This is a genomic window from Bryocella elongata (assembly GCF_900108185.1).
GTDB classification, from domain to species: domain Bacteria; phylum Acidobacteriota; class Terriglobia; order Terriglobales; family Acidobacteriaceae; genus Granulicella; species Granulicella elongata.
Map to the genome: position 1 here is coordinate 1 of NZ_FNVA01000009.1, position 57,671 is coordinate 57,671.

49 protein-coding genes, 1 tRNA gene and 2 pseudogenes (1 of these 52 running past the window's edge) are annotated in these 57,671 nt (G+C 61.3%); 35 read left to right on the top strand and 17 right to left on the bottom strand.

Going from position 1 to position 57,671, the window contains the following annotated elements:
* Window positions 1-289: 289 nt before the first annotated feature.
* Window positions 290-383, bottom strand: a tRNA-Ser gene (locus C4S68_RS21025).
* Between the two features lie 164 nt (window positions 384-547).
* Between C4S68_RS21025 and C4S68_RS21030 the strand changes: the two genes are divergently transcribed.
* Window positions 548-1,897, top strand: a complete 1,350-nt coding sequence (locus C4S68_RS21030) for an APC family permease (RefSeq protein WP_235011767.1) — start codon at window positions 548-550, stop codon at window positions 1,895-1,897.
* A gap of 1 nt (window position 1,898) precedes the next feature.
* Here C4S68_RS21030 and C4S68_RS21035 read toward each other — a convergent pair whose 3' ends face one another.
* Window positions 1,899-2,441 carry an inorganic diphosphatase gene (locus tag C4S68_RS21035; RefSeq protein WP_103935103.1) on the bottom strand — a complete coding sequence of 181 codons (543 nt, stop codon included), beginning with the start codon at window positions 2,439-2,441 and terminating at the stop codon, window positions 1,899-1,901.
* 256 nt (window positions 2,442-2,697) lie between these two features.
* Here C4S68_RS21035 and C4S68_RS21040 point away from each other — a divergent pair, with 256 nt between their 5' ends.
* The 3 genes from C4S68_RS21040 to hemE all read left to right on the top strand — a co-directional run bounded on the left by C4S68_RS21040 (window position 2,698) and on the right by hemE (window position 5,259).
* Window positions 2,698-3,315: an outer membrane beta-barrel protein gene (locus C4S68_RS21040; RefSeq protein ID WP_160115271.1), complete on the top strand. Its 618-nt coding sequence runs from the start codon at window positions 2,698-2,700 to the stop codon at window positions 3,313-3,315.
* Between the two features lie 141 nt (window positions 3,316-3,456).
* The gene (locus tag C4S68_RS21045) at window positions 3,457-4,071 is read left to right on the top strand and encodes an outer membrane beta-barrel protein (protein WP_103935105.1); all 615 of its coding nucleotides are present in this window, start codon (window positions 3,457-3,459) and stop codon (window positions 4,069-4,071) included.
* Window positions 4,072-4,161: 90 nt separating this feature from the next.
* A complete protein-coding gene (gene hemE / locus C4S68_RS21050) occupies window positions 4,162-5,259 on the top strand; it encodes a uroporphyrinogen decarboxylase (protein ID WP_235011768.1) in 1,098 nt (365 codons plus the stop codon).
* A 79-nt stretch (window positions 5,260-5,338) separates the two neighbouring features.
* On the opposite strand, the gene C4S68_RS21055 is transcribed toward hemE, so the two are convergent.
* Window positions 5,339-5,713, bottom strand: a complete 375-nt coding sequence (locus C4S68_RS21055; RefSeq protein ID WP_103935107.1) for a cupin domain-containing protein — start codon at window positions 5,711-5,713, stop codon at window positions 5,339-5,341.
* Between the two features lie 99 nt (window positions 5,714-5,812).
* Between C4S68_RS21055 and C4S68_RS21060 the strand changes: the two genes are divergently transcribed.
* The 10 genes from C4S68_RS21060 to C4S68_RS21105 all read left to right on the top strand — a co-directional run bounded on the left by C4S68_RS21060 (window position 5,813) and on the right by C4S68_RS21105 (window position 17,249).
* A complete protein-coding gene (locus C4S68_RS21060) occupies window positions 5,813-6,358 on the top strand; it encodes an RNA polymerase sigma factor (protein WP_103935108.1) in 546 nt (181 codons plus the stop codon).
* On the top strand, window positions 6,355-7,065 hold the full coding sequence (locus C4S68_RS21065) for a hypothetical protein (RefSeq protein ID WP_103935109.1): 711 nt from the start codon (window positions 6,355-6,357) through the stop codon (window positions 7,063-7,065). The genes C4S68_RS21060 and C4S68_RS21065 overlap by 4 nt, the downstream gene beginning before the upstream one ends.
* Window positions 7,062-7,835 carry a hypothetical protein gene (locus C4S68_RS21070; RefSeq protein ID WP_103935110.1) on the top strand — a complete coding sequence of 258 codons (774 nt, stop codon included), beginning with the start codon at window positions 7,062-7,064 and terminating at the stop codon, window positions 7,833-7,835. Before C4S68_RS21065 ends, C4S68_RS21070 begins: the two co-directional genes overlap by 4 nt.
* Before the next feature lie 148 nt (window positions 7,836-7,983).
* Entirely contained in the window at window positions 7,984-8,994 is a 1,011-nt protein-coding gene (locus C4S68_RS21075) for a ferrochelatase (protein WP_103935111.1), read from the top strand.
* A 145-nt stretch (window positions 8,995-9,139) separates the two neighbouring features.
* Window positions 9,140-10,636 carry a protoporphyrinogen oxidase gene (hemG, locus tag C4S68_RS21080; RefSeq protein ID WP_103935112.1) on the top strand — a complete coding sequence of 499 codons (1,497 nt, stop codon included), beginning with the start codon at window positions 9,140-9,142 and terminating at the stop codon, window positions 10,634-10,636.
* A 197-nt stretch (window positions 10,637-10,833) separates the two neighbouring features.
* Entirely contained in the window at window positions 10,834-11,445 is a 612-nt protein-coding gene (locus C4S68_RS21085) for a PadR family transcriptional regulator (protein ID WP_103935113.1), read from the top strand.
* A gap of 83 nt (window positions 11,446-11,528) precedes the next feature.
* The gene (mqnC, locus tag C4S68_RS21090; protein ID WP_103935114.1) at window positions 11,529-12,575 is read left to right on the top strand and encodes a cyclic dehypoxanthinyl futalosine synthase; all 1,047 of its coding nucleotides are present in this window, start codon (window positions 11,529-11,531) and stop codon (window positions 12,573-12,575) included.
* A 187-nt stretch (window positions 12,576-12,762) separates the two neighbouring features.
* The gene (locus tag C4S68_RS21095) at window positions 12,763-13,902 is read left to right on the top strand and encodes a PAS domain S-box protein (protein ID WP_103935115.1); all 1,140 of its coding nucleotides are present in this window, start codon (window positions 12,763-12,765) and stop codon (window positions 13,900-13,902) included.
* A 117-nt stretch (window positions 13,903-14,019) separates the two neighbouring features.
* Window positions 14,020-15,846 (top strand): outer membrane beta-barrel protein, encoded by a 1,827-nt coding sequence (locus C4S68_RS21100; RefSeq protein ID WP_103935116.1) that lies wholly within the window; start codon window positions 14,020-14,022, stop codon window positions 15,844-15,846.
* Between the two features lie 281 nt (window positions 15,847-16,127).
* Entirely contained in the window at window positions 16,128-17,249 is a 1,122-nt protein-coding gene (locus tag C4S68_RS21105; RefSeq protein ID WP_103935117.1) for a PAS domain-containing protein, read from the top strand.
* Between the two features lie 19 nt (window positions 17,250-17,268).
* On the opposite strand, the gene C4S68_RS21110 is transcribed toward C4S68_RS21105, so the two are convergent.
* Window positions 17,269-19,014: a DUF885 domain-containing protein gene (locus C4S68_RS21110; RefSeq protein WP_103935118.1), complete on the bottom strand. Its 1,746-nt coding sequence runs from the start codon at window positions 19,012-19,014 to the stop codon at window positions 17,269-17,271.
* 313 nt (window positions 19,015-19,327) lie between these two features.
* Here C4S68_RS21110 and C4S68_RS21115 point away from each other — a divergent pair, with 313 nt between their 5' ends.
* Both C4S68_RS21115 and C4S68_RS21120 read left to right on the top strand, forming a co-directional pair.
* Complete coding sequence (locus C4S68_RS21115) at window positions 19,328-20,845, top strand: cellulose synthase family protein (RefSeq protein WP_235011793.1); 1,518 nt, start codon at window positions 19,328-19,330, stop codon at window positions 20,843-20,845.
* An 18-nt stretch (window positions 20,846-20,863) separates the two neighbouring features.
* A complete protein-coding gene (locus C4S68_RS21120) occupies window positions 20,864-21,361 on the top strand; it encodes a DUF7684 family protein (protein ID WP_103935120.1) in 498 nt (165 codons plus the stop codon).
* Window positions 21,362-21,441: 80 nt separating this feature from the next.
* On the opposite strand, the gene C4S68_RS21125 is transcribed toward C4S68_RS21120, so the two are convergent.
* Window positions 21,442-22,407, bottom strand: a complete 966-nt coding sequence (locus tag C4S68_RS21125) for a hypothetical protein (protein WP_103935121.1) — start codon at window positions 22,405-22,407, stop codon at window positions 21,442-21,444.
* A 242-nt stretch (window positions 22,408-22,649) separates the two neighbouring features.
* Here C4S68_RS21125 and C4S68_RS21130 point away from each other — a divergent pair, with 242 nt between their 5' ends.
* From C4S68_RS21130 to C4S68_RS21140, 3 genes are all read left to right on the top strand, one after another.
* Window positions 22,650-23,459, top strand: coding sequence for a YggS family pyridoxal phosphate-dependent enzyme (locus C4S68_RS21130; RefSeq protein ID WP_235011769.1), 810 nt, complete (start codon window positions 22,650-22,652; stop codon window positions 23,457-23,459).
* A gap of 72 nt (window positions 23,460-23,531) precedes the next feature.
* Window positions 23,532-24,719 (top strand): diflavin oxidoreductase, encoded by a 1,188-nt coding sequence (locus tag C4S68_RS21135; RefSeq protein ID WP_103935122.1) that lies wholly within the window; start codon window positions 23,532-23,534, stop codon window positions 24,717-24,719.
* Between the two features lie 82 nt (window positions 24,720-24,801).
* Entirely contained in the window at window positions 24,802-25,110 is a 309-nt protein-coding gene (locus C4S68_RS21140) for an ASCH domain-containing protein (RefSeq protein WP_103935123.1), read from the top strand.
* Window positions 25,111-25,167: 57 nt separating this feature from the next.
* On the opposite strand, the gene C4S68_RS21145 is transcribed toward C4S68_RS21140, so the two are convergent.
* Entirely contained in the window at window positions 25,168-25,608 is a 441-nt protein-coding gene (locus tag C4S68_RS21145) for a DUF6526 family protein (RefSeq protein WP_103935124.1), read from the bottom strand.
* A gap of 99 nt (window positions 25,609-25,707) precedes the next feature.
* Between C4S68_RS21145 and C4S68_RS21150 the strand changes: the two genes are divergently transcribed.
* On the top strand, window positions 25,708-26,568 hold the full coding sequence (locus C4S68_RS21150; RefSeq protein ID WP_103935125.1) for a deoxyribonuclease IV: 861 nt from the start codon (window positions 25,708-25,710) through the stop codon (window positions 26,566-26,568).
* A 9-nt stretch (window positions 26,569-26,577) separates the two neighbouring features.
* On the opposite strand, the gene C4S68_RS21155 is transcribed toward C4S68_RS21150, so the two are convergent.
* On the bottom strand, window positions 26,578-27,342 hold the full coding sequence (locus tag C4S68_RS21155) for an NIPSNAP family protein (RefSeq protein ID WP_103935126.1): 765 nt from the start codon (window positions 27,340-27,342) through the stop codon (window positions 26,578-26,580).
* 405 nt (window positions 27,343-27,747) lie between these two features.
* Here C4S68_RS21155 and C4S68_RS21160 point away from each other — a divergent pair, with 405 nt between their 5' ends.
* Window positions 27,748-28,137, top strand: a complete 390-nt coding sequence (locus C4S68_RS21160; RefSeq protein WP_103935127.1) for a VOC family protein — start codon at window positions 27,748-27,750, stop codon at window positions 28,135-28,137.
* 77 nt (window positions 28,138-28,214) lie between these two features.
* On the opposite strand, the gene C4S68_RS21165 is transcribed toward C4S68_RS21160, so the two are convergent.
* Both C4S68_RS21165 and C4S68_RS21170 read right to left on the bottom strand, forming a co-directional pair.
* Window positions 28,215-29,954 carry an FAD-dependent oxidoreductase gene (locus tag C4S68_RS21165; RefSeq protein WP_103935128.1) on the bottom strand — a complete coding sequence of 580 codons (1,740 nt, stop codon included), beginning with the start codon at window positions 29,952-29,954 and terminating at the stop codon, window positions 28,215-28,217.
* A 101-nt stretch (window positions 29,955-30,055) separates the two neighbouring features.
* On the bottom strand, window positions 30,056-31,702 hold the full coding sequence (locus tag C4S68_RS21170; protein ID WP_103935129.1) for a carboxylesterase/lipase family protein: 1,647 nt from the start codon (window positions 31,700-31,702) through the stop codon (window positions 30,056-30,058).
* Between the two features lie 122 nt (window positions 31,703-31,824).
* Here C4S68_RS21170 and leuS point away from each other — a divergent pair, with 122 nt between their 5' ends.
* The 4 genes from leuS to guaA are packed head-to-tail and all read left to right on the top strand — an operon-like array spanning window position 31,825 to window position 37,344.
* On the top strand, window positions 31,825-34,503 hold the full coding sequence (gene leuS / locus C4S68_RS21175; protein WP_103935130.1) for a leucine--tRNA ligase: 2,679 nt from the start codon (window positions 31,825-31,827) through the stop codon (window positions 34,501-34,503).
* Window positions 34,504-34,510: 7 nt separating this feature from the next.
* Window positions 34,511-35,473: a hypothetical protein gene (locus tag C4S68_RS21180; protein ID WP_103935131.1), complete on the top strand. Its 963-nt coding sequence runs from the start codon at window positions 34,511-34,513 to the stop codon at window positions 35,471-35,473.
* Window positions 35,474-35,526: 53 nt separating this feature from the next.
* A complete protein-coding gene (locus C4S68_RS23450) occupies window positions 35,527-35,697 on the top strand; it encodes a hypothetical protein (protein ID WP_200821611.1) in 171 nt (56 codons plus the stop codon).
* Between the two features lie 54 nt (window positions 35,698-35,751).
* Window positions 35,752-37,344, top strand: coding sequence for a glutamine-hydrolyzing GMP synthase (gene guaA / locus C4S68_RS21185; protein ID WP_103935132.1), 1,593 nt, complete (start codon window positions 35,752-35,754; stop codon window positions 37,342-37,344).
* A gap of 13 nt (window positions 37,345-37,357) precedes the next feature.
* Here guaA and C4S68_RS21190 read toward each other — a convergent pair whose 3' ends face one another.
* Window positions 37,358-38,662, bottom strand: a complete 1,305-nt coding sequence (locus C4S68_RS21190; protein WP_103935133.1) for a BamA/TamA family outer membrane protein — start codon at window positions 38,660-38,662, stop codon at window positions 37,358-37,360.
* 135 nt (window positions 38,663-38,797) lie between these two features.
* Here C4S68_RS21190 and C4S68_RS21195 point away from each other — a divergent pair, with 135 nt between their 5' ends.
* The 3 genes from C4S68_RS21195 (at window position 38,798) to C4S68_RS21205 (ending at window position 41,084) form a co-directional block, all read left to right on the top strand.
* The gene (locus C4S68_RS21195; RefSeq protein WP_103935134.1) at window positions 38,798-40,045 is read left to right on the top strand and encodes a glycoside hydrolase family 28 protein; all 1,248 of its coding nucleotides are present in this window, start codon (window positions 38,798-38,800) and stop codon (window positions 40,043-40,045) included.
* A gap of 102 nt (window positions 40,046-40,147) precedes the next feature.
* Window positions 40,148-40,360, top strand: a complete 213-nt coding sequence (locus C4S68_RS21200) for a hypothetical protein (RefSeq protein ID WP_103935135.1) — start codon at window positions 40,148-40,150, stop codon at window positions 40,358-40,360.
* A 316-nt stretch (window positions 40,361-40,676) separates the two neighbouring features.
* On the top strand, window positions 40,677-41,084 hold the full coding sequence (locus C4S68_RS21205; protein WP_103935136.1) for a carboxymuconolactone decarboxylase family protein: 408 nt from the start codon (window positions 40,677-40,679) through the stop codon (window positions 41,082-41,084).
* Window positions 41,085-41,109: 25 nt separating this feature from the next.
* On the opposite strand, the gene C4S68_RS21210 is transcribed toward C4S68_RS21205, so the two are convergent.
* From C4S68_RS21210 to C4S68_RS21220, 3 genes are all read right to left on the bottom strand, one after another.
* A complete protein-coding gene (locus C4S68_RS21210) occupies window positions 41,110-42,021 on the bottom strand; it encodes a cellulase family glycosylhydrolase (RefSeq protein WP_235011770.1) in 912 nt (303 codons plus the stop codon).
* A gap of 449 nt (window positions 42,022-42,470) precedes the next feature.
* Entirely contained in the window at window positions 42,471-43,436 is a 966-nt protein-coding gene (locus tag C4S68_RS21215; RefSeq protein WP_103935138.1) for a glycoside hydrolase family 43 protein, read from the bottom strand.
* 118 nt (window positions 43,437-43,554) lie between these two features.
* Window positions 43,555-47,208, bottom strand: coding sequence for a TonB-dependent receptor (locus tag C4S68_RS21220; protein ID WP_160115272.1), 3,654 nt, complete (start codon window positions 47,206-47,208; stop codon window positions 43,555-43,557).
* A 234-nt stretch (window positions 47,209-47,442) separates the two neighbouring features.
* On the opposite strand from C4S68_RS21220, the gene C4S68_RS21225 reads away from it, so the two are divergent.
* Complete coding sequence (locus C4S68_RS21225; protein WP_103935140.1) at window positions 47,443-48,090, top strand: response regulator transcription factor; 648 nt, start codon at window positions 47,443-47,445, stop codon at window positions 48,088-48,090.
* Here the strand turns inward: C4S68_RS21225 and C4S68_RS21230 are convergent.
* Window positions 48,071-50,224 carry a sensor histidine kinase gene (locus C4S68_RS21230; RefSeq protein ID WP_103935141.1) on the bottom strand — a complete coding sequence of 718 codons (2,154 nt, stop codon included), beginning with the start codon at window positions 50,222-50,224 and terminating at the stop codon, window positions 48,071-48,073. The genes C4S68_RS21225 and C4S68_RS21230 overlap by 20 nt on opposite strands.
* Window positions 50,221-51,105, bottom strand: coding sequence for a substrate-binding domain-containing protein (locus C4S68_RS21235; protein WP_160115273.1), 885 nt, complete (start codon window positions 51,103-51,105; stop codon window positions 50,221-50,223). The genes C4S68_RS21230 and C4S68_RS21235 overlap by 4 nt, the downstream gene beginning before the upstream one ends.
* A gap of 343 nt (window positions 51,106-51,448) precedes the next feature.
* Between C4S68_RS21235 and C4S68_RS21240 the strand changes: the two genes are divergently transcribed.
* From C4S68_RS21240 to C4S68_RS21260, 6 genes and pseudogenes are all read left to right on the top strand, one after another.
* Window positions 51,449-52,483 (top strand): sialidase family protein, encoded by a 1,035-nt coding sequence (locus C4S68_RS21240; protein WP_103935143.1) that lies wholly within the window; start codon window positions 51,449-51,451, stop codon window positions 52,481-52,483.
* Window positions 52,484-52,871: 388 nt separating this feature from the next.
* A complete protein-coding gene (locus C4S68_RS24030) occupies window positions 52,872-53,024 on the top strand; it encodes a hypothetical protein (protein ID WP_407641117.1) in 153 nt (50 codons plus the stop codon).
* Window positions 53,025-53,105: 81 nt separating this feature from the next.
* Window positions 53,106-53,231 (top strand): annotated as a pseudogene (locus C4S68_RS24035) (hypothetical protein); the annotation flags it as partial.
* 73 nt (window positions 53,232-53,304) lie between these two features.
* Window positions 53,305-53,514 (top strand): annotated as a pseudogene (locus C4S68_RS21250) (sulfatase/phosphatase domain-containing protein); the annotation flags it as partial.
* A 93-nt stretch (window positions 53,515-53,607) separates the two neighbouring features.
* Window positions 53,608-54,633, top strand: a complete 1,026-nt coding sequence (locus tag C4S68_RS21255) for an LLM class flavin-dependent oxidoreductase (protein ID WP_103935146.1) — start codon at window positions 53,608-53,610, stop codon at window positions 54,631-54,633.
* A 95-nt stretch (window positions 54,634-54,728) separates the two neighbouring features.
* Window positions 54,729-56,306 (top strand): sodium:solute symporter family transporter, encoded by a 1,578-nt coding sequence (locus C4S68_RS21260; protein ID WP_103935147.1) that lies wholly within the window; start codon window positions 54,729-54,731, stop codon window positions 56,304-56,306.
* A gap of 28 nt (window positions 56,307-56,334) precedes the next feature.
* Here the strand turns inward: C4S68_RS21260 and C4S68_RS21265 are convergent, their stop codons facing one another.
* Together C4S68_RS21265 and C4S68_RS21270 are read right to left on the bottom strand one after the other, a co-directional pair.
* The gene (locus C4S68_RS21265) at window positions 56,335-57,372 is read right to left on the bottom strand and encodes an alginate lyase family protein (RefSeq protein ID WP_103935148.1); all 1,038 of its coding nucleotides are present in this window, start codon (window positions 57,370-57,372) and stop codon (window positions 56,335-56,337) included.
* Between the two features lie 9 nt (window positions 57,373-57,381).
* On the bottom strand, window positions 57,382-57,671 hold the 3' portion of the coding sequence (locus tag C4S68_RS21270) for a glycoside hydrolase family 88/105 protein (RefSeq protein WP_103935149.1). 889 nt of this gene lie beyond the right edge of the window; the window shows 290 of its 1,179 coding nt (coding positions 890-1,179); its start codon lies off the right edge, out of view — the gene reads right to left on this strand; its stop codon occupies window positions 57,382-57,384.

Consider the following 57,671-nt stretch of genomic DNA (forward strand, 5'->3'; position numbering starts at 1 on the left):
AACTGGCATCGACCTCATACCAGCCTCGATCGAAAACCTCCCATCAGCCGATCTGGACTCAACGTAAATAACCTGCTGATACACCACAGCTAGAGACTCGACCCAGTAGCCTGTTTTGCTCTTTTTCAGCCAAAATTGCGGTTTCTGCGATTTCGCTGACAATGGCGGAGAATCGCGAATTCGATTCGCCGATAGAGGATTCTCTCAATAGCACCTTCCAAGCAAAAAGCCCGCTTTCGCGGGCTTCTCTTAGCTTCTGCCGCCGAGAGAATCCTCAGCGTAGACAATATGGCGGAGAGAGAGGGATTCGAACCCTCGATAGAGCTTTAGGGCCCTATAACGGTTTAGCAAACCGCCGCCTTCAGCCTCTCGGCCATCTCTCCAGCGGGTGGTTCCGTGATTATACCTGACTGGCAGGGCCCGTGTTTTCCATATCGCGCGGGCAGTTCTGCTGGCGCATTCAATACTCGCGACCCGACCCGGGCCACAGTTTTCCGCTACATTCTATCGAGCACCCTACCATCCCCGCCTGCGAGGTTCCCACAGATTGCGCCTGGCCCGTACCGATCGTGTCCGCCTGCTGCCGCTCATCGGAGCGACCTACTTCATGGTCGCGGGCGGGCCGTATGGGCTGGAGGACATCCTCGGCGGCGCGGGCTATGTGCGGGCACTTCTTCTGCTCGCCATCGTGCCGTTGATCTGGAGCCTGCCGGTCGCGCTGATGGTCGGCGAGTTGGCCAGCGCAATTCCCGATGAGGGCGGCTACTACGTATGGGTGCGCCGCGCTCTGGGGCCCTTCTGGGGCTTTCAGGAGGCCTGGCTGTCCATGGCTGCGAGCGTCTTCGACATGGCGATCTACCCGGTGATCTTCGTCACGTACCTCGCGCGCTTCGCTCCGACCTGGACTGCCGGTCATCGTGCCCTGGGCTGGGAGCTGGCCGTGGTTCTCGGCTGCACGCTGTGGAACCTGCGTGGCGCCAAGGCCGTGGGCGATAGCTCCGTGGTGCTGATGATCGTGCTGCTCGCGCCGTTCGTCGTGCTGATCGGCTTTGCGCTGTGGCGCTGGCATGGCCACGGACATGGAGCCCTGCTTCAGCCCGTTGGCTCGCGCGATCTCGCGACCGCGGCCTCCGTCACCGTATGGAACTACATGGGCTGGGACAATGCCTCGACCGTGGCGCAGGAGGTCGAGAATCCGCAGCGCAATTATCCTCGCGCGATGCTCGCAGCCGTGGTGCTGGTGGCACTCACGTACATCGTTCCCCTGCTTGCGGTCGGCCTTGCCGGCCTTGCGCCCAATGCCTTCACCACCGGGGCGTGGACCGACGCAGCCAGGTCTTTGGCCGGCCCGGCGCTGGCAGGCGCGGTCGTCCTCGGCGGAATGATCAACGGTGTGGGCATGTTCAATCCGCTGATGATGAGCATCACGCGTGTGCCCTTCGCCGTGGCGCGGGACGCAGCGACTGAAACACACCAGCAGGGCCGCAAGCCCAATGAGCTGGCATGGCTGCTCACGCGAGAGACCTCCAAGGGGGTGCCCTGGGTCAGCGTGCTGTTCTGTGCAGGCATCTGGGCGCTTGCGCTCAACTTCAGCTTCGAGCGCCTCATCTCCATCGACCTGGTGCTCTATGGCGCCGCGCTCATGCTGGAGTTCGTCGCGCTGGTTGTGCTGCGCCGCAAGGAGCCAACGTTGGCGCGACCGTTTCGGGTGCCCGGAGGCAGGTTCGGGGCCTTCGCCATCGGCGTCGGCCCCGCTTGTGTCCTGCTGTTTTCGCTATGGGCAGCCCGGGGAGAGCACGTGGCAGGAATGCCGGCGCTTCTCTTCGCTGCCCTGGTCGGAGCGGTCGGTGCGATCGTCTACCTTGTGGGCAGCGCTCTAAGCCAACGCAGCGCCTAAGCTACTTCGCTGCCAGTTCGGCCTTCTTGGCAAGAAACGCTTCCTGGGCCTCCACGATGATGGCCTTGGCTACGTCTGCGTCCTTCCAGCCCTTCACCTCAACGCGCTTGCCTTCGAGATCCTTGTAGATCGAGAAGAAGTGCGTAATCTCCTTGAGGATGTGCGGATAGATCTCCGAGAAGCAGTTGATGTTGTCGTAGCGCGGATTGCCTTCGCCCACGGCAAGGATCTTCTCATCGCCCTGGCCCTGGTCGATCATGTCGAGCACACCGATGGGGCGCACGGTCTGAATGCAGCCCGGGAAGCTCGGTGTGTCCACCAGAACGAGCACATCCAGCGGATCGCCATCGTGGCCCAGCGTGCTGGGGATGAAGCCGTAGTCGCCCGGGTAGTGAACCGGCGAGAAGAGATTGCGGTCCAGGCGGAAGACATGCAGTTCCTTGTCGTACTCGTACTTGCTGATGCCCTCCAGCGGGATCTCAATCACCGCGTTGACGAGGTCGGGCGCCTTCGAGCCAATAGGAAGTTCCAGGTAATTCGGCATAGTGTGTGGGTCGTCTCTTTAGGACTTGGGATCAGACAGCCATCGAGCGCCGCGCTGTTTCAATGCGTTGCGGCATTGCCAAAAGGCCAACTCTTCCAAGTGTATCGTCTTCGGCCCACTGGAAGTAACCCCAGGGCGACCACAACCATCCATCTTGAAGTGGGGTTCTATGCATCGGATGGGGAACTGTCGCGTGGGCAGCGTCCAAGGTATCCTCACGCATAGGAGCACGCCCTCGATGGGCAACGGTATGTTGATGACACGACACATTTTATGGAGAATGCGGGTCTGCGCGATCATGGCGTTTGCCGCCATCGCTGCGGTCCTTGTTTGCTCGCCCACCGCGCAGGCTCAGGCCACCGCCACTGCGTCCAAGAAGTTGGATATCTCGGCATTCGCCGGCTATAGCTACCTGAAGCCGGACTACGGTCCGGCTCACGATAACGGCTTCACCTTTGGCGCCAACATCACGCGAGCGTTTCACTTCCCCGTCAAACCCAGCCTGGAAGCTCGGGTGTCGCTCAACCACGGCTCGACCGTCAATGAGAAGACCTACCTCTTTGGCGTGCGTGGACAGACGAACTATGGGCGATTTCATCCCTATGCGGACTTCCTGATTGGCGTCGGAGATATTCACTACAACTTCGTAGTCAACGCTGCAAATCCCACCGCCTACCTCAACGACAACAGCCTCGTAAAATCTCCTGGCGGCGGCGTCGACATCGACCTCATTCGAAACTTCCGGGTGAAGGCCGACTACCAATACCAGTTCTGGTACCTGGGCACAAATGATTCGCTGAATCCTAGCGCGATCACGCTCGGCATCTCCTACAGCCTTCCCTCCAAGCCCAACTACCAGAGCGTCGTTCACTAGACCCCGGCCATCACCTCAGGCGTAACCCGCACGGGACGCCTTCCCCGTCCATCTGATTGCCACACGCTTGCACGATGAAGCGTGAGACGCCCCGGCACACCGCGGATGTGCGGGGCCGTCTCTGGCAGACGGGAGTTCCTGATGAATGACGCATCGCGGTGCAGCGAAAAGCTGCGCCGGCACCGGCTTCTCCGCGGAGCCGCACGGGCTGCGCTCGCCCTCGTGGCTTGCACCCCGGCGCTACACGCACAAGCCACCACAACGGCCTCCAAGACCACCGACGTCTCCGTCTTCGCCGGCTTCAGCAGCGTCACGCCGGACTACTCCGAGCAGCGCGACAGTGGCTTCACCTTCGGCGGCAATGCAACACGGTACTTCAAGTTCCCCGTGAAGCCTGGCATCGAGACGCGCTTCACGCTCAGCCATGGGCCCATCGTCAACGAGAACTTCTTCCTCGTCGGGCCACGCGCTCAGTACGACATCAAGCGCTTCCATCCCTACGCCGACTTCCTCTTCGGCCGAGGGAGCATAGGCTACAACTTCGCCAATCCCACCAATGCCAGCAGCGGAGGATTTGTGAAATCGCCCGGCATCGGCGTCGACATCGACGTCTTCCGCAACTTCCAGGTCAAGCTCGACTACCAGCACGAGATGTGGAACCTGGGCACGAACTACTCGCTGTCACCCAACGTCGTCACCTTCGGTGTGACGTGGCACATTCCCTTCAAACAAAAGTATGACCACGCGATGCACTAGAGAAATCGCCTCACGCAAACCTGCGTGAGGCGCGTCACGCGGCTCTGGCGGCGGACGATGCTACGCTTTTCAGCAGGAGTGAACCGCCTCTTGTCTGAGATCCTCGTCCCCGCCTCCGTCGCACCCCCAGGCTCCAGCCGCTTCGTCCGCGCCTGCCTCCGCCAGCCTGTCGATCGCACCCCTGTATGGTTTCTGCGCCAGGCCGGCCGCTACATGCCGGAGTACATGGCCGTCCGCAAGAACCATTCGCTGCTGGAGATCTGCCGTACGCCACAGGTCGCCGCCGAAGTCACCATCACCGCGGCCGAGCGACTCGGCGTCGACGCCGCCATCATCTTCGCTGACCTTCTGCTGCCCTTCACGCCCATGGGCCTCGACTTCGAGTTCGTCAACGGCGAAGGCCCTGTGGTGCACCAGCCCGTGCGCTCGCTCGCACACGTCGAAGCCCTGCGCACCGATCGCGCCGAGGAGCTCGGCTATGTCGCGAAGGCCATCGAGATCGTCGCGAAGCACTTCGAAGCTCCTCGCGCCGATGGCGATACCCTCGGGATCATCGGCTTCTGCGGCGCACCGTTTACGCTCGCCAGCTACATGATCGAGGGCGGAAGCTCGCGCAACTACATCGACACCAAGAAGCTGATGTACGCCAGCTCCCTTCCCGGCTCGCCCGACGCCAAAGCCTGGCCGTTGCTGATGGAAAAGCTCATCGCCGTGCTCACCGAGTACGCCCAGCAGCAGGTGAACGCCGGCGCGGACGTCATCCAGGTCTTCGATAGCTGGGCTGGCGCTTTGTCCGTCTCCGACTATCGCGACTACTGCCTCGCACCAACGACCGAGCTCATCAAGCGCATCCGCGCCATGGGCGTCCCCGTCATCTACTTCGGCGTCGATACCGCTTCCCTGCTGCCCACCTTCAGCGAGACCGGCGCGGACGTACTCGGCCTCGACTGGCGCGTGCCGCTCGACGAAGGCTGGAAGCTCGCAGGCTCAGGCGTCGCAGTGCAGGGCAACCTCGACCCCATCACCCTCTTCGCTCCGGAGTCGGTGCTCGAAGCCCGCGTGAAGGAGATCCTCGCGCTCGCCAACAAGCGCCCCGGCCACATCTTCAACCTGGGCCACGGCATCGTCCCCGGAACCCCCGTGGACAACGTGATCAAAGTCGTGGAGCTGATCAAGCAGCACGGCTAGGACAAGCGGGACTCCGGTGCGAGTGATTTTTCCTCGTGCCTGAGTCCCTGAAGACCTCGCCCCTCTACAGTTCACAAACTCAGACCCACACATCGTTCGCCGCGGTGCGCTCGAGCGTGTCGCCGTCGCCCGTGTTCACCACCCCGCGCGGCTCGATGAGCATCACTCGCACCTCGGATGCGGCGAACGGCTTGTGCTCGACCCCGCGCGGGACCACATACATCTCTCCCGGCCCAAGCGTCACCGCACCATCGCGAAAATCAATCCGCAGTTCTCCCTCGACGATGAGGAACGCCTCGTCCGTGTCGGCGTGGGAGTGCCACACGAAGTCGCCCTCCAGCCGCACCAGCTTGAACTGGTAGTCGTTCATCTCAGCGACCACGCGCGGCTTCCATAGGTCGGGAATCTTCGCAAACTTCTCGCCGATGCGAATAGGCTCGTACTGCTTGCTCATGAGCCGCAGACTAACATTTCGCCACGAAAATTTCCCCGAGCGCTTTTCGCGCTGCGCCGTCTTTCCCCATAGATGAGCACAGCAGTGGAGGGCACCGGGATGGCGCTGCCGCGCACGCAGGCGGCTGGCGGCCTCGCGAAGACAGAGCATGTCGACCTCATCGCTTTGGTTCAATCGCACGCGTCCACGCTGTACCGCGTGGCGTACTCGGTGGTGCGCAACGCGGCTGAGGCAGAAGACGTCGTGCAGGACACGTTCGTGCGCGTGCTCGAGCACCGCAAGCGCCTGCCCGAGGTGCTCGACCTTCGCGTCTGGCTCATCCGCATTGCGTGGAATCTCGCGCTCGACAGGCGCAGAAAGCTCAAGCCTGCGGACTCGGATGAGTTGGTTCTCGCGCAGCTTGTGGCCACAGGGCAGCCCGCCGACGACGCAGTGGATGCCATGCGACGTCTGCGAGCCGTGCTCGCAGCCATGGACGGGCTCCCGAAGCTGGAGCGCCAGACGCTACTGCTCACGGGCGTCGAAGAGCTTTCGACCGCAGAGATTGCGGGCGTGCTGGAACGAAGCGAATCTGCCGTGCGAGCCCTGCTCTTCCGAGCCCGCACACGATTGAAGGAACGGCTGAAGAAAGGAGGCTACGCTTGAACGCACACGATCTCGAACAACAGATGAATCAGGATATCGACCGCGTGCTCCGCGGGCTTTCGAGCACAACACCAGCGCACATGGAGCAACGCGTGCTCGCCGCGCTTGCCCAGCGCCAAACGCGGAGCGAGAAACACGAATCGCCCCGACGCCCATGGATCATCACGCCACGGCTCTCATGGACGCTCGCGGGACTTGCCGCTGCTGCGGTCCTCGCAGCCATCGTGATCGTTCCGCGAGTTCATCGCGCGACGCAACAGGTTACCGCACATCACGACCCGGTCGCGGCGCAACCGGATGCGCCACAGCAGGCTGCGAACACCGTCCCCCATCCACCGCTCACTCGTCCTCGCAATGCGCAGCCGCCTCATCATGAGCAGCTGCCTCATATCGATACGCCCCGCCCGATTCTCGCGGCAGATCTCGATCCCACGACCTGCCACTGCGATCCCCTGGCCATCGCCGAGGCCAGTGCCCCGAGCCATCCCTCGCCGCCCGTGCCTCTTACGCGCGAGGAGCGCCACATGGTGATGCTGGTCAGCAGCGGCGAACCGCAGCAGCTGGCCGTCCTCGACCCCAACCTTCGCGACCTCGAGTTTCAGCGCGAGCGCGCCGACTTCAATCGCTTCTTCGCGTCGCAATGGACCGAAGCGAGCACTTCCACAAATTCCACAAGTACCTCGAAGCAAGGAAACGAACAGCCATGATCACACTCGCTACAGTCGCCCGACGCACCGCTGCTCTCGCACTTGCAGTGCTTGCGCCCGTACTTCTCGCGCAGGACAAACCCGTGGCAAAGGAACCCCCACCACATCATGTCAACTGCCTGGAGCAAACCAACTGCACGCTCAAGACCTTCTACTTTTCGAACTCCATCCAGGGCAATGAGTCCAACGAGATCATGGTCGCGTTGCGCAACATGGTCGATCCCGGCGTACGCATCTTTCTCGTCAGCTCCCAGAACGCCGTCGTCGTCGATGCTCCGCCGGACCAGCTCCTCATCGTCGAGAAGTTGCTCCATGATCTCGACCGGCCGAAGAAGACCTACAAGCTCACCTACACCCTCACCGATGTGGACAACGGCAAGCCTGTCGGCACGCAGCACTTCTCGATGATCGTGGTCGGCGGCCAGCGCACCACGCTCAAGCAGGGTTCCAAGATCCCCGTCGCGACGGGCTCCTACTCCACCGACCACAACGCCGCGCAGACGCAGTTCACCTACCTCGACGTAGGCATGAACTTCGATGCCACGCTCGACGAGCTGGCCAACGGTGTCCGACTGCAGAGCAAGGTCGAGGAGTCCGGCGCGGAGACCAGCAATACCATCGCCGGGGTCGCCGAACCTGTCATCCGCCAGGCCGTCCTGCAGGGTACAGCGTTCCTGACGCCGGGTAAGCCTGTATCGCTGGGCGCGGTGGACATCAGCGGAACCACGCGACGGCTGGACATCGTCGTCGTCATGGATGTGCTGCCTTAGAGCAGCGCAGCAGCAGCAGATCTTGCACGGGGCGCGGCTCTCCTCAACCGCGCCCCGTTTTTCTGCGATCACAAGGAACGCGGCGGATATGCGTCCTGTGCGGTTCGTCACGCCAGGGCACGCGCAGCTTCGATACGATAGATCCTGCATGTCCAGCTCGAACGAACCCGCCATCCTGCTGCTCGCGCACGGCACACCTGATGTGCTGAGCGAGATGTCCGCCTACCTTGCCAACGTCACCGGCGGTCGCCCTATGCCGCAGCATGTCGTCGAGGAGCTGCAGCACCGCTACGCCGAGATCGGCCTCAAGGAAGAACCGCTGCCTGAAGGACCGCCGCTCACCCGCTGGACGCTCCTCCAAGGCAAGCTGCTGAGTGAAGCCCTGGGCCGCAAGGTCTACGTGGGCATGCGCAACTGGAAGCCCCTCATCGCCGATGCCGTCGCAGAGATGAAAGCCGATGGCGTGCAGCATGCCACGGTGCTCTGCATGGCGCCGCAGAAGTCCCGCACCTCGACCGGCCTCTACAAGCGCGCTCTCGACAAGGCCGACGAAGGCGCCTTCACCTATGACTTCATCGCCGGCTGGGCGCATGAGCCCCTGCTCTCCAAGGCCTTCGCCGAGCGCATGAAGGTCGCCCTCGACAAGGCCCGCGAGTCAGATCCCAACGCGATGGTGCTCTTCACCGCGCATTCCGTTCCCTGCCGCACCATTCGCCCGGCCAATCATGAGGAGGCCGCGATCGGCTCTGCGCATGCTCCCGGGGCTCCCGTGCCCGCCGACGGCCTGCAGAACTACGGCACCCACGACGAAGGCGATCCCTATCCCGTCGAGTGCAAGCAGACCGCCATGGAGATCGCCGCAGAGCTTGGCCTCAAGGACAGCGAGTGGGTCTTCAGCTTCCAGAGCCAGGGCATCGCCGGCGCTCCATGGCTCGGCCCGTCAGTCGAAGACACGCTCACCGCACTCGCGCAGGAAGGCATCAAGTCGGTAGTGATGCAGCCAGTCGGCTTCCTCTGCGACCACGTCGAGATCCTCTACGACATCGACGTCGCCTTCCGCGACTTCGCCAAGCCGCTAGGCATCGACGTGACGCGCGCCATGAGCCTCAATGATTCTCCGACGCTCATCCAGGCTATTGCGAAGACCGTCCAGTCCTAACAAGAACGAACTCGAAGCTCGCAGCTGATAACCCGGAACTCGATCCCATCCTTCTCCTCAAGCCCTGCAACACAAACTGGCAGCTGGAGACTGGCAAACTGGGCACTCGAACCAAACCCGCATCTAGCATCTCGTATCTGCCTTTATGAAACGAATCGCCATCCTCGGCGGCGGCATCTCCGGCCTTACCGCAGCGTATGAACTCGAGAAGCGCCGCCGCGCTGGTGAAGCGCTGGACTGGCATCTCTACGAGGCCAGCAATCGTCTCGGCGGCATCCTTGAGACGACCCGTATCAGCACGCCCGAAGGCGAGTACGTCCTCGAAGGTGGCCCCGACGGCTGGGTGAGCGAGAAGCCCTGGCTGCGCGAGCTTGCCATCGAGCTTGGCCTCGAAAACGACATCCTCTACTCGAAGGATGAGACCCGCAAGACGTGGGTTCTCGTCAACGGCCAGCTGCAGGCCATCCCCGACGGCATGCGCATGATGGTCCCCACCGACCTCGGCGCGCTCGAAGGCTCGCCGCTGTTCTCCGAGAGCGCGAAGCAGGCCTACGCCCGCGAGGTGCTGATCTCCGAAGAGCTCAAGCGCGATGCACCCGACGCAGACGAGTCCGTGGCGAGCTTCTGCACACGGCACTTCGGGGAAGACGTCACACGCACCCTCGCGGCCCCACTGCTCTCCGGCGTCTTTGGTGGTGATGTCGCGAAGCTTAGCGTCCGTTCCGTAATGCCGCAGTTCGTCGCGATGGAGCGAGACTACGGTTCGCTGATCGTGGCGTTGCAAGAGAAGGCGGCGCTGCGCGGTCATCGTAAGACTCAGCCGATCTTCACCTCACTCAAGCGCGGTATGGGCTCGCTCGTCGACGCACTCATCGCGAAGCTGCCACCAGAACGGCTTCACCTGCAGCACCGCGCCTACAGCCTCTTTCGCGTGGATGACCGAGGTGGCAGCGAGTGGACGATCGATATGACGGTCGGGAAGAAGCGGAGGGCCGAAGGACCTTTCGCCGAGTTGATCGTCGCTACGTCACTCGATGCCGTGCGTGAGCTGCTTGCACCCGTCGAGGCGGTTGATATGACCGGGCTATCGCTCGGCGGTTTTCTCTCCCTGACACCGTCCGAGGCCAGCTCAGCGATCCTCGCCGCCTTCGCCTGGCCCGCCGAACTGGCCAGCCAGTTCACCATCCCCAAAGGCTTCGGCTTCTTGGTCCCACCGGCTTCGAACGCTTCGCCTTCTGAGCCCCTGGCCCTGGACCCTGGACCCTCGCTCTTAGCCTGCACCTTCGTCGACCAGAAGTTCCCCTTCCGTGCACCCTCCGGAGCCCGCGTGATGCGCGCGTTCTTTGGCGGAGCCTCCGCCGACGCGCTGTCCCGCTCCTCTGATGAACAGGTCGCAGCAGCGGCCCTCCAGCAGCTGCGCGCCATCCTCGGGCCCATGCCCGATCCTGCACACACGACCGTCCGTCGCTGGCCTCGCTCGCTGCCGCAGTATGAGGTGGGGCATCTGGATCGCATGGCGCAGCTGGATTCGTTTGTCCGTCGCATCCCGGGACTGCATCTGCTCGGCAACGCATACCGCGGGGTCGGCATGCCGGATCTTGCCCGCGAAGCTCGTCGCATAGCGGAGAGTCTCTCCGTTTAGGCAATATCCTTCCCTTCCCAACCGGAGAGACCCTCCGGTTCCGCGAAGGCCAGTCCGGGAGGCCGATCTAAGAATCTTCAGTTCAGTCTGAATCCGAATGCCGTTTCGATATATCTTAGATATGTCTTCGATATGTCTTCGATACATCGCCGATCTATCGTGATCGCGATCGTAAGACGGAAAGGAAGTACCCCACTATGTGGAACAAATTTATACATCATGCTGAACGTGAAGGCTTTGGAGGCCGTGGCTGCGGCCCCCGCGAGCACGCCTTTGCCATGTTTGGCCGCCGCGGCTTTGGCCCCGGACGGCACGAGCGCGGCTTCGGAGGCCGCGAGCGCCTGTTTGACGGCGGCGAACTCCAACTCCTCATCCTGCAACTGCTGGCCGAGAAGCCCAGCTACGGCTACGAACTCATCAAGGCCATCGAACAACGCATGGGAGGCGGCTATGCGCCGAGTCCCGGCGTCATCTACCCCACCCTCACGCTACTGGAAGAGCGCGGCTTCGCCCGCATCGAGCCCACGGAAGGTAGCCGCAAGGTCTACGGCATCACCGACGAGGGCCGCGCGGAGCTGACCGCGAACGCGGACCGCCTCCGCGAGGTCACCGACCGCGTCGACAACTCGGGCGAGGCCTTCCACGGCGGCCGCTCCCCGCTGATCCGGCAGGCCTTCCAGGAGCTGCGCGGCTCCATGCTGCGCGCCGCGCTCCGCGCCCGCGAGGCCGGCAAGCCGGTCACGCAGGAGCAGGTCGAGAAGATCCTCGAAGCCATACGAACGGCAGCGCGGACCATCGACACAATGTAGATGCGGATGGGACCGAGCCCGGGTCCGAAGGTCCGGACCCGGGGCACCAGAGATCATGCAATCGCCGGGCGTAAAATGTCCCCATGGGCATCACTCGCCAGCAGGCTCTTGATTGTTTCGCGTCCGACGACCTCATCGGCATTGGTATGGAGGCGGACGCACTGCGCCGCAAGCTCCATCCTGAAGGTGTGGTCAGCTACATCATCGACCGCAACATCAACTACACGAACTTCTGCACCGAGTACTGCACCTTCTGCGCGTTCTACCGGCCGCTGAAGGGCAAGCTCGCGGCGGAAGGCTACATCCTCGACTTCGACACCATCTACGACAAGATTCGTGAGACGGTCGACATGGGTGGCACCGGCGTGCTGATGCAGGGTGGCATCCATCCTGACCTGAAGATCGACTGGTTCGAGAGCCTCTTCACAGGCATCAAGCAGCGCTATCCGCAGATCTGGCTGCACTGCCTGAGCGCGAGCGAGATCCTCGCCATCGCCGAATATTCGGAGTTGGACCTGCACACAACGATCGCCCGCCTGCGCGACGCCGGGCTCGACTCCATCCCCGGCGGCGGCGCCGAGATCCTCGACGACGAAGTCCGCGCGCGCATTGCCCGGCTCAAGTGCCGCACTGAAGACTGGCTCAGCGTCCATCGGACGGCTCACCAGCTCGGTATGCGCACCACCGCGACCATGATGTTTGGTGTCGGCGAGACCATGGAACATCGCGTCAACCACTTTGAGGTGGTGCGCCAGCTGCAGGAAGAGACCGGCGGATTCACCGCCTTCATCCCTTGGAGCTTCCAGCCGCACAACACCGCGCTCGGCGGCCGCGGCTGGGACGAGGCTACCTCGGTCGAGTACCTGAAGACGCTCGCGATCAGCCGCATGTATCTCGACAACATCGAGAACGTGCAGGCCAGCTGGGTGACGCAGGGCCTCAAGGTGTTGCAGATGGGCCTCCGCTTCGGCGGCAACGATGTGGGTTCTGTGATGCTTGAAGAGAACGTGGTGAAGGCCGCAGGCACCTCCAACTGCACGACAGAGGAAGAGCTGCGCCGCATCATTCGCGACGCCGGCTTCAAGCCCGTGCAGCGCGACACCCTCTACACCACGATGTTCCTCAACTAACGCGTCTGTCCCGCAAGCGAGCATCTGTCCCGCATAGTGGATTGATCGGTCCGGGATGGGGCCAAACCACGCCATTGTGGTAACGCGCCCTCCCCAAAAGGTGCATGTCCAAAGGTCCTCTGCTGCTTCCCTAATGGACTTATATCGTGTTCGATGGAGTTGGAGAGGACTCCACTTCTGAGGACCGATGCGCGACCCGAATCACACCTCCGGAAAGCCGGCCTTCACTCCTGCCTTGTCGGGATCTCCGCTGTCGTCGCTGACGCACCGTGGCATGCTTCCTGTATCCCTCCCTCGAGTGAACAGCGAGTCCTTCAGCTCTTTGCTGGAGGCGATCGTCCGCTCCACCGATGACGCGATCATCACCAAGAATCTTTCCAGCATCGTGACGAGCTGGAATCCGGCAGCGACTGCAATCTTTGGTTGGGAGGCGCACGAGATGATCGGCCACTCCCTGCTGCGGCTCATTCCGCCGCGCCTCCATCACGAGGAGATGGAGATCATTCGACGCCTACGCGGCGGAGACCGCGGCTCCCACTATGAGACGGCGCGATTGACCCGCGAGGGCAGTGAGATCGAGGTCTCGATGACGGTCTCGCCGCTCACAAACGCGCGCGGCGAGGTAATCGGCGCAACCACCATATCGCGGAACATCACGCGTCAGCGGGCGGCGGAACGCTCCCGCCTGCAGCTCGCGGCCATCGTCGAATGCTCCGCCGACGCCATCATCACCCATGACCTCAACAGTGCAATCACCAGCTGGAATGCAGCGGCGGAGCGCCTGCTGGGATACACCGCGCAGGAGATGCTCGGCAGCCAGGTCGACGCGATCGTTCCCAAGGATCGCATCGAGGACGAGACCTGCATTGTTGAGCAGGTTCTTTCCGGAAAAAGGATCGACTCCTTCGAGAGCGTACGGACAACACGGCTCGGCGAAGCCGTTGAGGTATCCGTGTCGGTCTCTCCGTTGCTGGATGAATCTGGAGTCGTCCATGGGGGTTCACAGTTCCTGCGTGACATCTCTCAACGCAAGGAGTTGGAGCGATCTCTCGTGCAGGCGGAGAAGCTGGCCACGGCGACCCGCCTCGCCGCGAAGCTGGCTCATCACGTGAACAACCCGCTGGAAGCTTTGATGAACCTGCTTTACCTTGCGAAGGAGTGCGCGGACGACCCAGTGCATGTGCGCGAGATGCTTGAACTCGCGGCGAAGGAACTGGAGCGCGTTGCGTTGGTGACCCGCCAGACGCTCGATGCGAACCGCCGCACGGCGCTGGACGCGGAGTTCAACTTTGCGCATCTGAGCGAAATGCTTAGCGCGGCCGACTGAGACCTCACACCAGACTCCAATGGCAATGCCCCGCGATGAGAGCGGGGCATTTGCCATTTACGCGAGTTACCACAACTAGAGTGAGTGTGGATATCTTTCGCCGAAGAGTCTTGCTGGTTGGACATCGGCAACGCCAACGCTACAGGCGGGGGAACCAGCTCGGCCAGTGGAGCGTTCGATCCCGTCGGCCTCACGCCTCCTGAGGGCCGCAGCGATATGACCGGGCATCTCACCGATCAGCTTTCCTGGGTCAAAGGCAGGCACCAGATGCGCTTTGGCGGAGAGTATCGCAACGCTCGCCTGGACGAGTTCTACAAGCGGCATGCGGTCGGTGCATTTACCTTCGACGGAACACGAGTTGCCGCCGAGATTCAAGCAAAGAACCCCAGCTATAACCCCGATTCGTTCATCGCTCCGCTCGCCGACTTCCTCTCCGGGCAGGTCTCCGCAGCTTCCATCGCCATCGGAAATCCAGAGCGCTTTGTCTACGTCAACACGTGGTTTCTAAACGCCGGGGACACCTGGCAGATCACGCCGAAGTTCAACTTCAACTACGGCATCCGCTACGACTACGGAGGGCCGCTGCACAACAGCAGCCAGAACATGTCTATCTTCCGGCCGGCTCTAACCTCCAGCAATGGTCTGGCGTTCCAGGGCTCGCAGATCGCGAACCTGTATCCCCGCTACTTCAAGAACTTCAGCCCTCGCGTCGGCGCCAGCTACTCCTTGGATAGCAAGACCGTCTTTCGCGCAGGCTATGGCTTCTACGCGGATACGCCGAACCTCAATCCGTTCCTCGACAATCGTCCAGGCAACCAGGCTCCTAACGGCGTCGAAGGTAATCCCGGCGGTCCCAACCCTGTCTACACCGTCGGCGCTACCGCACAGGCCCAGACTGAGATCCAGAGCGGCGTCGCAATCTTTCCTTCGGCGCTCAATGGATCTCCGTGCTCCGCGACTTCACCTTGCGGTGTGTTCTCCATCGACCCGAACTTCCGGCCGTCCTATAACGAGAACTACAACGCCAACGTGGAGCGCAGCCTGACTCCTAACGTCATCGCCGAACTTGGCTATGTCGGTTCTGAAGCGCGCCATCTTCTCAGCTTGCTTGATATCAACCAGGCGAAGCCGGGCGTCTACGCTACCGACTCACAGCGCCAGGTCACACGTCCGTACTTCAGCCAGTATTCGCAGTACGGCAACATCAACCAGGTAGAGAGCATCGGTACGTCGAACTACAACTCCCTGCAGGCCACGCTGCGCATCAGCAACTGGCATCGCCTGTCCTCGTCGACCACCTACACCTGGTCGCACGCTCTCGACGAGGTCACCGCCTACCGTGGCGCCCTCCCGCAGAACAACCTCAACTTCAAGGGCGACTACGGCAACTCGGACTTTGACACCCGAAACACCTTTGTCAGCTTCATCAGCTACCAGGTACCCGGCACCGCCCGCTTCCGTGCGCTGACGAATGGCTGGCAGCTAAACAGCCTGCTGACCTTCCATGGTGGCCAGCCCTTCACCGTCCACGCCTCCGGAGACATCAGTGGAACGAACGAAGGCAATGACCGCGCTGTACAGATCGGGCCGGCACGCGTCGGCTACCAGGGCCAGAGCACCACGGCCAACTGGATCGATCTCTCCGCCTTCGCCGATCCCACCCCCGGCACCTTCGGGACGAGTCGTCGCAACGCCTTTTATGCCCCCGGCTACAGCGACGTGGACTTCTCGGTATTCAAAGACACGAAGATCACCGAACGCGTAATACTCCAGTTGCGCGCCGAGATGTTCAACCTCTTCAACCGTACGAACTTCGCTCCGCCGTCACCTTCGGTGGGCGGAAGCTCTCAGCTCTACGACACCATCGGCGACTACAACGGGGCTCCTGGCATCGGCGCCGGCGAGGCCTTCAACACCCAACTGGTCGGAAAGATCATCTTCTAACCGGCAGCCACCCAGAAAGAAATGCCCGGTCCGCAGATGCGGACCGGGCATTTTCCTTTGCGCTCGGAAGCCTGCCCGAACCCTGTTCGACTTTTCGCATCTGGCAGATCCCGACAACACTCCACAAACCATGAGCTTCCGTCTATCGCTTTAGAGAATTTGATGTGACGAAAGTGTCAGCGCGGCCCCGCGAGGACGCATTGGAAACGACATTGCCGTGACGCATAGTGAGACACACATGCCTCTCCGGGTGGCGCACGTTGCTAGGCAGTTCGAAGCCCATGAAGACACTTACGTTACCGATTCGATTCCCTTTCTCCCGCCCCCTCAGCACGCCGACTGCGACGTCGGCCCAGCCTGCGCCCCACGTGCTGGATCCCTCCGAGCAGCGGGCTCTCGCTCTCGCTCATGCACTCGTGCTGCAGTCCGATGACGCGATCGCAACGATGGACGCCGACGGTATGATCACCAGCTGGAATGCGGCAGCAACGCGCATCTTCGGCTATACCGAGAAGTACATCCTCGGACGTTCCATCTACGAGATCGTTCCGACTCGCCTGCACATGGAGGAGCGGTCGATCCTGTGCCGCCTCAATGTGGGCGAACCCATCGAACAGCGCGAGACGATCCTGATCGCAGCAGACGGCCGCGAGATCCTCCTCCGCATGTCGGCCTCACCGCTGCGTAACTCGGCAGGCAAGATCACGGGAGCCTCTACGATCGCGCGGGACATCACCGACCAGGACTCCGGAGAACGCGCCCGCACGCACCTCGCAGCGATTATTGACTCTTCTGAGGATGCCATCGCCTCGAAGAACCTCAACGGGATCATCACAGGCTGGAACGCCGCCGCCGAGGAGATGTTCGGCTACAGGGCCATCGACATCATCGGCAAGTCCGTCTACACGATCATCCCAAAATCCCACCATGGCGAAGGGCCTGGCATCCTCGCGGACATCATCGCCGGCAAGCGGATCGAGCGGTACGAGACCGTGCGCCAGCATCGCAACAGCACGCTGATCCCTGTCTCGCTGACGGTCGTTCCGGTTCGCAATGAGAAGGGACATGTCACCGGCGCGGCGAAGATCCTGCGCAATCTCTCGCAGCAGCGCTTCCTCGGATCGTCGCTGCTGCAGGCACGCAAGGTCGCGACGGGGACACGCAGCATCGTTCGCAGCGCGGATGAGGTCGTCAATCCGCTATCTGAGCTGGCCAAGCTGGTCGAAGTGGCCAAGAACCGCGCGACCCAATGGGATGAGGTTCGCGCGTTGATGCTGAACGCCGAGACCGAGCTCGACCGGCTGTCCAAGTTGATGAACGAGACTGTGGCCTCGGCGCGACAGACCGCGCTCGATGCGCAGATCTCCATCTCGCAGCTGAGCGAAGCGATAGCCGTTCGCTGACATCTGCGCGCAACACACGCTAGGGCTTGGCCTTCTCCAGCTTGATCCACGCTTCCACGCGCTCCTGCAGAAGATCCAGCGGTAGCGCGCCGCCGCCAAGGATCTCGTCGTGGAAGGCCTTGAGGTTGAACTTCGGGCCGAGCTGCTGCTGCGCCTCGGTGCGCAGCTTCAGGATGGTGAGCTGCCCCATCTTGTACGCAAGCGCCTGCGCGGGCCAGGAGATGTAACGATCGGTCTCCTGCTGCGCCTGCACATCGTTCACATCGTTCTTGTGCATGTAGTCGATGACCTGCTGGCGAGTCCAGCCCTGGTCATGAATGCCCGTGTCGACCACGAGGCGGACCGCGCGGAAGAGCTCGGAGCTGAGTCGGCCGTAGTCGCTGACCGGGTCCTGGTAGAAGCCGACTTCCTTGCCCAGCTCCTCGGCGTAGAGCGCCCAGCCTTCGGTATAGGCTGAGCCTCCGGCACGCTGGCGGAACTTGGGAATGCCCGTCAGGTTCTGCGCGACGGAGATCTGAAGATGATGGCCGGGTACGCCTTCGTGATACGCGACGGCCTCGTCATCGACCAGCGAGCGATGCGTCGGGTCGGCCACGGCAACTGACACGCGACCGGGACGGCGGCCATCGGGCGTGCCGCCGGAGTAGTGCGTTGCCTGACCTGCGTTGTATGCGGGGATCGCCTCCACCGTGACCGGCTGTTTCGGCAGCAGCCCAAAGAGCTCGGGCAGCTTCGGCTGCATCTGGTCGATGTACCTCTTGAAGTCCGCGACAATCTGCTCTTCGCTCGTCGGCCGCCACTTGGGATCGTTGTTGATCGCGGTGCGCCACTCGTCGAGCGTCTTGTAGCCCTGCTTGTGGGCCAGCGCTTCCATCTCCGCGGTGATGCGGGCGACCTCCTTCAGTCCGAGCTCGTGGATCTCAGACGGCGTGAGGTCGGTGGTGGTCATCACCTTGACGGCCAGCGCGTAGCGGGCCTTGCCCTGCGGCAGGCTCTCGATGGAGAGCTGCGTGCGACCGTGCGGTGCATAGTCATCGCGTAGGAAGGCAGCGAACTTCTTGTACGCCGGGAGCACATCCTTCTCCACCGCATCGTTGATCTCCGCAGTGAGGCGCTGCTTGTCGGCATCCGAGAAGCTCGCCGGGAACTTCTTCTCCGGCATGAGGAACGGGTCCGCGGCAACGACGCCATCGGCCTGCGCGGGGAACTTCTCCGCGATGAACTTCACCGGCACGAGGCCATCCTTCTCGCCAGCCTTCAGGATCTCGATAGTCTGGTCGAGCGCGCGGGGAATCTGCTTCAGGCGGGAGATGTAGTCCTCGTAGTGCTTCACCGTATCCAGCGGCACCTGTACCGGCAGCTCCGCCAGAGAGGTATGGATGCCGCCCTGCATGTTCAGCGGCATCTCGTATTCCTTGAGCGCGAAGTTCTCGTCGGCGCGCACAAACCCACGCTCGAAGAGCTGGTGGTTCAGCAAATCGTCGGCGCTCATCCCTGCAGGAGAGATCGCGCGAATGCGGGCGAGGTACCCGTCGCTCTCCTTGTGCTCAGCAACGATGTGAGCCAGGGAGAAATCGCCCAGCTGGTCGTTCTGGCTGTAATCGCCCTGGCTGGTGGCCATCATCGGATTGCTCTTCAGCCGGTTCTTGTAGACCTCATCGAAGAGCGCGTTCTGTGCCTTCACACGCTCGGCGACCGGGCTCTGCTGTGCAACAGCTCCCAGCGCGCAGGCAGAAGCCGCCGCCAACACCAAAAGATTTCGCATGGCGAAAGCGTATCAGAACGCAGGTTTGCCGGACACGGAGTGCATCGCACCCCGGGCGGTCCGCCCATACTGAAACCTGCTGGGGGACCCGTTTCCCTCCCGGGTCCTCGCGTAAAATCAGTGCATCCTCCGGGTCTTCCCGAGATGCGTGGAGTATTCCCTGATTCAGTCGCTTCAAGCGCTCGCCCTGTATCTCGCCTCGCAACGAGGCCTGAGCCATTACTGGAAGACCCACTACGCGGATCACACATTCCGCAACGTCTATCGCTGGAACGCATTCGACATCTCGCTGCTCATCCCGTACTTCATCGTGATGATCATCCTGGCGTTCTATGGCATCCACCGCTATCAGCTGGTGTGGCTGTACTACCGCAATCGCCGCAACGCCGCGAAGTCCGCGGAATCGCCCGCTTCCTACACCGAAGAGCAGCTGCCCTTCGTCACGATTCAGTTGCCGATCTATAACGAGCAGTTCGTCATCGACCGCCTCATCGATGCCTGCTGCCGAATGGACTATCCGCGCGACCGCTTCGAGATCCAGCTCCTCGACGATTCGACCGACGAGACCACCGAGGTCGCAGCGGCCATCGTACAGCGCTACGCTACCGGCGGCGTCACCACCGCGGAGCATCCGGAGCCGCTCGCGCCTCAGCCCGTCCTCTACCTGCACCGCAGCAACCGTTACGGCTTCAAGGCCGGAGCACTCGAAGAAGGCCTCAAATCCTCTCGCGGCGAACTCGTCGCCATCTTCGACGCCGACTTCGTGCCTCCGGTCGATTGGCTGCGCAAGGTTGTGCACCACTTCGCCGAGCCCGGCGTAGGCATGGTGCAGACCCGCTGGACGCACCTGAATCGCAATTACAGCTTTCTGACCCAGGTAGAAGCGATTCTGCTGGACGGCCACTTCGTGCTGGAGCACGGCGGCCGTTCGCGTGCGGGCGTCTTCTTCAACTTCAATGGGACCGCTGGAATGTGGCGGCGTCAGGCCATTGACGAGGCGGGCGGTTGGGAGCACGACACCCTCACCGAGGACACCGATCTCAGCTACCGGGCGCAGCTCAAGGGCTGGAAGTTCAAGTACCTCCAGGATGTCGAATGCCCCGCCGAGCTGCCCATCGAGATGACCGCCTTCAAGACCCAGCAGGCGCGCTGGGCCAAGGGCCTCATCCAGGTCGCGAAGAAGTCGCTGCCAACGATCCTGCACGCTGACATCGACTGGCACCAGAAGCTCGAAGCCTGGTATCACCTGACGGCCAACATCAGCTATCCGCTGATGATTATCCTCAGCGTGCTGCTGATGCCCGCCATGATCATCCGCAGCTGGCAGGGCCCCATCCAGATGCTGTTGATCGACCTCCCGCTGTTCCTGGCGTCGACGGCCTCGGTCTCCACCTTCTACCTCGTCAGCCAGAAAGAGCTCTTCCCGCGCACCTGGTACAAGACCTTCCTCTACGTTCCGTTTCTGATGGCGCTCGGCGTCGGCCTTACCGTCACCAACACCAAGGCTGTAATGGAAGCCCTCTTCGGCGTGAAGAGTGCCTTCGCACGCACGCCCAAGTACGCCGTGCAGAAGAAGGGCGAACGCTCACAGGCGAAGAAGTACCGCAAGCGGCTGGGCATCATCCCATGGATCGAGCTGGCCATCGGCTGCTACTTCGCGGGCACCGTGTACTACGCCATCTCCACTGAGAACTACTTCACCGTGCCGTTCCTGCTGCTGTTCGTGCTGGGGTACTGGTACACGGGCTTCCTCAGCATCTTCCAGGGCCTCTTCGAGAGACGCGAAGGCCGTGGCGAGATGCACGAGAAGCCCTACCCCGTCGGCATCTAGCAGACACGAAAGCAAGGCATGGAATTACTGTTCGACGACGCCGCCCCCGGTGCGGCGCAGCTGCGGCTGCTTGAAGACGACGACCGCGAGACGCCCGCGCGTTTCCTGCTGCTCGTAGTAAAGGACTTTGCGGAGTTAGAGCGGCTGCCCGAGGTCTCACCGCACTTTGCGCTGACGATTGCGCTGGACTGCGCGCATGTCCCGGAGGCGGAAGCCATGCGGGTCGCCAAGCTGCTGCTGGCTCGCGGACTTGCCTATACCTGCTGCTGGGGCGCGGGCTGCAAGAACATCCACGATGCTTTTGAGACCGCTTATCGAGGGGCTGGCACGCCGGAGCTTCCTCCCGACGCGGACGCTCCCCGCACGACCTGGCACGCGCAACGGCCGCTCGAGAAAGCGCTGTACTACTTCCACTACTGTGCCAACCCAGCGCCGAGCTACCGCATCGATTGCCGGGATTACGTTGTTGCAACAACGGCGCGGTATGCACCGCGCGTGCGGTATTACTTCAGCTGAATCTGAAATCTGACCCGCTCCAAACGCAGGGAAGCCCGCCGATTGGCGGGCTTCCTGCATTCGCGATCCCCGATGTGCCTTTAGAAGCGCAGACCGAACTTCACCGGGATGTAGGTCGTGTGCAGCGAGTTCGCCGGGTAGTAGTTGTAGCCCGTGTAGGTGGTGTAGTTGGAGTCGGTCGCTCCGGCGCGGTACTGGTTGGCCATGTAGACGTAACGCGCGTCGACGTAGAGCTGCTGGTTCGAGAAGCGTGACATCTTGTAGGTCAGACCACCGCCGATATCGAATCCAGGCGCATTCGAGCTGTAGTGATCGAACGCTTCATTCTCGGTGTAGCAGCCATAGTAGATGCTGCAGGCTTCCGTGGGGGCGGTGAAGTTAGTCACCTTGTGGTAGAAGCCGGCGCCACCGGTGACGAACCCGCCGAGGCCCGAGCTCCCCTCGATCTTGTAGATCGGCTGCACCGAGAAGTTCCAGACGTGCATGTTGCCCTGGATGTCGTAGCTGCTGTTATCCGTGCTTCCGGTGTTGACGTACAGGTAGTCCGAGATCGTATAGGCGGTGAGCCCGAAGTTGTCGAAACCGAACTCCAGGTTGACGCCCACATGCCGGTTGAACATGCGTCCGCCGCCACCCTGAAAGCCCCAGCTCAGGGTGTTGTTGGTGCTTGTGGTCGAGACGGGAATCGCCGCACCAGCGCCGACGTAGAAGTCCCACTTGGGCGACCCATCGGCATTGGTGTTGGAGCCACGATAGCGCGGACGCCCGTAGCTCTGGCGGCCGCCGTACTGCATGGCGTTGCCGAAGAGGTTCAGGTGCAGCGCGTTGGAGGCAAGCTGCATGTTCGGAGCCGTGGTGGTGGCATCAGCTGCCGGGGTCGCGGCGTCGTCGGTGCTGACACTCGACGAAAACTGCGGCGTTGCGACCACTGCAGGGCTCGTGGCTGTGGAGGTCTGTGCCCCCATAACAGCCACACTCGCCCCAAGAAGGGCGGTCAGCGCCACCGATCGGCGCACAAATTCGGAAACTGCAATGCTCTTTGACATCTTCGAAGAACTCCTTGACGGTTGAGCCTGGCGCTCGCCGGTGGGAACACCACCGGAGTTCATTTGTTGCGGTCTCGCGACGGGCCTCCAGTGCATGGCCGCAACAAGACTCGAACCGTATGACTGTAGGACGTGGAAAGTGGCCGCGCGGATGCAATGGCGGGTCGGGCCCCCTCCTATCTTCCGACGCGGGAGGTTCCGGCGGGAAACAACTGCCGATCCCCGTACACTGAAAGTGACCTATGTCGATGGAAGCCCCGCCCACTCCGCTCCCCGTGCCGTCGGCAGAGTTGATCGCCGAAATCGGCGAAAACCTGGCGGCGCTGCGGAAGCGTATCGCAGAGGTCTGCGACCGTGCACGGCGGTGTCCGTCCACCGTAGAGCTGATGGCCGTGAGCAAGGTGCATCCCGCGGAGGCGCTGGTCGCGGCCTTTCAGGCTGGGCAACGGCTCTTCGGCGAGAACCGCGTGCAGGAGTTTGCCGCCAAGCGGGAAGCGCTTGCGGCGTACTACAGCGGCCCTGCCGTCTCGGCTTCGGGACCGGACGAGGCGGGCAAGCCGACGCGGCCCATCATGCACCTGATCGGGCCGCTCCAAAGCAACAAGACGACGAAGGCTGCCGAGCTCTTTGACGCCATGGATTCGCTGGACTCCTTGAAGATCGCCCAACGGCTGAACAGCACTGCAGCGGCGCTGGGCAAGGTGATTCCGGTACTGATCGAGGTGAAGCTCTCTCACGAGGAGACCAAACACGGTCTCCCTCCGGAGGAGCTTGGTTCCCTGCTGGCGAGCCTGGCTCCGCTCGAAAACCTGCGTGTAAGCGGACTGATGACCGTGCCCCCCTTGGATGAAGCTCCCGAGGCGGCGCGCCCGTACTTCCGCCAGCTCCGTGAGCTCCGCGACGCGCACGCCAAACAATATCAGTCATTTACGGAGCTTTCGATGGGCATGTCTGGAGACTTCGAGGTCGCCATCGAAGAGGGATCAACCTGCGTGCGCATCGGAACGGCCATCTTCGGGCGCAGGACTGTGCCATCCGCGGAGCCCGTGTGATTGGTTCTCCCGCCTTCGGTGACAAAGATCACGGAGGAAGGTCGCAACCCGCGTTTTAGAATAAAAGACACGATGAGCGAGACCGCAACAGCTACAGCACCCGCACCGGCCGCTTCCGGCCACACCTCCAAGTACACCCGCAACGCGCCGTACACCTCGCGCGTGCTGGTCAACCAGCGACTTACCGGCCCCGAAAGCGAGAAAGAGACCATCCACATTGAGATGGAGCTCGAGGACGGCATGCATTACACGCCGGGCGATGCCGTAGGCATCATCCCGACGAACCGCATCGAAGCCGTCGAAGGCGTGCTCAAGGCCCTCAACTACACCGGCGACGAGCGCGTGCTGGACCACTACAAGAACGAGATCTCGTTCGAGGAAGCGCTGACGCGGCACCTCGCGATCGGCAAGCTCGCTCGCGGCGCCGTCAATCAGTACGCGAAGCTCTGCGGTGAGAACGTCCCCGCCGGCCTCAAGGAGCTGCTCGGCGCCGACAACAAAGCGAAGGCTGAGGAATACACCTGGGGCCGCGAGTTCGTCGACCTCATCACCGAGTTCCCCGGCATCATCACGGCACCGCAGCAGCTCTTCAATGTGCTGCAGCGCCTGACGCCGCGCATGTACTCGATCGCGTCGAGCATCGCGATGCACCCCAACCAGGTGCACACGGTGATCCGCGTGATTCGCTACAACACGCACGGTGCAGAGCGCCAGGGTGTGTGCTCCGGCAACATGGCCGAGCGCGCTCCGGTAGGCGGCACCATGCCGGTCTTCCTGCACGAGAACAACGCCTTCCGCCTGCCCGAAAACACCGACGCCCCGGTCATCATGATCGGACCCGGCACCGGCATCGCGCCCTTCCGCGCCTTCCTCGAGGAGCGCGCGGTTACGGGCCAGAAGGGTAAGAACTGGGTCATCTTCGGCGAGCAGCGCTCGGTCTCGGACTTCCTCTACAAGGATGAGTTCGAGGAGTGGCAACAGAGCGGCGTGCTGAACCTGTTCCACACCGCCTTCTCCCGCGATCAACAGAAAAAGGTCTACGTGCAGGACCGCATGACCGAGAACGCCGCCGAGCTCTACAAGTGGCTCGAAGAAGGCGCGTACTTCTACGTCTGCGGCGATGCGAGCCGCATGGCCAAGGACGTCGAGACGGCACTGCTGGATGCGATCGCCAAGGGCCAGGACAGCACGCCCGAAGCAGCGCAGGAGTACCTCACCGCCATGAAGAAGGCCAAGCGTTACCAGCGCGACGTGTACTAAGAAGCAGATCGTAGAGAATAGATAGTAGACAGGAAAGGCAGAGCTCTCGGGCTCTGCCTTTCTGCTTGATGCGGAGGTTGGAATGATGTTCGAAAAGCGGCTTCGCGATGGCGTCCGTGACGGCACCATCACGCTCAGTGTGCGCTTCTGGATACGCCCGCGCGTCATCGTCGGAAACCGCTACAAGATGGACGAAGGCGAGATTGAGGTCGACTCGATCGAGCCCATCGGCATGCCCGACATCACGCCGCAGTTAGCCCTTGCGTCCGGCTTCCTGGGTGTGCTCGATCTGCTGAAGACCGCAAAGCACGGCAAGGGCGAGAACATCTACCTCGTCCGCTTCCACTACGTCCCGCCTAAGAGGCGGAAGACAATAGAGAGTAGACAGTAAACAGTCGAGGCTTCCGCGCCTTGAACCTCTACTCTCTACTGTTTCCTGTCTGCCGTCTCACACCCGATGCGTATCCGCCCTCCAGGCGACGATAGCCTGCTTGATCTGCTTGCGGTTCAGCTTCTCGCGCACGGCACGACGGGCGAGGTCAGGCAGTTCGGCGTTCGAAGCGAAGCGCAGGCCGATGTACTGGTCGATGGTGAGGGAGTCAAGCTCAACCAGCTCCGCCGGCGAGACCGCCGCCGCCAGTCGCAGCTTCTCTTCCACGCGAATCACGCGGTCCTGCACAAGGAGCGCGTACACCCGCGTCTTCAGCGCCAGGAGCAGCAGGAGAACCGACACGGCGATCCACCAGATGCCTACCCAGCCGTATTCGGTAAAGTGGCGGCCAAAGTACATGGCCGTCACAATAATGTTGGCCAGCAGGCCGACGGACACGAGGCCGTGGAAGACCGGGTCGAAACGGCCGTGGTTCTTAAAAGATTGCGGTTCAGCCATGGGAGGACCTCAGGGAGCTTGCTTGAATTGTGCAGGGGAACCCGCAGTCAGCATACGCGAACCCGTTCACAGCGCCACGTGATTTACGCTGAGTATCGAATGGCGATCAAGCGAATCGGTGTACATGTAGGAACCTCGGGCGGCGTATGGACGGCAGTGCAGCGCGCCGTGGATGCGGGTGCGAACACATTTCAGATCTTCTCCTCCAGCCCGCGCACGTGGAAGGCGCCCGAGGTCAAGCCGGCCGACGCCGAGAAGCTGCGTGCCATGCGTGCGGAGCACGATGTGAATCCAATGGTGATTCACGCCAGCTACCTCATCAACCTCTGCTCGCAGACCGAGAGCGTGCGCGAGAACTCCATCCTCGGCTTTCGTGGCGAGGTGGAACGCGCGCTCGCACTGGGCGCGGAGTTCCTCGTACTCCATCCCGGCAGTTGGAAGGGCCTCACCCGCGACGAAGGCCTGCGCCTCGCAGCACAGTCGATCGAGCGTGCGATGGAGGGCATGGCCTTCGCGGGTCACAACTTCACGCTGCTCATCGAGAACTCCGCCGGCGCAGAGTTCTCACTCGGCGGCAGCTTCGAGCAGGTGGCTGAACTCGTCGAGCAGCTGAAACCCTGTATGCCGGTCGCGGTCTGCTTAGATACCTGCCACTGCCACGTCGCCGGCTATGACCTCGTCAGCGACGAAGGCTATGCGGAGACGATGCAGAACATCGCTGACACCATCGGCTTCGACGCCGTGCGCGTCTGGCACTGCAACGACGCGAAAGCTCCCATGGGATCGAAGCTCGACCGGCACGAGCACATCGGCGAGGGTACGATGGGCGCTGCAACCTTCCGCCGCCTGCTGCATGACAAGCGCTTTGAGCATGCTGCGTTCATCGCAGAGACCCCCGTGGATGAACCCGGCGACGAGATGCGAAACGTGATGGCGCTGCGAGCGCTCAGCGCAGGCTGACGTTCGTCGTCAGATCTGCGAACACGCCAGCGGGCTCAGGTACAGGTTCGAGATGTTGCTCACGATCTCGGGATCGGTGTTGCCCGGCTTGTGCGACAGCTCGTGCCACTCAGGATCAGCGGAGAAAGCCGCCCAGTGCGCGGTCAGCTCGGCGAGATCGGCGAAGGTGAGCATGTAGGTCAGGTTCGGCATGTGCGTGCCGACAAGCGTATCGGCGAAGAAGACGGGCGTAAGCCCGGTGCGCTGGAAGATCGCAATCTCCGCATCGTCGAACATCTTCACCTTGTGCTCGTGGCCAGCCTGCATCGGGCTCTCGTAGGTGCGGAGCTGGAAGATGCGCTTGCCTCTCTTTGGCGCCACGAGTTTCGGCCATGCGGCAAAGGCGCCAAGCAACGTCCGTTCCTCGCGCACAAATGGCGGCGCCGTGGCCGGAGCGGCAAGAAAAGGTGCGGCGGCCTTCAGGTACTCCGCATCCTTCGCAAGCTGCTCATCGAGCATGACAAGCGTCTCTGCCGAAGACGATGGCAGCAACACATAGTAGGTCGGCGTCTCGGGTCCGATGTCGAGCTTGAACGCGCCGACAGGGCCGATCTTGAGCTTATTCAGCGCGGGGATCAGCGCCTTCTCGAGGTACTCCTGCATGAGTGCAAGCTGCGGCCCCGTGCGCAGGGTGTAGGTGCGGAGCTGATAGAACTCGCGCATCGCGGGGGGTGCCTCCGCTCCAGATGCTTGCGAAGCCAACCCAGCGCCCACGGTTCCCAGTGCCGACTTCATGAACGCTCGCCTCTCCAAAGCTGCCTCCGCCCATCAGATTGACACTGCAAGCATAGCCGACTGCGTATCTCCGCAAGCGGGCGACCCCTTTGCGGCCAATGAATCGCGTGGGGACTCTGCGGAGCCTCACTGGATGGAGGCTCGTAAAGAAATACTGAAACCCGGCCGAATCCGACTTCATCTTATAGCTGCCGAAAATGGCTGAGCCGGATTGGTAAGCACGGCTCGCTGCGGAACCCATTCGATTCCCGATTCCGCAGATCAGTCAGCCCTGGTTCACCCCAGGGCCCCGACCCACGGCGACAGTGGCAGTGCTACGGCACTGCTGCCCGTCGCGTGGCGCGTCTCGGTTTCCCGCCACAACACCCATGCGACGGCAAATCTTTTCTCTCCATGGAGATCGCAATGGGAACCATCAATCACACCAATCTCACCACCTACAACGTGCCCGCACTCGCGGAGTTCTTCTGCTCCGTCTTCGGCTTCCACCCTCTGGACCAGCGCGGCGACAAACTGGCCGTCCTCAAGAACCCCGATGGCTTCCTGCTCACGCTGATGTTCGACAAGAACATGACCTCGGAGCGTGGCTATCCAGGGCTGTTCCATATCGGGTTCCTCCAGGCCACACCGAAGGACGTCGATACGATCCACCAGGCGTTGAGCACACGCAGCTACGAAGCTCCGCAGCCTGACATCCTCGCGCGCGGCGGCCCACACACCTACGGCTTCTACTGCAACGCGCCGGGCGGCGTGCTGGTCGAGGTCAGCACGATGAACTTGGTCAACACAATCTAAGCTGCTCGACGCCAATCATCGACGCGCTGCAACGGGATCCCCCTTGCAGCGCGACGCTTCCCAACACATTGCCGCCGCTACGCGTCCTGGAGCGCAACCGCAGCCGCGTTCGCCGAGCGCTGTGCCGCCAGCGCGGAGTTCGGTTCGGCGGCGAAGTGATTGCGGTGATCGGCAAGGTACCGATGCACATCCGAAATCACCACCGAGCCTTCTCCGACCGCCGACGCCACCCGCTTCACCGAGTTCGCACGAATATCCCCGACCGCGTACATGCCTGGAACGCTGGTAGCATACGGCGTCGTCTCGAAGCCGGCTTCGCCGCCAGTGAGGATGAAGCCCTTCCGGTCCAACTTCACCGTGCCATACAGCCAGCCTGAGTTGGGGTCGGCTCCGATCATCACGAAGACGCTTCCGATCTCTTTCTCCGTCGTCTCGCCAGTCTGCCGATTGACCCAGCTCACTCGCTCCAGCGAGGTCGCACCTTCCAGCTTCTCGATCTCCGAATGCGTATAGAGCGTGATGCGCGAAGAACTCTCGATGCGCGAGATCAGGTACTGCGACATCGTCGCGGCCAGCGACTTGCCGCGCACGATGTGATGCACGTGCTTCGCGATGCCCGAAAGAAACACCGCAGCCTGTCCCGCCGAGTTGCCGCCGCCCACCACGATCACCTCGTGCTCGCGGCACAGCAGCGATTCCATCGCCGTGGCCGCGTAGTAGATTCCCCGGCTCTCGTACTGGCTGTAGTTCGCCACCGCCAGCTTGCGGTATTGCGCTCCAGTGGCCACTACCACAGAGCGCGAACACACCGGAATCTCGCCCGCCAGCTTCAGCTTGTGGATGCCATCGACCTGCTCCGCCGTCACGACCTCGCGCGAGATGGCGAAGCGTACGCCGAACTTGAGCGCCTGCAGCTGCGCACGGCTCGCGAGCCGCTGCCCGGAGATGCCCGTCGGGAAGCCCAGGTAGTTCTCGATCTTGGAACTCGTACCCGCCTGGCCGCCAGGAGCCGTGCCCTCAATGACAATCGTGCACAGCCCTTCCGAAGCCGCATACACAGCGGCCGCAAGTCCCGATGGCCCCGCGCCCACCACCGCCACGTCGTAGATCATGGTGGAATCTGGAAGCTCGGTGATGCCGAGTTCGTCGGCCAGCTGCGCGATGGTCGGCCGGTGCAAGACGCGGCCATCGGGGAGCGTCACCGTCGGCAACTCAGCTTCGGGCTCGGAGAGGATGTCCTCTTGCTGCCGCGTCTCTTCCTGGGCGATCTCGACGATCTGATGCGGGTAGCTGTTGCGGATCAGAAATCGATGCAGCTGCGTGGTCTCCGGATCGTTGGCATAGCCCGTCAGCAGCACTCCGCCCGTCTCATCCCCGATGATCCCGATGCGACGCCACACCGTGGCCTGCGTGATGAGGTTGGCAATATCACCCTCGGCCCGCATGATCCGCTGCAGCTCACTTCTCGGAATCCGCAGCAGGCGGCTCTCGACAAGCGTTCGCGCCTCCACCAGAGAGCCCTGAGAGTTCAGCATGTTGAGTTCGCCGGTGAAGTCGAACCGGCGATGTGTGGCAATCACCTGCCGCTCGCCGCCTACCGAAGGGATGCTGACCTCAACCTCTCCTTCGAGCACAACGAACATGTCCACCTGGCGCTGCCCCGGCGAGAACAGCACGACATCCGCCGCGACCAGCTCCTCTTGCCCGTAGGGAGTGAGCCGCTCCACCATATCGTCCGTCAGCTTGGGAAAGGCAAGATCAGGACGGAAGTCCGGCACGTTCCATCCACTGGCGCTGCTCCTGGGGCTTTCGGTCATCGCGGTCAAATCTCCTTACGCTTGCGTGACTTCATTCTAGGGTTGAGCCATTCCTGGCACGCCCCTCAAAAGCATGGGCTGAGTCCCCCCGCTTGTGGCAGCTACTTCGCCTTGCCGCTCACGATCCTCGAGGAATCCGGCGCAGCAGGAACCGGCGCAATGCTGTAGATGCGCTGCAGCAGCAGGTAGCGTTCTCGCAGGTCGTCGGGCCGAGCAGCGCTGGTGGCGTCGAGGTGCATGGCGCTCCACCCGGTCTTTGCGTCGTAGCGAGGCCACGCTGGCAAGCCCTTGCCGTTGGGGTCGCCGGTACGGGCGAAGTTCGTCCAGTAACGCATCATCTGCTCGGTGAGGGCGCGGTCTTCGGGACGCCACGTCGAACCGGGGCGCGAATCCAGCGAGCCGAAGACATACTCGATGTCGTCGGAGTGGAAGGCGCCCTGCCCGGCGTGAAACTTGCTGTCGGGCGCTGCCAGGTCGAGGCGGTAGCGATAGACCGGAGCGCCGGTCTCCGCGTGCGCTTCAAGCCACGCCCACGTGGAGTAGACGATGAAGTTGTCGTCCCCCAGGTCGCCGATCGAGCGAATGGCCTCAGCGTCGGTGGCGTGCGGATAGACCTTGAGCACCGCGTCGGCGTTGGGGCCAAAGCCCTTCGTCACCATGGCGATGAAGGCATCGATACCAGGATGCGGCGTGCCCTTGACGATGCCGGCGCGGATCTCGTCGTTGTTCCAGCCGGCGAGCATGGGGATATGCATCTCCTGACCGTGGGCGTAGAGGTTCGGCACGGAGTCGGGCAGGAAGTAGCCGTCCACATCGGGCGGAAAGGCGCGCGAGACATCGAACTCCTTGTGCGCGACGAGGTCGTCGGCGGAGATCGCCCGCAGCGCAGCGAGGTCGTCCGTCCCCAGCACCCGCCTGGCTTCAGCCGCGTCATGCGTCGCACGTTCAGCGAGGGTGCCAAAGGGTAGCGCGCGATTCTGGAAGGACGCTCCGCTCTCCCCGATCGCCCGCGAGATCATGCCCTTGGAGATAGGCGAAACGATGAGCGAGCTGACAGAGAATGACCCCGCCGACTCACCGAAGACGGTGAGGTTCTTCGCGTCACCACCGAAGCCCGCGATGTTGTCGCGCACCCACTTGATGGCCGCGGCCTGATCCATGAGACCGTAGTTCCCGGCGGCGTGGTGGACGCTTTCGGCAACCAACGCGGGGTGCGTGAAGAAGCCGAGCATCCCAAGCCGGTAGTTAAGCGTGACCACGATGACGCCGTGCGAGGCCAGCGCCGCGGCGTCGTGCCGGGGCTCGCTGGAGCCGCCACCGGTGTAGCCCCCGCCATGGATCCAGATCATCACAGGCAGCTTCGCGCCCGGCCTCGCGTTCGAGGGCGTCCAGATGTTGAGCGTGAGGCAGTCCTCGCTGGGGCCGGAGTCCTGAAAGATCATGTCCTCGAAGCCACCGAACTGGTAGCAATGGTGCCCGAACTGCGAAGCGTCAAGGACACCGTTGCGCGCCATGGCGGGCTGGGGCGGCTGCCAGCGACGCGGCCCCACGGGCGGAGCGGCATACGGGATTCCGAGGAAGGAGCGCGTCGCATGCGCGGCGGGTTGGCCATGGACGGCGCCTTGCAGTGTCGGTGCGGTCAGGCCATCCGACGAGGGCCGGGGCTTTGCATCAGGATGCTGGGCGCACAACGTCAGGACAGGCAGCGAAACGGCGGCAAGAGCAAGCAGCGAAGCGGACAAGCGCATCAGGTGGAATCCTCGCTCAAGAGTGTATGCGAGCGGAATGTCGCACGAACAGGCAACAGGCCACTCCCCGCAAGGGTGGTGAGTCCTCGTACCGGCCACCAGTCCTCGTACAATCGAAGGGTATGCCAGAGATCGACAACATCGCCGCGCCTGAGCGCCGCTCCGACGACGAACCCGTCCGCTATAACCCCGCCGAGATCGAACCCCGCTGGCAGTCCCGCTGGGACGCCGACCCGGCTCTCTATCGCGCCGAAGACCATGCCGGCGGCAAGCCCAAGTTCTTCTGCGTGGAGATGCTTCCCTACCCCTCCGGCGCGCTGCACATCGGGCACGTGCGCAACTACACCATCGGCGACGCGCTCGCCCGCTTCATGCGCATGCGCGGCTTCAACGTACTGCACCCCATGGGCTGGGACGCCTTCGGCCTGCCGGCGGAGAACGCCGCGCTGAAGAACGGCCGCGCTCCCAAAGAGTGGACGCTCTCCAACATCGCCGCCATGAAGGTGCAGATGCGCCGCATCGGCCTGAGCTATGACTGGCACGGGACCGAGGTCGCCAGCTGCCTGCCCGAGTACTATCGCTGGAACCAGTGGTTCTTCCTGCGCATGCTGGAGAAGGACCTCGCCTATCGCCGCTCCAGCAAAGTGAACTGGTGCAACCTCTGCGCGACCGTACTCGCCAACGAGCAGGTCGTCGGCGGTTGTTGCTGGCGTCACGAAGACACCCCCGTCGAGCAGCGCGAGCTCGAGCAGTGGTTCTTCCGCATCACGAAGTACGCGGACGAGCTGCTCGACGGCCTCGACACCATGCCCGGCTGGCCCGACAAGGTGCGCACCATGCAGCGCAACTGGATCGGCCGCAGCTACGGCACCGAGGTGACGTTTGCAGTCGCCGACGATACCGCTTTGAAGGGGACGGGCTTCAGCCCGTCCGTTACGCCTCCTGGAAAAGAGGGGGCTTTAGCCCCTGAGGGCCAACCCAGCATCACCGTCTTCACCACCCGCGTCGATACGATCTTCGGCGCGACGTCGATCCAGCTCGCGCCCGAGCACGCCCTCGTCAAAGAGTGGGCAAAGACCGACGCCGCCCTCGCAGCCGACGTGGACAAAATGGTCGCCGAGCAGGCCGCTGCCAAGCAGACAGGCGACTTCGGCACCATCGAAAAGCACGGCGTGAGCACCGGCAAGCACGCCATCAATCCCTTCACCGGCGAGACCCTGCCCATCTGGGTCGCCAACTACATCCTCGCCGACTACGGCACCGGCGCCATCATGAGCGTCCCCGCCCACGACGAGCGCGATTACGAGTTCGCCACCAAGTACGGCCTGCCGATCAAGCGCGTCATCGCCCCTGCCACCTCGGGCGGTGCCAACGATGACTCAGGCGATCTCGCCCTCCCCTACATCGCCGAAGACGAAGCTGTGCTCATCAACTCCGGCGAGTGGACCGGCGAAGCCGCGCTCGAAGCCCAGGAGAAGATGGGCTTGTTCGCCGAGCACAAGGGCTTCGGCAAGCGCACCAAGACCTTCCGCCTCAAGGACTGGGGCGTGAGCCGCCAGCGTTACTGGGGCACACCCATCCCCGTCGTCTACTGCCAGAACGGCCACGAGGGCGTTCCTCCCAAGGGAGTCGTTCCCGTACCCGACGCACAGCTGCCCGTGCTGCTGCCCGATAACGTCGCCATCACCGCCGAAAACGGCTCGCCCCTCGGCCGCGTGCCCGAGTTCGTCAACGCAACCTGCCCAGTCTGCGGAGGCCCCGCGCGCCGCGAGACCGACACGATGGACACCTTCGTCGACTCCAGCTGGTACTTCTACCGCTATACCGACGCGCACAACAACACCGCGCCGTTCTCCAGCGAGAAGGCCAACTACTGGTTCCCCATCGACCAGTACATCGGCGGCGTCGAGCACGCCATCCTGCACCTCATCTACTCGCGCTACTGGACGAAGGTCATGCGCGACATCGGCCTGATCAAGAACGACGAGCCCGCCACGCGCCTCTTCACGCAGGGCATGGTCATCAAGGACGGCGCGAAGATGTCCAAGTCCAAGGGCAACGTCGTCTCGCCCGATGAGATGATCGGCAAGTTCGGCGCGGATGCCACGCGTACCTACGCCCTCTTCGCCGCACCGCCCGACCGCGATCTCGATTGGCAGGAAGACGGCGTCGCCGGTGTCTCGCGCTTCCTCGCGCGCGTCTACCGCCTGACGATGAAGTATGCTCCCGTCGTAAAGGCCGTGGAACACGCGAAGGGCGATGAGATTGCCCCGAGCGCCTTCGCCGGGCAGACGCCTGCGGGAGCAAAGCTGCTGCGCACGCTGCACCAGACGATCGCGAAGATCAGCGAAGACTTCAGCGGGCGCTGGCACTTCAACACGTCGATCGCCGCGGTGATGATCCTCGTGAACGAGATTGCGTCCTCCGAAGGCGCGATGGACTCGGGCGAGATTGCACCGGCGACCATCGCGGAGCTGTTCCGCTCGCTGACACTGCTGCTCGCGCCGTTCGCTCCGTTCCTCACCGCCGAGCTGTGGGAGCAGATGGGCCACACCTCATCCATCAATCACGCGGCGTGGCCCGTCGCCGACGCAACCCTCGCCAAAGACGACGAGATCGAGATTCCCGTGCAGGTCAACGGCAAGCTCGCCAACGTCATCAAGGTCGCAGCCGATGCGGACGAAGAGACGATCAAGGCCACGGCTCTCGCAGACGAAAAGGTCCAGCAGCGGCTCGCGGACAAGACGATCGTGAAGACGATCTACGTCAAGGGCAAGCTGGTCAACATGGTTGTGAAGTAGGCTGCGCGTGAACGGCACAGAACAGGCATCGAGCAAGACGCCCATTCGCGGCACGCAATCGTTCGTCGGCGTGATGAGCGAAGTATGGAAGCGGCCGTCGCTCACGGCTATCGAGGTGCTCACGCGCTGGATCGCGTGGGCGCCCGTGCTGTTGCTGACCGGCGCCTTTCTCGGCACACTCGGCATGGATGTGCACTTCAATCCCGCGGGTGCGCAGGCTTCGTGGACGCAGCTTCAGACAAGCGCGATTCTGCTGGAGCACGGAGCGTACCAGCTCTCATTCCACGCTGGACAGTTCGCCCTCAATGCGCTGCCGATACTCGCGTTTGCCGCGCTGTGGGGCGTGATCTCGGGCCATGGCCGGACGCTCCTCTTACATCGTTTCGATTCCCGCCTCATCCCTCGGCGTTTGACGCTTTGCCTCCTCGCGATGGCGCGCGTGGTGCTCTTCACCGCTGCGCTCGCACTCTGGCTCGCCGTCTTCCTCGTCTGCTGGATTCACTTTGTGCAGGTGCCGCAGTCACGTGGCGAGTATCCCGGCTACGTGCCAGGCTTCGCCATCGTGATTCTGTTCACACTGGGCCTCTTCGTGCTGTGGTCTTCGACGAGCTGGATCCTCCGGCTTGCACCGGTGCTGGCGATGGCACACCGCCTCGGGCCCGTCGATGCACTGCGTGCGGCATGGAAGACCGGCCCGCTGCGTGGCAAGCTCATTGAGATCAACCTGGTGATGGGCGTCGTGAAGGTGGGTCTGCTGGTATGGTCGCTGGCACTCAGTTCCTGCCCACTGCCCTTTGCCAACAACCAGACGCAGGAGTTCCTGAACTGGTGGTGGCTCGGAACGGTGGCTCTGTGGATCGTCTCGTCAGCGTACTTTCATGTCGTGCGACAGGCGGCTTACGTGCGGCTGGCAGATTCCTACGACTTTCTGCCCCATGAAACAGCACGCCAGGGGAATTCGGCATCGTAACCTCCTGAGTCACAAATGTGACGCGCCGGCGGTGCCGGTCGTGGAGGTTCCAAATGTCCTTCGGACTGTATCTTGGCGGCACCGTTATTCTGATCGTCGGCGTGTTGTACGTATGCAGCCTGGCACACATGCCTGCGCACTGGATCGGCGCAATCGCGATTGTCCTGCTAGGCGCGGGCATCATGGGCGCCGTCGGCTCGACGCGAGGCAAAGATCCGAGCTAAGACCGTCTTTCGAGGCAGAAGCCGCTGATTGCGGCCTTCCTTTAGACTGGAAAGGTGAGCACGCCAGCGAACTCCCCGGCCGACAACTCCCTCTCCACCATCGTCATCCTCGACTTCGGCTCGCAGTACACCCAGCTGATCGCGCGCCGCATCCGCGAGTTCAACGTCTTCTCCGTCGTGCTGCCCTGCACCACGCCGCTGGAGAAGGTCCTCGCGCTGAACCCGAAGGGCATCATCCTCTCGGGCGGCCCGTCGAGCGTCTACGACGCCTCCGCACCCAAGGCCGACGCCAAGGTTCTCGAGACTGGCCTGCCGCTTCTCGGCGTCTGTTATGGCCTCCAGTTCATGACGCACCACCTCGGTGGCGTGGTCGCTCCCGCTGCCGCACGCGAGTACGGCCACGCCGAGGTGACCGTCTTCGAAGAAACGGCGCTCTTCCACGGACTGCCGTCCACACTTGAGGTGTGGATGTCACACGGCGATCATGCTGAGAAGCTCCCCGACGGCTTCCACGTCGTCGCGCGCACCAGCAACGCCGTCGCGGCCATCGCGGACGAATCGCGCAAGATGTGGGCCGTGCAGTTCCACCCCGAGGTCGCCCACACGCGCCAGGGCATGGAGCTGCTAAAGAATTTCGTCGTCAACATCTGCGGAGCGAAGCAGGACTGGACGCCCGCCCACTTCATCGAGACCACCGTAGCTCACATCAAGGAGCAAGTCGGACCGACAGGCCACGCCATCTGCGGCCTCTCCGGCGGAGTCGACTCCTCGGTCGCTGCCGTGCTCGTCGCGAAGGCCATTGGCGATCGGCTAACGTGCATCTTCGTGAACAACGGCGTGCTGCGCAAGGATGAGTTTGCGAAGGTCCAGAAGACCATGCGCGAAGAGCTCCACCTGAACGTCGTCGCAGCCGACGCGAGCGAGCGGTTCCTTTCGAAGCTCGCCGGTGTGACCGATCCCGAGAAGAAGCGCAAGGCCATCGGCAACGAGTTCATCGCGGTCTTCGACGATGAAGCCAAGAAGATCTTCGACGCGAACAATAGCGGCGGCGAAGAAGTCGCCTGGCTCGTGCAGGGCACGCTCTATCCGGATGTCATCGAATCAGCCAGTGTTCATGGGCCTTCGCACGTCATCAAGAGCCACCACAACGTCGGCGGCCTGCCCGAGGACATGAAGCTCAAGCTGATCGAGCCGCTGCGCGACCTCTTCAAGGATGAAGTCCGCCGCATCGGCCGCGACCTTGGCATGCCGGAAGAGATCCTCGAGCGCCAGCCCTTCCCCGGACCGGGCCTCGCGGTGCGCATCCTCGGCGAGGTGACGCCGGAACGCGTTGCGATTCTTCAGGAAGCCGACGCCATCTGCGTCGACGAGATCAAGAAGGCCGGCCTCTATCGCAAGGTCTGGCAGAGCTTCGCCGTGCTGCTTCCAGTAAAGAGCGTAGGCGTGATGGGCGACCAGCGCACCTATGCCTACACCTGTGCCATCCGCGCCGTAGAGAGCGAAGACGGCATGACCGCCGACTGGGCCGCACTGCCTTACGAAGTCCTTCGCACCATCTCCTCCCGCATCGTGAGCGAGGTCCACGGGATCAACCGCGTGGTGTACGACATCACCTCGAAACCACCGGGAACGATCGAGTGGGAGTAGATCGAAATCTCTCCTAGTGCACATTCACCGTCGGCCCCGTGTAGAACTTCAGTTCCAGTTCCACGGTGTGTTTGTCGGGGTTGGCGATGGCTTTATATCCCCCGTAGTACGGCGCGAGCGTCTTGAGGGCCGTGTTGTTCTTGATGAAGCCCGCCACATAGGTCGGGTCGTACAAATCGCCTGCCTTCAGCAAAAAGTTCTTGTCGAAGTCCGCCTGCGCTGCGGGGTCGAGGCCCATCGCCGTGATCTTCGAGAGCCGGTATTGCTCCCCGGGAGTGACCGTCACCGCGTAAGCGACGGTGTGAGCCGCGGTGTCCCGGGAGGGATTGGACTTCACGATCACATCCATGTAGCCCAATTTGCGGTAGGCAAGATCGAGCGGCGTAAGAGTTTCGATCAGCGCCTTGTTGGAGGCCACATCGCCCGCATGCAGTTTGGCGCTCGCATTGAAGGCTTCCGTCGTGAGCAGGGGGGCGCCCGCGAACTCCAGACCGGAGACGTGGTAGATCTCGCCAGCATCGAGAGTGGCGTGCAGGATAACTGGCTCCCTGTGCTGATCCAATGGTGTGGTCTCGACCGCGACGCCGCTGAGAGCCGCATCGATGTAACCAGCGTCGAGCAGCGGAGCCAGGATGATGTCATCGGTGCGGAGACCCGCCAGCCCCATCATGTACGGTTTGCCCGCGGCCGTGTTGACTGAGGTCTGCACCAACGGTGCAAACTCCGGCTTCACGCCGCCCAACTTCACATTCGCGACGACCGGGAGCGGGGTGACGACCGTGAATGCCATGGAGCGGAACGGGTGTTGCAACGTCGGTTCAATGGATTGCTCCTCCAACTTTGCGGCGATGCCCTTGGCAGCAAGGGCATCCTCGAGCGCGGCCTTCACCTGGTCTACGGGCACGGTGTTTTCCTGCAGGTAGCCAAAGTACAACGGCACGCGCGCGTGAATCGCAGCGTCAATCTCGGCCGGAGACAGCCACACCAGGTTCGGAAACGCCACGGGCAGCATCTGCGACTTCGGAGTGGGCGCGAGCTTGAAAACCGCGACGATGTGGAGCGTGTTGCCGCGAATTTCGGCGCCGATATCGTCGAAAAAGCCAGTATCGGAGAGCTTCTGCGCACCGGCCTGCAACGTTGCCGCCGTGGCTGGATCGCCCGGCTTCACGCCACTGATCGCCGCAAGCTGCTGCTGCGAGTAAGGCCCCGGGTTGCTGTAAACGACCTGCGCGATGTTGTTCTGCTGCGCCGAAGCGACAGCTCCGCAAAGGGAGACACCAAGGGCAAGGAAGAGGCCGCGGACTTTGTTGCTCTGCATGGGGTCATCGTAAGGGGAATGCGACAGACGAACAAGTCGTTTCTGCAGTGCGCTTTGTGCCTCCGCGCGTGTAAGATTCCATGTGAGCTTGTCAGACAGGTTGAAGCGGTGCAGATCGACAGGCAGGAGAGTGCCATGCGTTACGGAATGATTCTGATGATGGCGGCGCTGGCGGGAACAATTCCGGCCCTGGCGGCGAAGACATGCGATGTGAAGGACTACGGGGCCAAGGGCGATGGCGTCACCAAGGACACTGCCGCGATCCTCAAGGCGGTGGCGACCTGCAAGGGTGGAACGGTGAAGCTGGCGGGCGGCACGTTCGTCACCGGGCCTATTCTGCTGCCCAGCGGCACCACGCTGGATATCGAAACCGGTGCCACGCTGCTCGGCTCGCCCGACCGCGAGGATTATCCGCACTGGACCTTCGCTCGCAAAGACACCGTGCAGCCTCTTGTCGGCACGCGCTTTGCGGAAAACGTCACCATCACCGGCGGCGGCACCATCGACGGCAACGGGCACATCTGGTGGGAGTACGTGCAGGGCGTCAAGGACTCAGGAGTTCTGGGCACCGACCACCCGCGGCCGATGGGCATGGTATTCGACCACTCGAAGCATATCAAGGTCGAGAACATCACGATGCAGAACGCCGGCTTCTGGCAGATCGTGCCGTACTATGCGGATGACCTGGTCTTCCGCAACATGCGCATCCTCGCGCCGCACTCGCCCAATACGGATGCGATCGATCCGTTCAGCTCAGGGCACATCCTCATCGATCACGTCTTCAGTTCAGTGGGCGACGACAACATCGCGATCAAGTCAGGAGCGATCAACTCGCCCGGGCCGGACGCACCGAGCCACGACATCACCATCACCGACTGCACGTTTGAGAACGGTCATGGCCTTTCGATCGGCAGCGAACTGGCGGGCGGCGCGCAGCACATCCACGCCTCTCGCATCCACTTCAAGGGCACGGACCAGGGCATCCGCATCAAGGCCAATCGAGACCGCGGCCATGACGTCTCTGACATCACCTTCGACGACATCACGATGGAGGATGTAAAGACGCCAATCCTGATCAGTGAGTACTACCCGAAGGTGTATCCGGAGGGCGAGGTGAAGGCGGAGCCGGTGCAGCGGCTCACACCGCACTTCCATGACATCCACATCAGCAATGTGAAGTCGACCGGGAGCCCGACGGCGGGAGTGATTGTGGGCTTGCCTGAATCGCCAGTGGAAGATCTGACGCTGAAGAATGTGTCGATCAGCGCGAAGACGGGGATGAAGATCGCGTATACCAAGGCGGACTTCGACAACGTCAAGGTAATGGTGGAAGAAGGCGAACCGCTGACGATCTCGCCGACGGCTACGATCAAGCAGCACTAAACTACGCAACGAGCTCCGCATATTCCTGGCCTCACGCTTCTACGGCAGACGATTTCGCTGTAAGGGCGTGAGGTCTTCCTCTGCGGGGTCTACCCTAGACACATGCGCTTTGCCGTTGGAGTCCTGATCGTGATGACCGTCTTTATTGGGGTGGGCGTGCTGACTGCGCACCTGATCCTGGCGCACCACGCCAACGCCGGCTCCTACGAGCCACAGGTGAAGCTGGGGGCCGATATGGCGGGGCTGTTCGCCGGTGGCCTCGCCGCGTTGATTGCCCTGATTGTGGTGGTACGCTCTGGCTCAAAGCAGAGCTAGCTGCCCACTAAGAAAAGTACATCTCCATCCGCGCCAATATCTTGCGAAGTTCCTGCGGCATTCGTTGCGCAAGGCACGTTGATAGTCACAGCCCTCAAGAGGCACAGACGCCTTGATGCCGCGGCCGCCCTTGAGACGGAGCGCTCTGGGCTCGCTGCTCGCAGTTGCAAATCGCAGCCACGAATTCTTTGAGCCGTCATCTCAAGCGAGCTTCAACGTCTCTGCAGATTTGCAGCACTGCGAGGTAACTTTGATACAAGTCAGAGTCCCGTCGCAGTCAAGCGCCACTTATGATTGCAACGGAGGAAATCTGTTGATGGCAACTGTAAAGCTCTGGACCGATGAAGAGGTAGCAACCGCTCCCGCAGTGCAGGCCGTGTTCGAAGATATCCGCGCGGTGCGCAAGTCCGATTTCGTAAATAACTTCTGGCGAGCCCTTGCGAACCAGCCAGTGCTCCTCGAGCGGACGTGGACCAGCGTCAAGCAGGTCATGCTCCAGCCCGGCGCGCTCGATCCCCTCACGAAAGAGCTGGTCTACATCGCTGTATCGACAGCCAACGCCTGCAGCTATTGCGTCCACTCTCATACTGCGGCAGCGCGCGCAAAGGGCCTCTCGGACGACCAATATGCGGAGTTCCTCGCGGTGATCGGCATGGCCGCCGAAACCAACACTCTCGCCAACTCGTTGCAGATTCCTGTCGACCCGGAGTTCCTCGCAGGCTAGCTCTGCGAGGAACTCACGGGGCGAATCATCGCGCGGCAGCTGCAGGCTGTTCGGCACTCTCCGCTTTCCCTCGTCCCGTCATCTGACGCAGAAGGTCAACCTCGTGTTGGCGGTACGGCGTATCGTCGGCCTTGAAGACGTCGTGAAACCAGACGGCGGGGCCTTCCGAGACATACGGTCGCTTCCAGGAGTCCCATGGGAGGTACGTCTGCGTCTTGCCCGCGACGAGTCCCCAGTTGATAACGGCTACGCGTTCGCGCTTGGCTATCGGCAGGATCGTGTCGAAGGTGCTGCCATTCCCTCGCGCCATGTACTCCGTGCAGATCAACGGACGCCCTGTTGCCCTCAACTCTGCTATCCGTGCTTCGAAGCCCTCCGGCCAGTCATAGTTGTGGAAGGTGATCACGTCAGACTCAGCGAGCTGGATCTTCGTCGTTGCGCTTTCCTTGCGCGGGTCGGTCCAGTTCCCTGTCCACATACCGCTGGTCAAAGGCTGCTGTGGCCGTTCGGTTCTCGCCCAGGCAAAGACGCGAGGCAGCAGTTCATTGACGCGCCGCACCTTGTCTTTCACATCCTCCTCGACATCACGGCCCTGATTGTCCGGCTCGTTCCATACATCCCAGGCAAGAACGCGATCGTCATTCGCGAAGGCGCCGATCACTCCCGTGACGTAAGCCTTGAGCTGTGGCTCTACCGTTGCATCGAGCAGCCGTGCCTTGCCAGGGCTCTGCACCCAGCCCGAGTTGTGAACTCCTGGGATAGGCGGATGCTGTGGTCCGAGATGCGGGTTGGGCTCCCAGCAGGAATCGAAGAGAACCAGAACCGGCCGAATATGATGCTTCGCTGCGATTGCCAGGAATTCATCGAGTCGTTTGCGTGCGCCGGCCGGATCATTGAGCCACCATTGATCCTGAAGGAACACACGGACTGTGTTCATACCGATCCCCTCTGCTAATCCAAGCTCTTTGTCGTTCAGTCGGGCATTGAAGGTTGCGTCCTGAAACATCTCAAGCTCGTTGATCGCATCTGATGGAACATAGTTGGCTCCCACAAGCCAGGGCTGTCGGTCGTACCATTCGTTGGCGTGCTTTGCGGTCCAGCGTTGGCCTGGAGCTTGCGCGATGCCGCTTCCAGCCAGCGCTGCCATCAACGTCAGAAGTGCGCAATACCGTACAACTCTTTCCATCATTCAATCCCCTCTGGACACATCGGTCTTCGCGGCTACGGCGGGTAATCACCCCAACGCTTGCAGTTCGTCTGCGATCTACCCGGACTCTTCGGCAGCCACAAGCTCGTCCAGAGAAGAACCGCAATATAGATCGCCGATCCATTCTCCACTCCTCCTGGGCGATAGCGGTACGAAACATCCACGAGGTCTGTAATCCATCAGGGTTCAATCGGCCCATCTTTCTTTGGACTGCCGAAGTTCGGTGTGCCGTCTGCGTTCCAGGTAAAGCGCTGCGCTCGAATCTCGCGATGGGCCGCATTGGGAGCATCGGTTGACTTGGCCGCATACAACAGCCACATGGCGCCGTCCTTACCCTTGGCAAACGTGCCGCGTCCCGGCCCAAAGATGGAGTTCTCCGGCGACCACGCAAAGACCGGATGCGGGGTCTTAATCCAGTTGCCAGGCACCATCGGGTCTTTCCCCACGAGAGTCAGCAGGCCAAGGCAATATCGCGGAGATGCAGTATCGCTTGCCGAGAAGACGACGAACGTCTTGCCGCCGTGATAGAGAGCCGTAGGACCCTCGTCGACGGGATAGTTGCGCGTGGTGCCTTCTCCCTTCTCCCATCCAGCTTCAGGATGAGCGATGAGCGCACCCTCTCCGTCAAACTCTGTCGGCGTCTTGAGCTTGCGAATCCAGGTGTCATTCGCACCGCTGTCTACGGTGACGTACATGAGATAGTGCGACTTGCCGACTACAAGAATTGAGGGATCGATCGAGGCCCGCCCTGTCTCGAGTGCCCCCTTGAACACATATGCTCCAAGCACATCATCGGCCTCAGACTCGAGCACGTAGATCTTGTGCTTCTGGCCTGTCATCTGCGCCGTAAAGTACACCCACCAATGCCCATCGATCTTCCACACCGTAGGCGACCATGTTTGGGTCATCCCCTCCATGGGCGTGTAGATCACATAAGGCGTCGTCGAAGAGGTCTCGGGTATCGGCCCGGTCCACAATGTGATGTCGCGGCCCGTGGCCGTCAATACATACTGCCCATCCTTCGTCACGGGATCGAAAGTGATGAAAGGATCTGCGTGCGAGAGGATCGGATTGCTCGCCTGCGCCAGCGCGGAGGCTCCGAGGCATAGCCCCGCAAGAGCGGTCAGGACACTTCTTCGAAACATGATTCACGATCCTTTGTTGCCCGACATATGGGAAGACGTGAAGAACAAATCGCGGATGCGGCCAAATCGCTTATCTACACGATAAGAGCCGCATCCGCCTGGAGACTGGGCGAACGATCTAGAACGCCACGCGGAACTGCACGTTCAGGTTGCGCGGCGGCGAGTCCGTCGTCGGCGTTGTTCCTTGATTGACGGTGCCAAAGGCTACGCCGTCATTCGGGTTAATGTCGAACTTCGCCGTCTCAAGATTGAAGTGGTTGAGAACGTTAGAGGCCTGCAGACGAATCGTTGCGACGATAGGCCCACGAATCTGGAACGACTTCTGTATGCCAGCGTCCGACATGATCACCGGCTTCATGCGGAGAAAGCTGGCATAGGTCGGATTCGTCTGCTCATTCGTCAGCACAGGGACGGTCTTCCAGTCGTACTGAGTCATGTCCGTGCCGCAGCGGGTCGCCATGGCGCCGGTATTACCACCGGGAATGCTGACCACACCGTTGGTCTGGCTCAGCACGCAGCTTCCCCATGCCTGGACGGTGTTGTTCTTCCAGTTCGGCTTGAGGAACTTGTTATGCGGAAGCATCACAGCGTTCGTCGGCAGTGTGGCCGGTTCGCCACTCTCCACCTGCAGTGAAGGAGAAAACTCCCAACCGCCGATGAAGCCATCGATAATCCGGTTGCCATGGAAGTTGAAGAGGCGGTCCCGCCCAAAGGGCAGTTGGAAGACACCGGAGAGCTTGAAGACCTTCGGGATGCCGAACTGATAGACGCTGTGCTGCGTGATGTTCAGCGACTGGCTCATCCAGCCGGTTTCGTAGATCATCTTCGACCACACGTAACTCGTATTGAACGAGATACCGTGACTCATACGCCAGTTATAGGAAAACTGCGCGCCGTTATACCAGCTGTAACCACGGTTGATGGCCGCCAGAGTAAGTGCGCCAAACTCCGGATGCGGCCTGTTCGCATTCAGAGCTGAAATTGTCGAGCTCGTGTAGTAGTTGGTCCCGGCGAAGGGAGCAATCCCCTTGAACGGGTTGGTCTGCGTTGCACTGCAGTTCTGTGTCTTGCCGCTGACGTAGACCTCATCGCAAGTCTGCAGGAAGTTCCAGTTGGGCAGGTTCTCATCCATCGACATCGGATATCCCCGGCCGTAGTTGCCAACATAGGACGCTTCGAAGACGCTGGCCTTCGTCCCTCGGTATTGGAAGCCGAACGAAAACTCGTGTGCGCTCGGAACCTTGAACCCGCGATTGAAGGTAGTGAATGCCTGGCCCAGGCCCGTAAGGCTGCCAAGCGCCGAGCCCTGCGGTTGAATGAGGCCGGTAGGAAACGGGTTGCTAAGCACATTCGAGATCGGCGTCATGCCACTGTTATTGGAGGTAATGAGTGCCGTCGATTGCGAGAAACCAAGATTCTGAATCTCGTTGTTGTTGACGAAGTTTGTATAGAACAACCCATAGCCACCACGAACAGAAAGCTTCCGAAAGGGTGAATACGCAAAGCCGAAGCGCGGCTGAATGTTGTGATACACGTTCGTGATCGGTGAGCGAGGCGCTCCATTGACGTTAGCGAACTGCAGGCTGCCGGTGAGATTGCTCGCCGATGGAAGCGCTGCGATCGAAGCCGACGTGATCTGGGACTGAACGGCATTAGGCGCGTTCAGATCAAAGCCAACATCAAGCGCGTCGTGCTTGTCGATCGGCCCGGTGAGCAGATCCCAGCGGAGGCCAATGTTCAAGGTGAGCTTGCTATTGACGCGCCAGTCGTCCTGAAACCACGGTGCGGTGTACCAGCTCGAGACCTGGTAGACAGCGTTCAACGGCGAAGCTCCCGAAGACGGCGTACCCAGAAGGAACGTCGCGAATCCGTCTCCGCTGGTGGCTTGTGAGTTTGTGTTGGTGTAGTCCGTGCTGGTCCAATCACTGTTCGAAGTCAACGTGAAGTAACCTGGGTTGATGTAGCTGAAGTGGGTCAGGCGCACGTCCCAGCCGACGCGAAGATTGTGCGCTCTAGCCGTGCGCGAGAGGTTCCCTTCCCACGAATAGTTTCCAGTGTCCTCCACGTTGTCGAACCAGCCAAGTGGGCTGTAATTCTGAAAGGCATAGTCGCCGAAGAAGTTCTGTTGTTGCTGTTCGCTGTTGAGACTTGCAGGGAAGCCCAGCGAGGTGAGGTCATAGTTCTGGTTCGCCGGCGTCGTCCACTTCACGCGGAAAAATGTGTAGCCGAAGCGCGCGTTCAGAACCGTTTTGGAGTTCATCACATCGACGAAATCCACCAGGTAGCCCTTACTAGTGCGATGGAAGGTACCACCGTTTTCTCCCGGCCCGGTTACGCCACCCGCATTGCTGACCTCAGAGAAATCGGCATTGAACGGGCGCACGAAGAAGCGGTACTTATCGCCAATGGCGAAGTCGAAACGGCCTACAACGTTGTGAAAGTGCCAGTTGTAGTAGTTATTCGGAATACTAAGGTTGTTCGTGCCAGGACGCTGGCCATTCGGCGTGCTACCCACGGCAGGAAAGAGCGCAGCAATCTTGGCGGCGATGGGATTGATCATGCCCGAAGGAATGATGTTCCCCGGGAAAGGATTCCGGATGTAGTGGTTGTACGTCGCGCTTGTTGGGTTCGTGTCGAGATGCGTCGAGGTGGGGTCCGCAATCGTGATCGATTGATAGCCGTTCGTCGGATTGAGGAGTTCGGAGAAGTCACCCGTGCGCATCTTGGCGGTCGGGTAGGAGAGGATCAGGCTGCGAGGCAGGAGCTCGGAGTAGTGATCGAATGCAAAGAAAAAGAATGGCTTGTATTTGGCCGACTGGCGTAGGACGTGCGGGATGAAGATAGGGCCGCCAACCTGGAAACCAAGCTGGGTCTGGGTGTTGAACGGTGTGATGTTCGAGGTCGTGTTGTTGATGGAGTTGAGGTATTTGTTCTGCGAGGTGTTCGCGTTCCAGCCGGTGCGACGCAGTGAACTCCAGAACATACCCTTCAGCTGCGAAGTGCCGGATACGGTCGTCGTATTGATCGCACCACCGCTCGTGTGCCCGTACTGTGCGTCATAGTTATTCGCACTTACTGTGAACTCCTTCACGGCGAACTGCGGAAGAACATAGGCGTAAGTGTCAGCACCAAACTCCGCATCGTTCGGACTGCCGTCGATGAGGAACTCGTTGAGATACATCAGTCCACCGTTGATTTGAAACTGCGACGTGACCGTCCATGGATCGGTGTACACACCCAGCGGCCGCATGAAGACACCGGGAACCTCGTTGCCGAGCATGATGGGGTTACCGTTGATGACGGGCAGGTCCTGCACTTCCTTCTGCTCGATGCTGTACGCGCGGCTGGCAGATTCGGTCTGTAGCAGCGCAGGCTCTTCGGTCACAGTAACCTCTGCGGTCTGCGAACCCACCTTCAACTTCACTGGGACGCTTGTAGCCGCATAGGCCTGGAGCGCAATACCCTTTACCTCCGCAGGAGCCATGCCGGGAGCCGTGATGGTGAGGTCGTAAGTGTCCGGCTCAAGAAACTGGAAGATGTACGCGCCCTGGGCATCGGTCTTGGCCGTGGTTACCTCTTTGGTGCTCACTCGCATGAGCTTCAACGTCGCTGCGGGGAACATCGCGTCCGCGGCATCCTTGACCTCTACCGTGATCTTGGCCCGGTAATCCTGAGCGGTTGCGTGGGGCACAACTCCAATCCACGTAAAGAGTACGAGCAGTGCGATCACCGTCGTCCAAACCGGCATTCGCCTGGTGCGTTGCTGTTCCACTTGCGTTTCCTCCTGAACGTGCCGCACGAGGCCATGCGCTCCCGGTGGACGCTGGGAAGTCGCGCGCGTAAACATGTGGCACTAATGAACAGCGAGAACGTTAGTGCCGCTGGAGAGCGATTGACAATCGGAACAATCGACCAATCTCGGATAGGACATATGTCCTACGATGAGAGGACATTGCGTATCACGCAGAGGGAGACGTACGATGGGTTGCTTTACGGAAGGGACCACATGCTGACGGACTTTACCGCAACGAAGCAGATCAACATCCTCATCGTGGATGATCATCCCGTCGTTCGACAAGGTCTGCGAGCCATGCTGTCGAGCGAGCCCGACTTCGTTGTATCGGGGCTAGCTGCGTCTGCAAGAGAAGCTCTGACGCAGGTCCAGAGGAACCAGCCGGATGTTGTCCTGATGGATCTCCGCATGCCCGAGATGGAAGGCACCGATGCCATCGTTGAGCTACGCAAGATTGCGCCCGGTATCCGCATCCTCGTGCTGACGAACTACGGGTCGGACGAGTACATCGTTCGAGCAACGCAGGCGGGCGCGATGGGATACCTGCTCAAGAACACACCACAGGAGGAGATTGTGAAGGCCGTGCGCATGATCTTTCAGGGCGAGCGATACGTGCCCAAGGTCATCGCGCAACGCTTATTCGAGGCCATTGGTCGCGAGGAGCTGAGCCAGCGAGAGCTTGAGGTCCTTTCACTGGTGGCGCTCGGTTGCACGAACAAGGATGTCGCCCAACGTCTGTTTATAAGCGATAAGACCGTTCGCAACCACGTGACCGGCTGCCTGTTGAAGCTGCAGGCCAAGGACCGCACCGAGGCTGTGACTCGCGCCATCGAGCGAGGTCTTATCCGCGTGCAGGAGTAGATGCCGTCTGCTGCCGAAGGCGGAGCAGGTCACGGAATCGAAATCGCTGGAGCAGACTGAGACGCGACAGCGGAAACGTGATCGCAACCCTGGTTCCTACCCCCGGAGCGCTGAGGATCTCCACGGTCCCTCCAATCTCTGCAGCCCGATGCCGCATGCCGAGTATCCCAAAGCCCTCTTCATCAGGGTTCGCGTCGAAGCCACAACCATCATCCTCGATCATCATCGTGGCGGACCGCTTCTCATAGCGCACGATGAACTTGATCGAGGCGGGCGCGCCGTGCGTAATCGCGTTCGAGATGGCCTCCTGTCCGATGCTGAAGAGGACAGCGCGAACGCGGATGCTCAATGAACGGACCGCTCCCTGCTCTTCCCTGTAAACACGAATCTTTCCGCTGGAGAGCTTGTACGTGCGATCCGCCAGCATGGTGAGAAGGTCACCTGCCTCCTCGCTGGACACCGCACCCAGCATCTCGATGGTGTGGCTTGCGTCCGAGTGGCAGCGACTTACGAGTTCGGATGTAGATGCAAGCTGATCAGCGATCTCATCGCGCGAGACAGCCGCATTGCGAAGGATGGATGTGCGGAGCCCCTGGATCTGGTAGCCGATCCCCGCGAAGCTCTGCGCCATCGTGTCATGGATGTCATGCGCAATTCGCTCTCGCTCGCGCAGGATCGCATCTCTCTGCCACTGCCGGAATCGAAAGTATGCAAACTGAACCCACCACGCCAGTCCAACAATCAAGCATGCCACGAAGGCAACGTGTCGAGGCGTCCACCATGGCGGTCCCTGCAACACCTGCACATCGTCCGGCGATCGCAGAAAGATCAGGAACGGGATGAGATCCTGCGTGTAAGTGCGGCCCAGCACGCACACGCCGCGGAGCCTTAGCTGGCTATCGACTCGCAGTGCGCGAAGCGCATTTCCCGAGCGGTCCGGATACAGTGCTCGAAATGTCTCGCCACCCTCCGCCAGGTCGAGCACGTAGTACCCGTTCTCGACATGCGGCTCGCTCACGAGATGTCCTTCCACCTCAATGAACCGCGCATCGTAAGCTCCGGATGCCGCCTGCCACGGCGTCACGGAGATGGGTGGAGCCGGCGTTCCAGTGGAGATGATGCGCAACGATCCGTTATCCAGCCGCGCACTGTAGAAGAGTGGATGTACGTCTCCCGTGACTTCGATACCTTCGCCTACGTTTACGCTTCGCCCCTTTGGGTGACTGATCAACGCACCTCCCGTTGCGTCTTCGATGTAGAGGTCCGGCTCCGTCAACGTCACGACACCGCGCACGACGACGCGCTGCGGAGTATCACCTCGCAGGCTCGTCAGGTCGCCGAGATGAACCGCTGGACGACGAGGCTCCGGCGTGCCTTGGCTGCGCACCGCGGGGTCCAGCGTCTGATAGCCGGAGAAATGCTTAGCGTATGCAGCTTCCGTTGTGAGGGGCTCCGGACTTTCTTCGCCGACAGAATGCGCAGCGATCGCATCAAACTCCGCCTTCGTAGCTGCATGGACGACAACGTTCCGCCACGCACCGCCGGAAGACAGCGAGCGCAGACCAATGCGGCCCGACGATACACAGGGCACCTCACGCAGCACAAGCGCAGTACTCTGTTGCGTGCTGAGGTTGCGCGCCGATACGGCCAGGCGGCAACCGTACATCACCAGCTGAAGGTGATACCAGATGCCAGGATGCACGCCCCCCGGTAGAACGGCTGGCTGCACCTCACTCCAACTGTAGTTGGATCTCCCCGCAATCAAGGTATCTTCCTGGGCGCGAAGCCCGGCGTAATAGCCGTTATAGGCATCCACTCCAAGGTCTTCGTCGTTCGACCGAATCATCAGGCCAATATCACCTGCAATCTGGTCGATACGCACATCGGCGCTGAGCGACGTATTCGTCCAGCGAGGCGATCCGCCCATGAGCTTGACGCCGCGTTCTTCGGAGTTATTGCGGAATACGGAATGGTCAAGGTTCCAGACGCCGCCGTAGGACTTCCAGTCCGTGAGACTGTCGACCGGAAGCTCGTAGCGATCCCTCCGCAGGTGCAATTCATGAACGACAGTCGACAGCAGAGCGACGAGACAAAGGAGAGACCCGGCTCCAACGATCCAACGATGACGAGTCATGGCGTTCCTCCAGTGACTGCGAGTACACGCTGAACGTCGGGTGAATCGACGTTGTCAATCGTCACCAACGTTGGCGCCACCAGGATCGTGCTGGTCGCTGCGGTCCCTTCCCGCCGGCTGCGAATCCACTGCATCGCCAAGCGCACCATGCTCCCCGTATCCTTTGCGATGACTGAGTCCATCTCGCCCGTGCGCACGTGATAGACCACATCGAAGTCCTGCTCGCAACCGATCAGAATGACCTTGTCAGTAAGATGCGATCGCGCCAGAACACTATAGGCAGCGCGCGTCTGGGTCACGTTCAAAGCGACAATCGCTGCCAGCGAAGGATGCTCTTCCAACAACTGGCGGACTGCATCATCCGCTTCGGGTGGGCCAAAGATGGATCTCTGCTCGACGAGCCGGACCTTTGGGTGTTGGCTCTGCAACGCTGTCCGCAGCGCATCGTCCATCGCCAGCGAGCCAAGGAAGTTGGGATAGACCCCAAGGACCGCAACCTCTTCGTGCTTCGCATCAAGGTGAGGCGCGATGCGTGACGCAGCGAGACGGCCCGTTGCGGCGTTGTCATTCAGCACGAAGAGCACATCTCCCTTCGGTGGAGCCGCCAGCGGCGTGTCGATGATGGCCACGGGGATGTTCTTCGCAACCGCAGCACGCACCGGGCTGATCAACGCCACAGCGTGGTCCGGTGCGAGAATGATTCCCGCAACTCCATTCGCGACCTGCCGGTCGATAATCTGGATCTGCCTCAGCAGATCATCTTCGCGGCTGGGACCATTCCAGAAGGTCGCCCATCCCCATGAGCCAGCGATGCGGGCAGCTTGCGCATGCGCCGTCTCCCATACCTCCTGCGCTGTCGTCTCCGGAATCACTGCGATCACAGGTCGCTCGTTGCGATGGCAACCGAGCGCTATGGTGAGCGCCAGGAGAACAGAGAGTCGGGGGAGCGTCCCGATGAATGGGCGAAGCCTCATAGAGCCGACAGTATGCCACGAACACTACTGAAGTGGCCGATGTGACATATGTCCTATCAGTGTTTGGGAGATTTGACGCATTGCGAGCGACCTCTCGCATCGCGTAGCGTGATCCCGGTTCCACAAGCCTCACGCAGCGCCCTTCCGGGGAGACTACTCGATGATTCGTAAATTGCTGACCTCTGCTCTTTTCCTCGCGAGCTTATCTCTCTGTGCGCAGGCTGGACCGACGCCCACTGGAGCCCGCACCATGGCGCGAACCTTGATCCCGGAAAGCACCATGTACCCGCGACTGCTTCGACTCTCCCATGGCTCTCCGGATACCAATGGCCATCTGATGGCGAACACGAATCGCGAGATATTTCGCAGCAAGGATGATGGCAACAGCTGGGAGAAGATGTCCGAGGTCACCGCGATCCCGGGCAGCCGTGAGCGTTGTTGCGCCGCGATATGGGAGCTGCCGCAGGACGTTGGCAGATTGAAGGCAGGCACGCTGCTCTTCTCCGGCACCTTCGTGGAGGGGACATCCGCGGCGATCCAGATCTACACGAGCACTGACGAAGGCGCGACGTGGAAGTATCACTCGACCCCGGTAAAGCGAGGCGGGACACCGCACCATGGACTATGGGAGCCGGAGTTTCTCCTCGCGAAGGATGGCTCCCTGGTCATCTTCTGGTCCGACGAAACGGACGACTGCTGCAGCCAGAAACTGACCCAGATGCGAAGCACCGATGGGGTTACATGGAAGGATGAAGTCGACACCATCAAGAGCAATCAGAAGGCGGATCGGCCGGGCATGATCGTCGCAAGCAAGTTGCCCGATGGAAAATACTTCATGAGCTATGAAGTCTGCGGACCGACGTATCACTGCGCCGTCTACAGTCGCACTTCGAAGGACGGATGGCATTGGGGTGAGCGCGGCGACATGGGCACAAAGGTCATCACGACCACCGGGCAATACCTCGCCCACGCGCCCAACAACCACTACATGCCAGATGGCCACATCCTCCTGATCGGACAGATGCTGCTGGAGGCGGACGGCAAAGTCTCTAAAGACAACGGAAAGGTCGCCTTCGTCAGTGACGCCAGGAACCCGCTCAAGCCCTGGACAACAACTCCCGCGCCCGTGCCTATCCCAGCAGCATTCGACAATCCGTGCCCGAACTACTCATCCGCGATGCTGCCTACCGCAGATGGCAAGTCTTTCATCGAGATTGCCTCGGACTTCGATGATGCCCACAAGTGCTCCGTCTTTGAAGGCATTCTGCCGCTTCCGCCGAAGTAACGCAACTGTCGAACAGCCTTCAGGGATCAGAGCCTTCCCTTCTGTGAGGCATTGCAAGTCGAGTTCTCAATCGCAGGCATCGCTGACGACGCGCCGAACGTGAACCGGAACAGTTGCGGTGCGGTCGGTCCAACGTGGTAGCCACATTAGAGTCGAAGAAGGAACACATCGTGGGAGGGAACGACAAGTCGAACACCCCGACGCGACGATCCTTTCTGCAAGGTGTGCTGCCAACCGCGGCTACGTCCGCCTTGCTCAGAGCCTCTGCTGATGCATCAACAGGAGCTAACGCACAACCCAGCCAGAGTGGCGGCAAGAAGCTGTTCAACCTGATTTTCTCCAGGCAGAAGGTCAACGCGCGGACGCGCTCTCGCTGGCCGGGCATCCCATCGTTGAGACACCCAATCACGATCGGATCGGCCGGGAGGGCATCTTCTTTCGCAATGCTATTTGCACGAATGCCCTGTGCGCGCCCGCGCTCCAGCGTGCTGACCGGCATGTACTCCAAGTCAACGGGAGCGCTCGACAACAAGGACCTTGAGAAGCCACTCGATTTTTCCTCGGCGAGTTTCGCTGCTATGACAAGCAGCTGATGCATGATCCCGCGATACGTGTACCAATCATGATCCACTACCCAAAACTGGCCAAAGCCGGAACGGTGCCGGACGAGATGGTGCTCGATATCGCCCCGAGTGTCCTTCAAATTGCGGGCCTCGAGCCGCGCCAGGAGATGCAAGACCACAGTCTCTTGCCCCTAGCCACAGCGTCTCCGGCCGACTGGCGAAGGGAGCGATTCTACGACTACTCCGAATTACCCCGGAGCCGAAGACGTTCGTCCGCACAGTGGTGTGCGGACGGAGTCGAAAAAGCTGATGCACTTCTACACGATGAACGAATGGGAGATGTATGGCCTCGCGGAGGACCCCGAAGAGAAGCACAATCTCTATGGCATCCCCGAACATGCGAATCTGCAGCAGGGGCTGATGCAAACCCCGGAGCGCCTCGCGGCCGGGATCCCGGCCCGAAACTGAGCACGATCATCAGATGTCTTCGGATCTTTAGTCGATTGGCCGGCCCGAATGGAGAGAATCACTTGCTGATCCGGTTCATCCAATCGTCCAGTCATGAAGAAGATTGGTTTTCTATCCTTCGGCCACTGGACGCCCTCCCAACATTCGCAGACCCGATCTGCATCAGATGTACTCCTTCAGTCCATCGACCTCGCGGTGGAAGCAGAACGCCTGGGGCTCGATGGAGCGTACTTCCGCGTTCACCACTTCGCCCGTCAACTCGCATCTCCGTTCCCGTTGCTGGCGGCCGTGGGCGCAAGGACGAAGAACATCGAGATCGGCACCGCAGTCATTGACATGCGGTACGAGAATCCTCACTACATGGCTGAGGACGCAGGGTCAGCGGATCTCATCGCAGGTTCGCGCCTGCAACTCGGCATCAGCCGTGGTTCCCCTGAACAGGTAGTCGACGGTTGGCGTCACTTCGGTCACACGCCGAGGCCCGGCGAAGACGATGCAGGCATGGCTCGTCGACACACCGAGATGCTTCTCCAGTTGCTGACCGGGGACGGCTTCGCCCAACCTAATCCAAGGCCAATGTTCGCCAACCCACCCGGCCTGTTGCGACTGGAGCCGCACTCGGGTGGATTGCGCGACCGAATCTGGTGGGGCGCGAGCTCCAACGCCACCGCGATATGGGCCGCAAAGCTGGGGATGAATCTCCAGAGCTCTACCCTCAAGGATGATGAGACAGGCGAGCCCTTCCACATCCAGCAGGCCGCGCAGATCAGGGCTTTCCGTGCTGCATGGAAAGAGGCGGGGCATACCCGCGTCCCTCGCGTCTCGGTGAGTCGGAGCATCTTCGCCCTTGTGACGGACCTGGATTACGCGTATTTCGGGCGCGGAAGCAACGAAGGAGACAAGATCGGCTTCCTCGACGGGAAGACTCGAGCTGTCTTCGGCCGTTCCTATGCAGCGGAGCCAGACCTGCTGATCGAAGAACTTCGCAAGGATGAGGCGATCGCTGAGGCGGACACGCTGCTCCTAACGATACCGAATCAACTGGGCGTCGCATACAACGCGCATGTCCTCGAAACGATCCTGACAACAGTCGCACCGGCCCTGGGATGGCGGTCGTAGCCCACAAGCGTTGCCGCCTGGAGGCCGATGCGACCAACGACCGCACCAATTGATACGTATACTGGCTCCGCACTCCTTTACGCCCAGCTCCCTCCATGAACACTTCTCTTTGTCTCGGCGCGCTATGCCTGTATCTCGTCATTACGCTTGTCGTCGGCTCATGGACGAGGCGCTACTCTGCCACCGCCAACTCGTTTCTTTATGCAAATCGTTCACTCCCTCTGCCTGTCGTCGCAGCTTCCTATCTGGCTGCAAATTCGGGAGCATTGGAAGCGGTCGGACTCGGTGCGATGGCAGCGCAGTATGGTGTACAGGCGTTCCACTTCTATTGGATTGGGGCCATTCCCGCACTGGTCGTCGTGGGGCTTTGGATCATGCCGCTGTATCGTAGAAGTGGCGTACTCAGCATTCCGGAGTGGCTCGAACTTCGATATGGCCCGCGAATTCGGCTCTTGAACGCATGCATGTTGCTGGTCATGCTTCCTCTCCTTGGAGGCATCGGACTCTATGCCTCGTCTCTGCTCCTGCAGACCCTAACCGGCGTGCGGTTCATCACGGGACTCTGGGTAGCGGCTGGGGTTGTACTAGCGTACGTGTTGCTCGGTGGTATCCGGGCAACGATGTACACGGAGGTCCTTCAACTCCTGATACTTGTGGCTGGTTTTGCTCCTCTGGCAATCGTCGCTGCGAGACGGCTGCACTCTCTACCTACCGTCGACGAGGGGATGAAGACCCACCTCTGGACATCGCTTCCACTTGCACAGCCCCGATCGGCAATCGATGTCGCAAGCATCACGCTCGGACTTGGCTTTGTGCTTAGCTTCGGGTACTGGTGTACAGACTTCGTGTTGATGCAGAGGGCCTTCGCAGCCCGCACGGATAGCGACGCGCAGAAGGTGCCGTTGCTCGCTGGCTTCGGGAAATTGCTTCTCTCAATGCTCGTGGTGCTGCCTGGACTGGCAGCCGCTCGCACCATACCCGGACTCGGCAGCACCCTGCGCTTCGACCAGGCCACACCAGCCTTCATGCAGCAGAGCTATGGCCCAATCCTTCTGGCATTGGGCTTCACGGCAATCTCTGCCAGCCTTACCTCCGCGCTTAGCTCCAACGTAACCGCGTTCGGCGCCGTTTTTATGAGCGACGTATATCGACGCTACGTCGCCCCCGCTCGCAGCGATCGGCACTATCTCCTGGTTGGCCGGACCGCCCTCGTGGTAGCGACGTTCACCAGTGTTCTCGCGTCTTATCTCAGCTTCCATTTCGGCAATCTGATGGAACAGAGCCAGCTTATCTTCGCAACATTCGCAGCCCCTTTTTGGGCTGTCGTCCTGTTCGGCTTTCTCGCCAGGAAGGTCAGTGAAAGTGCCGCACTGATCGGATTCTTCACGGGCACCTCGGTAGCCATTGCTCACTACGTAGCATTCAGCTACGGCTATCTTCCCTACGGCAGCAACATGACAGCCAACTTCTACTCCGCGATCTATTCGTTTTCGGCCGCTGCGTTTACGACAGTCCTCGCAGCCCAGTTCCTGCCCAACCTCAAGAGCCTGGACTCGCCAGGTCTCCTGATTGCGTGGAAGGATCTTCGTGCCGTGCGGCATGACCGTGGGATCTGGATCCTCTCGCTCACGCTCGTTGCTTCGTGCGCGTTGCTGAACTATTGGTGGCGCTGAGCGTGACGAAGCAACGAAACGGCAATCTCTACTCCGGTGGGAGACCTCCAAGATACATGTAGCTATGATCAGGAGCCTCGGCTAGAAGCTTCGTGATCGTCGGGTCGGGAAAGCGCCGAACATAGGGGGCCGCCCACCCGATGGCCTCGGCTGTCGGCGGATCCGGACGCTCCTGAGCTATGCCTGTGCGGTTGGCAAAGAGCGATGCGTCGACGAGGCCTGAGGTAGAGACTTCAACCAGCCGCTTCAAAGCCCCGCTGTTCTCCGCATAGAGATCCACGCCATTTGGCAGCCCAAGCTCCGCGAGCATGACGAGCGGGGATGCCGCGTACAGGTGATAGTGGAGCGCGCGCTTCCCTCGCCGCATCTCTTCGGGCAAGGTGCCATCGGCGGCGATCGCATCGATGCCAATCTTCGCCCGATGCATCGCCCAGTCGAATTCGCTTCGGTCGTTCGCCGCGATACCTGTGGCAGCAAGCTGCACGGCGGCCCAATAGAAATGATTCTGGGCTCCGCCGTTGGTGCCGGCGCGCTCATCATAATAGGCCTCGGTCTTGGCTCCCAGGAGCTTCAGCCACGGCAGAATATGAGCACGCTGTTCTGCCGTTGTTTGCTTGTCACCGTCGACCTTCAGGTAAGCGACAGCCCACGCTCCTGAGACCCAACCTTGCACAAAGTACGCCTGGGATGACGACAACTTCCCAGTGAGTGAGCCTTGGCGAGATAAAGAATCAAGGTGCGCAATAACGCACCTGGCGGCCTCAGCTGAGCCCGTCTTGCGAAACGTGTCCGCCGCGGCAACGACCACATCCCCTTCATGTTTCACGGGACCGGAGGACTCGCTATAGGCCTTCATTTTTATTGGATCAATGATGGAATGCGTTGGATCGTTGTCCGCATAAAAGCCGTCAGTCACAAAGTCAGCAGCGATATTTGGCACGCTGGGGCAAGCATAGGGCACAGTCGTCTGGCTTCTCGGATGGAGGCTCCAGGGAGACCTGAGTGGCGCACCTTCCGCGCGCACGGCGATCATCATTACGGCAAGGGCCGTTATTGCAATCTTCATGGCCACCTCTCAGGCGCGGAATGCGCGCAGCTTTTCGTTCATGATGAGGAACGCACCGATCCCATGAAAATCGTCGGTGCTACGCGGACGTCCGTAGTAAAAAGCCAGATCGCCAACATTCGTCCCCTCGCAAATGTTCGCGATGTGGGCATGCCCGTCAGCGTCCAGGGACAACTGGGTAAGTACTCCCGCATATCCCTTTCGGGCGGTTGAGGCCATCTTGCGCGGTATGTAGCCGCGTTCCACGGCACACGCCAACGTATAGGTGAACATCGACGAACTCGAGGTCTCATGCCAGT

Bases quoted from the DNA above. Each gene is read 5' to 3' on its own strand.
- C4S68_RS21035 (WP_103935103.1), bottom strand. From the start codon at position 2,441: ATGCCGAATTACCTGGAACTTCCTATTGGCTCGAAGGCGCCCGACCTC.
- C4S68_RS21040 (WP_160115271.1), top strand. From the start codon at position 2,698: ATGACACGACACATTTTATGGAGAATGCGGGTCTGCGCGATCATGGCG.
- C4S68_RS21045 (WP_103935105.1), top strand. From the start codon at position 3,457: ATGAATGACGCATCGCGGTGCAGCGAAAAGCTGCGCCGGCACCGGCTT.
- C4S68_RS21055 (WP_103935107.1), bottom strand. From the start codon at position 5,713: ATGAGCAAGCAGTACGAGCCTATTCGCATCGGCGAGAAGTTTGCGAAG.
- C4S68_RS21060 (WP_103935108.1), top strand. From the start codon at position 5,813: ATGGCGCTGCCGCGCACGCAGGCGGCTGGCGGCCTCGCGAAGACAGAG.
- C4S68_RS21070 (WP_103935110.1), top strand. From the start codon at position 7,062: ATGATCACACTCGCTACAGTCGCCCGACGCACCGCTGCTCTCGCACTT.
- C4S68_RS21075 (WP_103935111.1), top strand. From the start codon at position 7,984: ATGTCCAGCTCGAACGAACCCGCCATCCTGCTGCTCGCGCACGGCACA.
- hemG (WP_103935112.1), top strand. From the start codon at position 9,140: ATGAAACGAATCGCCATCCTCGGCGGCGGCATCTCCGGCCTTACCGCA.
- C4S68_RS21085 (WP_103935113.1), top strand. From the start codon at position 10,834: ATGTGGAACAAATTTATACATCATGCTGAACGTGAAGGCTTTGGAGGC.
- mqnC (WP_103935114.1), top strand. From the start codon at position 11,529: ATGGGCATCACTCGCCAGCAGGCTCTTGATTGTTTCGCGTCCGACGAC.
- C4S68_RS21095 (WP_103935115.1), top strand. From the start codon at position 12,763: ATGCGCGACCCGAATCACACCTCCGGAAAGCCGGCCTTCACTCCTGCC.
- C4S68_RS21105 (WP_103935117.1), top strand. From the start codon at position 16,128: ATGAAGACACTTACGTTACCGATTCGATTCCCTTTCTCCCGCCCCCTC.
- C4S68_RS21110 (WP_103935118.1), bottom strand. From the start codon at position 19,014: ATGCGAAATCTTTTGGTGTTGGCGGCGGCTTCTGCCTGCGCGCTGGGA.
- C4S68_RS21115 (WP_235011793.1), top strand. From the start codon at position 19,328: ATGATCATCCTGGCGTTCTATGGCATCCACCGCTATCAGCTGGTGTGG.
- C4S68_RS21120 (WP_103935120.1), top strand. From the start codon at position 20,864: ATGGAATTACTGTTCGACGACGCCGCCCCCGGTGCGGCGCAGCTGCGG.
- C4S68_RS21125 (WP_103935121.1), bottom strand. From the start codon at position 22,407: ATGTCAAAGAGCATTGCAGTTTCCGAATTTGTGCGCCGATCGGTGGCG.
- C4S68_RS21130 (WP_235011769.1), top strand. From the start codon at position 22,650: ATGTCGATGGAAGCCCCGCCCACTCCGCTCCCCGTGCCGTCGGCAGAG.
- C4S68_RS21135 (WP_103935122.1), top strand. From the start codon at position 23,532: ATGAGCGAGACCGCAACAGCTACAGCACCCGCACCGGCCGCTTCCGGC.
- C4S68_RS21140 (WP_103935123.1), top strand. From the start codon at position 24,802: ATGATGTTCGAAAAGCGGCTTCGCGATGGCGTCCGTGACGGCACCATC.
- C4S68_RS21145 (WP_103935124.1), bottom strand. From the start codon at position 25,608: ATGGCTGAACCGCAATCTTTTAAGAACCACGGCCGTTTCGACCCGGTC.
- C4S68_RS21150 (WP_103935125.1), top strand. From the start codon at position 25,708: ATGGCGATCAAGCGAATCGGTGTACATGTAGGAACCTCGGGCGGCGTA.
- C4S68_RS21155 (WP_103935126.1), bottom strand. From the start codon at position 27,342: ATGAAGTCGGCACTGGGAACCGTGGGCGCTGGGTTGGCTTCGCAAGCA.
- C4S68_RS21160 (WP_103935127.1), top strand. From the start codon at position 27,748: ATGGGAACCATCAATCACACCAATCTCACCACCTACAACGTGCCCGCA.
- C4S68_RS21165 (WP_103935128.1), bottom strand. From the start codon at position 29,954: ATGACCGAAAGCCCCAGGAGCAGCGCCAGTGGATGGAACGTGCCGGAC.
- C4S68_RS21170 (WP_103935129.1), bottom strand. From the start codon at position 31,702: ATGCGCTTGTCCGCTTCGCTGCTTGCTCTTGCCGCCGTTTCGCTGCCT.
- leuS (WP_103935130.1), top strand. From the start codon at position 31,825: ATGCCAGAGATCGACAACATCGCCGCGCCTGAGCGCCGCTCCGACGAC.
- C4S68_RS23450 (WP_200821611.1), top strand. From the start codon at position 35,527: ATGTCCTTCGGACTGTATCTTGGCGGCACCGTTATTCTGATCGTCGGC.
- C4S68_RS21190 (WP_103935133.1), bottom strand. From the start codon at position 38,662: ATGCAGAGCAACAAAGTCCGCGGCCTCTTCCTTGCCCTTGGTGTCTCC.
- C4S68_RS21195 (WP_103935134.1), top strand. From the start codon at position 38,798: ATGCGTTACGGAATGATTCTGATGATGGCGGCGCTGGCGGGAACAATT.
- C4S68_RS21200 (WP_103935135.1), top strand. From the start codon at position 40,148: ATGCGCTTTGCCGTTGGAGTCCTGATCGTGATGACCGTCTTTATTGGG.
- C4S68_RS21205 (WP_103935136.1), top strand. From the start codon at position 40,677: ATGGCAACTGTAAAGCTCTGGACCGATGAAGAGGTAGCAACCGCTCCC.
- C4S68_RS21210 (WP_235011770.1), bottom strand. From the start codon at position 42,021: ATGAACACAGTCCGTGTGTTCCTTCAGGATCAATGGTGGCTCAATGAT.
- C4S68_RS21215 (WP_103935138.1), bottom strand. From the start codon at position 43,436: ATGTTTCGAAGAAGTGTCCTGACCGCTCTTGCGGGGCTATGCCTCGGA.
- C4S68_RS21225 (WP_103935140.1), top strand. From the start codon at position 47,443: ATGCTGACGGACTTTACCGCAACGAAGCAGATCAACATCCTCATCGTG.
- C4S68_RS21230 (WP_103935141.1), bottom strand. From the start codon at position 50,224: ATGACTCGTCATCGTTGGATCGTTGGAGCCGGGTCTCTCCTTTGTCTC.
- C4S68_RS21240 (WP_103935143.1), top strand. From the start codon at position 51,449: ATGGCGCGAACCTTGATCCCGGAAAGCACCATGTACCCGCGACTGCTT.
- C4S68_RS21255 (WP_103935146.1), top strand. From the start codon at position 53,608: ATGAAGAAGATTGGTTTTCTATCCTTCGGCCACTGGACGCCCTCCCAA.
- C4S68_RS21260 (WP_103935147.1), top strand. From the start codon at position 54,729: ATGAACACTTCTCTTTGTCTCGGCGCGCTATGCCTGTATCTCGTCATT.
- C4S68_RS21265 (WP_103935148.1), bottom strand. From the start codon at position 57,372: ATGAAGATTGCAATAACGGCCCTTGCCGTAATGATGATCGCCGTGCGC.